Genomic DNA, 57,671 nt, shown 5'->3' with positions numbered 1-57,671 from the left:
CAGCTCCTCCCACGAGAAGGGCTTGAACTTGAGGCGGTGGATGCCCGAGGGGGCACCGGGCCGCTTGCGCTCGCGCAGGTGGAAGGAGAAGACGGGCCGGCGTGGCTCGAGCGCGGCGCCCGGCTCCTCGTCCGAGGGCCGGCCAGGCTCGACGGGCGGGTTGAGCACGTCGTAGATGAAGAGCCCCTCGGGCCGCAGGTGGTGGCGCACCGTGGCCAGGAAGGCCTCCAGGTCCTCGTGCGACCCCATGAGCCCCAGGGCGTGTTGCGGCGCGAGCACCACCGGGAAGCGCTCCTCCAGCCGCAGCGAGCGCAGATCCGCGTGCAGCAGCCGCACCCGGCCCGACACCTCGGGCGACTCCGAGGCGCGTACCTCCTCGGCCGCGTGGATCATCCGCTCGGACGGGTCCACCCCGAGCACCGCCAGGCCCGCCTGGGCCAGCGTCCACGGCACCCGCCCGTTGGCCGCGCCCAGCACGAGCACGGGCCCACCCTGTGCCTGGGCCTGACGCGTATAGAAGAGGAGATCGGGCTCCTGCCCGACGAGGGACAGCGGCGTGCGGCCGCGCGTGTCGTTTCCGGCCATTGTATCCGGCGTAGCACGGTTGGAGGCACGAAAGGGCCGCCAGACTGCTCCCCGTGGGCAATCTCCTACCCATCCGGTGTCGCCGAGTCGACGCATGACCCCGACCCCACGGACGGTGGGAGTGGCACCGCACTTGCGAGGCAAGGAACCCGGAATCGCCACGGAGGCGTTTCCGATCTTCAAGGGTGGGCAAGGACATGAAGGCTGGATGGCGGTGGGCGGCGGCGGTGGTGGCGGCGGGCGCGGTCTGGACGGGCTGCACACAAGCGCCCAACAAGAGGGACGTGTCGGAACAGAACAACCCGGGCCTGGACTCACCCAAGCCCGATGCTCCCCAGGCCGACCCTCCCACGGCTCCGCCCGCCCCCGTGCCCGACACGCCCGCCCCCGTGCCCGACACGCCCGCCCCCGTGCCCGACACGCCCCCGACTCCCAGCACGCCGCCGCCTCCCCCGGAAGCGGCCATCGACTTCCCCTCGGTCCCGGGCTGGACGTTCTACGGCACCCAGCACGGAGGCCCCCGCCGCATCTACGGGGTGTCCGCGGACGAGGGCGGCAACGTCTGGGTGGCCGGTGGTGAGGATGGCCTCTTCGTGCTGCGTCCGGGGGCGACCACGTTCCAGCGCTTCACCATGGAACAGGGCCTGCGCCCCTACGGCTACATGCCGGATGGCAGCGCGCCCATGGGGGAGAAGTACCTCAAGGTCATCTCGGTGGCGGGCGGCCCCGCGGACACCGTCTTCGTGGGCTACGAGGGACGGCCCGGCAAGGGCGACGAGCACTGCGAGAACAACTGGGACGGCTCCCGCCCGGATCCCTCGCGCTACAAGAGCGGTGACGCGGACAAGGTGACGCTGCGCGCGGATGGCTCCCTGCAGGTCGTCCACTACGACATCTTCTCCGGCCCCGGCATCGTGGCCGCCGAGATGCGCGGCCGCGAGAAGCTCTGCAGCATCCTGCGCATCGCCTATGACAAGAACACCGGGAGCGTCTGGTTCGGCGGCAACCACGGCTTCGCCCGCGGCGACGCGAACTACCAGGGCAACCCCACGTGCAATGGTCAGCTCGACTGCTCGGGCGTGATGGAGCACGTGCACCCGGCCATCAACGCCTACCCCGACATCCTGCTCACCGACGCCTACTACGGGGTGTCCGTCCACTCGAGCGGAGACGTGCTCTTCGGCGGCGCCAACCGCTCCACCCGCTTCCTCTACGGCACCACGGGCAACGACTACTGGGAGGCGCAATCCAGGACCGAGGACTCGCCCTACGTGAGCAACCGCATCGACGTCTGGCCGGACCTGGTGGGCGAGGGCAGCATGCCCAAGCCGGCCGAGCGCGATGACGACAACGTGTCCGCCATGTCCGTGGTGGGTGACACCGTGTGGGTGAGCTCCTTCACCAAGGGGCTCGCGCGAATGAACGTGAACGGGGGGGACGTGCAGTACGTGCCGCTCGGCGAGAAGGCCCTGTCCGCGGTGGAGGCCAGGACCGCCGATGGCAGCGTGTGGGTGGGCGCCCGGTGGCTGGGGATCGTCTACCGGCTCCAGGGGGACGCGGTGAAGACCTATAGCTGCTCGGAGTTCGGCCGGCGCCTGTGCAGCAGCCGCATCTCCGACATCAAGGCGGATGGCCACCGCATCCTCGTGGCCTTCATGGGCAGTGACGAGAACCACGTGCCCGGTGCCCTCGGCATCTATACCGGCCACTGAGTCCCGCCCCGCGAGGGCCTGAAACACGGAGGGCGCGAGCGCCCGGGATGCGTCCCGGACTCCTCGCGCCCTCCGCGCATGCGCGGACTACGGACGGTAGTACTCGGCCGAGGCCTGATCGTGGTTGCTGGCCCCGCCCACCGCGAGCACCGTGCCGTCGGGAAGCAGCGTGGCCGTGTGCTGGTAGCGATCCACATGCATCGCGACCGTCGCCGACCACGTGTCCGTCGCCGGGTTGTAGCGCTCGGCGGCGTACTGGATGCCCGTGTACTGATGGTAGCCACCGGCCACCATCACCTCGCCGTTGGGCAGCAGCGTGGCCGTGTGCCAGCGGCGCGGCGACTTCATGCTCCCCGTGGTCTTCCACGTGCCCGTGGCCGGGTCATACAACTCCGCCGCGTCGCCCAGGGGGACAGTGAGGCTCACCCCGCCCACCACCAGCACCTTGCCGTCCGGCAGCCGCGTGGCGGTGTGCCAGGCATGTCCCGTGCGCGTGCGCCCCGCGCTCGTCCACGTCTCCGTGACCGGATCATACAGCTCCGCCTCGGGCACGAGCGTGGCGCTCTCCAATTCGTGATCCGACTGGAGGCTGCCGCCCGTCACCAACACCTTGCCGTCCGGGAGCAGGGTCATGGTGTGGAAGCCGCGAGGGTACGCGAGGGCGCTCGTGGAGGACCACACGCCCGTGGCCGGGTCATACAGCTCGGCCGAGCGCAGGGGGCTGCCACCGGACTCCTTGTCGAAGCCACCGGCCACGAGCACCTTGCCGCTCGGCAGCAACACGGCCGCGTGGTTGAAGCGTGACGTGATGAGCCGACCGGTGGCCTGCCACGTGCCCGACGCCGGGACGTAGAGCTCGGCGGAGGGCCTGGTGGTGGAGCTGGTGCCCCCCGCGATGAGCACGCGACCGTCGCGCAGCCGGGTGGCGGTGTGGCCCCGGTGGGAGCCCAGGTTGCTGCCCGTGACGGAGAAGGTCCGGGTGGACGGGCCGTACAGCTCGGAAGAGACGTTGAAGCCGCCGGTCACCAACACCCGGCCGTCCTCCAGCAGGGTCGCGGTGTGGGACAGGCGGGGCTGCACCATGCTGCCCGTGAGCGTCCATCCGCTCTGGGGCGCCTCACACGCGCTGCTCGGCGTGACGGTCACCCGCCGGGTGGCACGGCCCACGTTGCCGGACGAGTCCTGGGCCGAGTAGGTGACGACATAGGTGCCCGGCACCTGGGTGTTGACGGAGCCCGAGACCGTCACCACCGGAGACGAGGCCTCTCCGTTGTCACAGAGATCCGCGGCCTGAACCCCCGCCTCCACATAGGGCGTGCCGCACGCGAGCGTCTGCGCCGCCTCGCCCACCAGCGTCACCGTGGGCGCCGCCGTGTCGAGCACCCGCACCTGGGTGGCGCACGCGGACGTGTTGCCGGAGCTGTCGAAGGCCTCGTAGCCCACCGCGTACGGGCCGCCCACCGGGAAGGCGGTCGCCTCCGTGGTCCGCTGATAGCCGAACTCGCACACGTCGGACACGACGGGCGCGGGAACCTCGACGGAGGTGTGGCGCCCGGTGCACTCCACCGCGAGCGCGGGCGAGCAGTCGATGCTCGGAGGCGTGGTGTCGGTGACGGTCACCCGCGCCGTGCAGCTCGCGCTCAGGCCCGTGGCGTCCGTGCACGTCAGCGTCACCCCGGTGGTGCCCAGCGCGAACGTCGCGGACGGCGTCTGGGTGCAGCCCACCAGGTCTCCATCCGGATCGGACGAGCCATCGTCCACGCTGCCGGTGGCGCCGCAGGTGGTGGTGGTGGACAGGAGGAGATCCTTGCAGCGGGCCACCGGAGGAAGGGCCAGGGCGCGGCAGGAAGCGCTGCAGGAGCCCGAGCCGTTGCTGGCCCCCGTGTCGCACTCCTCGCCCGGGTCCACCACGCCATCTCCGCACCACTGCGTGCGGCACACCGCCGAGCACGGCGTGCCCGGCACGCCATTCTGCGAGCCCGTGTCGCACTGCTCGGGGTACTGCACCAGGCCGTCACCGCAGCGCACCGGCGCCGCTCCGCGCGCCAGCACGTACGGCACGCCGTGCGAACCATCCGGGAAGTCCCGGGAGCCCGGCCAGCGCCCCCCGCTGGGCGGATCCAGCGCGATCACGAGCGGGGTGAAGTCTCCCTCCGGGTAGGAGTGGAACACCTCGTGCACCGAGCAGGCCCAGTTGGACAGCACCGCGTCCGTCAGGCCCTCGAGGGCCTCGTGCGAGGCGACGATGTGCGCGTCGTTGTAGGACGACTCCTTCTTGCAGTTCGCGCTCGTCCCCGACACCTGGAAGGAGCCGAAGGGGCTGAGCACCGGCACCGGCGTCGGGGAGTCCATCTCGTAGTAGTAGCAGCTCAGGCCCGCGTACATGCCCGTCTTGCCCGGCTCGGCGGCGGCGAACTGCACGGCGTTGAAGGTGACCTGGGTCTCCTTGTGATAGACGGGATCGGTGCCCACGACGATGACGTTGCCGTCGACCACCGGGCCCCAGATGTGGCGCGTCTCCTCGGCGGCGAGCAGCAGGCCCGGCGCGACGCTACAGGATTTGTCCCCCAGGATGAGGGCGCGGTAGGAGGCGAAGTCCGCGGTGGACAGGGACCGCCACTCGTCGTCGGAGGCGAGCGTCACCTCGTACCCCAACTGCCGCGCCACCTGGGCCTCGACGCTGTCGGTGCCCCTGGACACGGTGCTCGCCAGGATCAGCACCTTGTTCAGGCTGTGCAGCCCCCGAGCGGGTGTCCCCAGGGCCTGGGTGGTCGTCTCTCCCTGGGAGAGCACGGGCGACGCGTCCTCCCCTTCCGGAGTCACCCCACTACAGGCCGAGAGGAGCAGGACACCCAGGGCCATCCACATCCGGCCGCACAGGCCACGACGACACTTCATGCGGGTCTCAGAGCGCATCCATACCCTCCCTCGATGGGCTGCACAGGTGGAGCGGTGAACACAGGCTCGCCGCCCCGCTCTCAGGACAGCCGACTCTTGAAAACCGGGAAAGTCCGGCACAAGACGGACAACCGTTTTTCTACACTGAGACCGGTTGGAAAATGAATTCCGTTCTTCATGTTTTTTTTCAACGGGGCCGAATTATTGCATTTTCAACGCCGCAACCCGTAGAGGTCTCAGGCCCGATGAAGAGGTGGGTGTGAAGACCACCCGATGATGGGGGAAGCGCGGGCGTCAAGTGGCCCGCGCTCCCGGCGCGCTCAGTTCTCGAGCGCGTTGAAGCTGATCCACTCCTGGATGCTGTTGAGCTGGTCCGCGGGGAGCGAGGCGTTGCCATTGAGCGGGTTGATGGGCATGCGCGCGCCGGTGATGGGACCGTCGCCGGAGATCTTGCGCCACAGGTAGCTTTGAAGCGGAACGCCCGGTTGGATCAGCGCCAGGGAGGGCTGCTGGGCGGAGGGCTTCATCAGGCGCTGGTAGACGTCATGGGCCGAGCCGAGCAGGTTCAACCCGCCCTGGGGGTTGTCGCCGCCATGGCACCCGCCGCAGTTGGACTGGAGGATGGGCAGCACGCCCTTGCTCCAGGTGGCGCCGGAGCCCGCGAGGTTGAGCGCCTGCGGGTTGGCCGAGTACGAGCACTTCGTGTAGTCGATGGAGGACTCCAGGCTCCACTGGCGGGCCTTGGAATCCAACCCCTCGATGAAGCACATGAGCGCCAGCATGTCCTGCACGGACGGGGGCTGGTTGGCCAGGGGCATGCGCGTGCCGGGGATGGGCGCCTGATTCATGCTCCCGCGCAGGCGCGCCACGAGGTAGCTCTCCTCGGGCTTGCCCGGGTTGATGAGCGGCACGGTGGTGCCGGTGCGCGCGCCATACACCCCGTTGCGGTTCTGATCGCCCTGGACGATGCCGCTGGCCACCAGGCCCTCCACGGTGTCGCGCTGGTAGTCGCCCACCTCGGCGAAGAGGTGGCGCCCGTTCTCCAGCACCCACCAGTTCGTGCGGTAGCTGGCGAAGGCGAGATCCTGCACCTCGCCCGCGTCATTGATGAAGGTGCGCACGAACGTGCCCGTGGAGAAGATGCGCGCCTGGGTGACCTGCACGGCATCGTGCACGTACAGGTGCAGGCCCGGAGTGCCGGCGTCCGGCAGGGTGCCCTTGGGATCCAACGTGGGCGTCTCTCCCGGAATCAGCTCGAACCAGCCGATCTCGTTATCCCTGGTGGCCTGCTCGGAGAAGCGGAAGCGGTCACCCAGACGCTCGCACCGGTCGAACACGCCGTTCCAGTTGCCGGACTGCACGTTGCACGGCGCGCCGATGGAGGCCAGGAAGGTGCCCGCCGTGTGCAGGTCCGGGTATTCCTTCTGGTTGTGGCACACGCCGTTGGTGCCGCTGCACGTGCGCATCACCAGCTTGCGGTGCAGGTCGAGCCCGGTGGCGTAGGTGAGCTGGGCGGACTTCACGTCCGGGTCCGAGCCCGTGTACGTGGGCGTGCTCCCCGTGGGAGCCGGCGAGGGACGGTCCGGCTCGAAGGGGATGGAGCCCGGGTCCGTCGGAGTCGAGCCCGAGCCCCCACCACAGGCGAGCGCCAGGGCGGCGAGGGAGGCGGCGAGGCAAGAGCGCGTCATGAGAAGAAGTCCTGGATGGGGGCATCCGCGGGGAAGATGCCCTCGTGGTCGGCGCCGAGCAGATCCATCATCGTCTTGAGGACCGAGCGGTACGAGTACACCTGGCCGGTGGCCTTGAGGTCCGAGCCGCGCACCGCGCCGAGGCTCTTGCCGCCCTTGCCCGCCGCGCTGATGACGCCGCCCATGAAGGGCATGGACATCCACCGGGTGGCCAGATCGCTGCCGTGGTCGCTGCCGTTGGCGGAGTTGAAGCGGCTGCCACCCGTGGTGCGGCCGAACTCGCTGCCGATCACCACCAGCGTCTTGTCCCAGTACGTACCGCCCTCGGGGTGCTGCATCATCTTGAGCGCCGTGCGCAGGCCGCTCACCAGCCGGTTGGCGCCGTCCAGCTCGTCCGGCAGCTCCGCGTCCTCGCGCGAGTGGTAGTCGTAGCCGCCCTGGTTGAGGAACACCGCGGGGCAGCCGAAGTGGAACAGGCGCAGCGCGAGTGCCGCGCGCTGGCCCGTGGTGTCGGTGCCGAAGATGGCGCGCAACTGGCGGTTGGTGATGCCATCCACCACGTCGTCGGAGTCGGCGGTCACCCGGAGCATGGGGTCGCGGAAGATCTTCCCGTAGTCGCTCGTGGCCTTGCGCGTCTGCTGGTAGGTGTCCACGCCGCCGCGCAGCGGCAGGTGCAACCGCGCGCGGTAGCGGTTGTCCACCTCGGTGGTCACCTTGGCCGCCCACGGGGGCAGACCCGCGCTCGGATCCGCGCCGAAGCCCTGGAAGCCACTGCCCTCGAGCACCGGAGGCCGATAGGTGGCGTAGGTTCCCGCCCCCGTCGCCATGCCCGCCTCGCCGAGGCTGAAGGCCGGAAGAAGGGTGTTGCCCTTGGCGGCCTCCTCCGCCACCCGGGCGCGCACCCCGTAGTTCACATACGACAGGAAGCCCGTGGCCCCGCCCACGTACCCCGTGAGGAAGCGCTCCAGGCCCGTGCCATGGCCTCCGTCCGCGCGCGCCGAGAAGGGCTCGTGGTCCACGCACGGCAGCACGCAGATTTCATTGGAGAACTCCGCCACCGGCTTCATGCCCAGATCGCGCCGGGGCTTGGACGGCTCGCCCTCGAGCCAACTGGCGCGCTCGAGCAGCTTGCCCACGCCCCACTCGGTGCCCGCGGCGCGCTTGTCCGAGCGGCCGAACGGGTTGAACTCGTCGGCCACGTCCGAGTTGAAGGCGGTGGTGAAGCGGAAGCCGCCGGACAGGCGGATGTAGATGAGGTGGCGCACGCTGCCGCGCCCATTCGTCTGGGCGAGCGCCGTGCGCGGCAACCACAGGTGGGGGAAGGCCAGCGCGGCGGCACCCGCGCCCAGGCCCCGGAGGAGCTGGCGGCGGCCCGGGGACTTGGGCTTCGAGTCTTTGGGATCGGACATGGAAGGGGCTCCGGGGGTCAGTAGAAGATGCGCTCGGCGCTCGACAGCAGCGCGAAGCAGTAGGGACGGGCGAACTCCTCGGCCGAGCAACGCGTGATGGCGCACTCGCGGCCCGCCTCGCGCGCCTCGGCCACCTCCGTGGCGTCCGGCGAGCGGCCCAGCAACAGCCGGTACTGGTGGGTGGCGATGCGCTCACCCACCTCCTCGTTCACGGCGAGCGAGGAACTCACGCCCTCGGGCAACAGCCGCGCCACGTCCGCGCCTTTGATCTTCGGATCCAACGTGGGGTTGCACAGCGACTGCACGAAGGAGAGCTGGGTGGCGGTGGTGAGGATGCTCACCACGCGGAAGCGGCCTCCCACCACGTTCTCCGGACAGCCGCCCAGGGTGCGCGCCAGCTCCGAATAGCGCTTGTCCACATTGCCCTTGTCGTTCGTCTTCCAGCGCGACTCGGCCAGCACGCGGTAGCCGGCGATGCTGCCCGCGTTGAGCAGGGACTCGGGCTGGCTGATGCGGTGGTCGCAGCCGGGCAGCTCGTAGCCCGTCTGCCGCGCGAGCGAGTCGATCCACACCTCGGCGTCCACCTGCTTGAGCGGCCCGTAGGCCCAGCGGTAGGTGGAGGCCGCCGCGCCCTCGGCGGACTGGAGGTACGCCACCGAGGTGGCCACCGCGTAGTGCACCGAGCGGATGTCCCCGTGATTCTCGAGCAGGAAGCGCACCAGCGCCCCACGCACCTCGGGCACGAGCGCCGACAGGTCATAACCCAGGTACTGCACGAGCACGTCGTCCACCGCGCGCTCCCAGAAGGACAGATCCCTCGCGAGGATGCGGCCGGGGATCTGCAACCGCGCCCACTCCTCGGCCGTGAGCAGACCGCTCCACAGCGTCAGCTCGTTGTCGAGGCTCGGGTCGCGCGCGGCGCGCAGGTCCGGGGTGAAGGTGAGCTCGTTGTAGCCCCACAACACGCTGGCGCACTCGCCCCGGGCCGCGTCGTTCACCTTCCCGTCCTTGTCCAGACAGCGGAAGCGCACGAAGGCGTCCGGCAGGCGCATGCCGAGCTGCGGATGATCGTAGTAGCCCGAGTACCAGAGCCGGTAGAGCCGGGCCATGTCCGCGCGCTCGTGCTCGAAGGGCGGGCGCCCGAGGAACTGGCGGAAGAGCGCCTCGGCCTTGTCCCCCGGGTCCGCGTAGCGGCGGGTGAACACCGGGTGCGCGCTCACCACCGACGCGAAGAGATCGTACGGCACGAGCCCCCGGTGCAGCTTGGCCACCAGCCGATCCATGTCGTAGATGGACTGGAGGCTCGCCACCTGGTTGGCGTAGAGGAAGCGATCCGCGGCGTGGCGTTGCTGGACGAGGATGAACTCGTCGCTTTCCATCAACCGCTTCACCGTGGCGCCCCACCCGCCCGCGCACGTGGCCTCGGCCTCGGCCGCGTCCGGCACGCGCCCCAGCATGTCCACGAAGAGCCGGCGACACGCCTCGGAGAAGGAGATGGGCCGGGACGCCAGGCCCACGCCCCACAGGCTCCGGCACAACCCGCGATTGACGGGGTTGCTCAGGCCCGCGCCCGCGCAATACGCCACGCAGCCCGCGTCACAGTCCGGCGGGCGCGCCTCGTTGGGCGGAGTCACCTGCCGAGCCGCCGGCAGGACATCATCCCCGCCCGGGAAGTCTCCCGGGGTGAGCGGCGCGCCATTGCCCACCATGGCTCCCGGCCCGGAAGCGAGCTGGTCGGGCTCGAAGACGTGGGTGGGCTGACACGCGGCCAGCGCCGCGAGCAGTGGAAGGATGAGCGGACGAGACACGGTCATTCGCGGCTCCCGGAGGAAGGAAAGGGAGGATTCAGAAGTCAAACTCAACCCCGAGCGACAACCCCAGGCGCAGCGCCAGGGTGCTCCAGTTCTTGGTGTAGCGCAGCCCGTCGATGTCCTCGCTCGTGGCGAAGAGGAACTGTTGCTGGACCTGGCCGAGGATGTCCGCGCGCAGCAGGATGCGCTCCGTCATGCGCCGGCGCGCGCCCACGGACGGGCCCACGAGCCAGCCCACGCGCGGCACGCTCCACACCCCCACGCCCTGCTCCTGCAGCCGGCGGATCTCCTCCGCGAACTCCTGGCCGGGCACCAGCACGGAGAAGCCCCCGCGCGCGGCGAAGACCACCTCCATCTTGTCCGCCACCGGCAGCCCGTACTCCGCGAAGGCGAAGGCCTCGTTGAGCAGACCAAAGCCAAACGTCCGACCACCGCCCGCACCGTAGTTGCCGAAGATGCGCGCCCCGGCACCCACCCGCAGCCGCTCGCTCACCGAGGGCACCGTCGTGTTCAACCAGATGGTGGCGGAGAGGAAGCTCGCGCTCGAGTAGTCGAAGGACTCGTCCTGGCGCGAGATGTTGATGCCCTGCTCGCCGCTGAGCTTCGCGCTCTCCAGGAAGAGATCCGGACCCACGCCGATGCGCATCCGGCCCGCGTTGGCCTTCGAGGAAGACTCGGAGGGGCGGGCCGCCGGAGCACGCGGGGCTGGAGCGGGCCGTGCCGCGGCGGCGGGCTTGGCCGCCACCACGGCACGGGGCTGCTCCACGGGGACCACGGGAGCCTCCGCCTCCGCCTTCTCCTCCTTCGGCGCCTCGGACGCGGGCTCCACGGCGGGCTCGGGTGAAGGCTCCGGCTGCGGTGCGGGAGTCACGGGAGCGGCCTTGGACGTGCCGCTCCGGGTCTTGGAGCTCTTGGCCTTGGACCTGGACTTGGACGCGGCCAGGGCCTCCGGCGTGGCGAGCACCAGCAGGGCGGACAACAAGGCACTGCCCAGGCGAAGCATCGAGGAGCGGGGAGCGTTCGAGCGGGGAAGAAGCGGCACGGGAGGACTCGGAAACGAAGCGAGGCGGAAGGGAAGGAAGAATCAGGCGCGACGGCGGCGCAGCAGCGTCAGGCCCGCGGTACCCAGCACGAACATCAGCAAGGGAGCGCCACCCGTCGAGGAGCAGCCACCGCCCTTGTCGTCGTCCTGGTCGTGGTCATGGTCATGGTCAGGATCCGAGCCAGTCCCGGTGCCCGCGTCGGCCACGGTGCCCGCATCGGAGTCCGTGCCCGCGTCGACTTCGATGCCCGCGTCGACTTCGATGCCCGCGTCGAGGGGCGTCCCGGAGTCCGGATCCTCGACACCCGCGTCCGTGCCGTCCGAGACCTTGACGGTCACCTCCAGCTTCGTGGCCGCCACGCCGTCACCACTCGTGCTACCGTTTCCGTTGACGGAATTGCCGGCACCGTAGATCGTGACGAGGCCACCATTGCCCGGCGCGATCATCGAGAAGTCGAAGCGGACCTCTCCATTGGAAAATGCCTTGGGCGCGGATTGCGTCAGCTCGACGTCGACCTTCTTCAGGCCCGAACTCTCGACCAGGTCGAGCGCAGCCTCCGCCCGATCCACCGCCAGGTTGACGCCCCCAGTCACCGCGGGCCCTCCCCGGATGATGAAGGTGTACTGGTTCGTCGTCCCCGCCACCACCGACGTGGGGCCGGAGATCTCCACGGTCGGCACGGGCACGGTATCGACCACCGCATGGCACCTCGTGCAGTTCTGGGTCGGAGTTCCATCCGCGAGCGGCTTGCCAGAGCGGCCAGTAATGCCCGCGGAGCGCGCCAGGGCAGGGGTGGACAGAAGACTCGCAGTGAAGACGCCAGCGACAATAACTGATGAGAACCGCATACTTCCTCCGGGAGAAGAAGTTACCTTTTTAACCTGATTTCCTCCATTGGCCCACGACCGTTTGCTGCATCGCGGCATTTCCTCTCCCATCCAGAACCGTGCGGAGAGAGAAGAACGCTGTCACGGGAACGAAGTCCGCGCGGGATAGAGTGTCGGCTCTGATCCCCTCACGACCGGCCCCAAGAACAGACATGCGAAGGCGGCTCATCGTGGCGGCCCTCCTGGTGGGAGCGCTGCTCGCGCTCCTCTGGGCAGGGCTCTCGGCGAGGCCAGATGCCCAGGACACACCCCCTCCCCTCCTCCAGTCCGACGAGCGGCGCTCCGCGTCAGGGCCGGGCGCGCCACGGGAGAGGAGCGCAGGGGTCATGGACGCGACGCCCCCGCTGGACGTGAGCACCGCCGAGACGCAGGGAGTGCTCGAGGTGGAGGTGCTCGCCGCCGAGCGGCGCCTGCCCGGGGCCAGCGTGCGGCTGTACTGGCGTGAGCGGAGGGACCCCAACCTCGGGGAGCTCATCTGGCGGCTGGCGGGCACGGGCTCGACGGATGCACGGGGACAGGCACGGCTCGCCGCCGGGCCCGGTTCATACCTGGCGGCCGTCCACGCGAATGGCCACGCGCCCCGGGTGCTCTCCGTGGTGCGACCCCATGGCGTGGCGCGCACGTCCGTGCGGATCGTCCTGGAGCCGGGTCAGTCCCTCGTGGGCCAGACGGTGGTGAAAGGGACAAGGGAGCCGCTGCCGCTCGTGCAACTCATCCTCACGGCGGCGCCGAGTGGCTCCCTCCCCGGACTCGCCCCCGAGCTGCCCCCCGAGGAGCGCGTGTACGCGACGAGCGACGAGCGGGGCCACTTCCGCGTGGACGAGCTCGCCACTGGGGACTACCTGCTGGAGGCCCAGGCGCCGGGCCACGCCCACCTGTGGCTCGTGCCGGTGAAGGTCCCCGCGAAGGAGCCGCTGGAGGTGGCGCTGAGCGTGGCGGGAGTCATCGAGGGCTTCGTCGTGGACGCACGAGGCGCTCCCGCCGAGGGCGCCGAAGTGCGCGTGAGCGGCGCGTCGCCCCAGAGCGTCATCACGGGGCCCGGAGGCGGCTTCTCCGTCGAGGTGGAAGCCGGCACCTACGGCGTGTCCGCGCGGCACGGCGAGGAAGCGGGGGCACTGGAGCAACCGCTCACCCTGAGCGCGGGCAAGACGATCCGTGGCCTGCGGCTCCAGCTCGGCCCGGGCTCGGTCCTGGAGGGGCGCGTGCTGGAGCACACCGCGGGAGCGCCGGTGGTGGGAGCCCAGGTCGACGTCAGTCCCCATGGACAGAACGGGGACACCGGCCGCGAGTCCACGGATGAAACGGGTCACTTCCAGGTGGGCGGGCTCGCGCCCGGCAGCTACGACGTGGTGGTGACGGCGCCCGGCTTCACCCCGGCGCTGCGGCGCGGCTTGACGGTGACGCCGCGCGAGCGCTTCTCCGTGGACCTCGTGCTCACCCGCCTGGGCGTGGTGGAGGGCCAGGTGCGCGACGTGGCCGGACGGCCGGTGGAGGGCGCACGGGTGATCGCCCCCAACCTCGGGCCGGATGAGCTGGAGTCCACGCCCCTCGAGTCCCGCACCGATGCCACGGGGCACTACCGGCTCGAGGGCCTGAACGTGGGCCGCCAGCCGCTCATCGCCCGCCGGGAAGAGGCGACGCAAGGGGTCAACCGCTGGGTGGACGTCACCGAGGAGGGCACGGCCCAGGTGGACTTCACCCTGGAGGGCACGGGCATCGTGGAGGGCGTGGTGCGGGCGGCCCGCGGCGCACTGCCCACCGAGCCCCTGGAGGTCCTCGCCTCGTTGGACGAGAAGAGCCCCTTCGGCGCACAGGACTTCCAGCAGGCCGAGGTGGGAGCGAAGGGGGACTTCCGGATGGTGCTGCCCGCGGGCGGCTACGAGCTGTTGCTCTCGGCGCGCGACCACCGCCCCACCTTCCAGAGGACGCACGTCCAGGTGGAGGAAGGCCAGACGGTCCGGGTCGAGCTGCTCTGGGAGGAGAACGCCCCGGCGTCCTCCGTGGAGGGCGTCGTCCTCGAGCCCGATGGCGCACCTTCACCGAGAGCCACCGTCACCCTGGGCCTCGAGTCCCAGGAAGACGGGGTGCTCCAGGCGAAGTACACGGACGAGGAGGGCCGCTTCTCCTTCGGCCTGAACTCCGACCTCGAGTCCGGCATGGGCGCGCTGAAGGTCAGTGCGCTCAATGGGGGGCGCAGCGGTCAGGTGTCGGGCGTGAGGCTGGGGGAACGGTCCCTGGTGATCAGGCTGCGCTCCGCGGGCTCGCTGCGGGGCCGGGTGACACGCGCGGGAGAGCCCGTGCGCGGCTTCACCCTCGGCATCGAGCCCGAGGGCGAGGAATGGCTCACCCAGGGCAAGGGCCCCTGGGAATTCCCCGGCGAGCGCTTCGAGCTGCACGACGTGCTGACCGAGCCCCTGCGGCTGGTGGTGAAGACTCCGGATGGCTCGCGCGGACAGGCCGTGGTGACTCCCCGTCCCGGCGGAACGACCGAGGTGGACATCCGCCTGCGCGGCACCGCGTCCGTCCAGGGGCGGGTGGTGGACGCGGCCACCGGCAGCCCACTGAGCGACGTGGTCGTGTTCATCGACAACGATCCCTCCTCGGTCCACATGCGCGAGAGCCTCGACCAGGGGCGTTTCTCCATCAGCGGCTTGAACCCGGGCGAGTACGTGTTGAACATCCTCGGCAGGCACACCTCCGGCCGCCTGCGACGCCCCATACGGCTGGCCGAGGGGGAAGCACTCGACCTGGGGGACCTGTCATGGGGTGGGACACCGGGTGGGACAGGGAGTGAGACACTGCCTCCGGAGCGGTGAGCGCCCCCAGCAAACACCCTCCAAATCTCTCTGAATTCCCCACAAGTCGGTCAACTGAAGATATGGTGGGTGGGCATGTACCTGCGCAGCCTCACGCTCCAGAATCTGAAACTCCTGCGAGAGGTGGCCCTCTCCTTCACCCGTCCCGATGGGGAGGTACGGCCATGGACCGTCTTCGTGGGGGAGAATGGCGTGTGCAAGACGGCCATCCTCCAAGCCATCGGGCTCGCGGCGAGTGGATGCTCGCTGGGCAGTGAGCTCGCGGATGTCACGAGCCTGCCGGACCGGCGGCAGCCGTCCACCGAGCTGATGCTGATCGGCGCCGAGTTCACCTTCGGGCAGGAAGGGCACAAGGCGCGCCAGTACCCAGGACTGGAGAAGAAGCACTCGCTGCCGCCGTACGTGCGCAGCTCCATCGCGGCCAAGAGCACCTGGCGCGAGCTGGTGGGCAGCTCGCGCTACGTGGGCGTCGAGCACACGCAGGTGTTCGATCCCATCCGCGAGGCGCGCCGCACGCAGCTGCCCGGCTGGTTCGTCGCGGGCTACGGCACGGTGCGCACCCTGCCCCGCCCCCACGCCTTCCACGCCGACGGCCTGTCGGATCCCCTGCGCCAGCGCATGGCGAACCTCTTCGATCAAGGAGGGCTCATCGCCACGGGCTTCGCCGACGTCTTCGAGCCGGCGCAGGCCAAGGCCTATGTCAAGCTGCTCAAGCAGGTGCTGTTGCAGGGCAACCTGCTGCCGGGCGTGGTGGACCTGGAGTTGCAGAGCCACGGCATCGTGCGCACCCGGCAGGACTTGCTCGAGGCGCACCGCTTCGAGTTCAACCTGGGGGGCCAGCGCGTGAAGCTGCCCGCCACGTGGCTGTCGCGCGGCTACCAGGGAGCGATCGCGTGGCTGGCGGACCTCATCGGCCACATCCTCCTGGAGGCGGGCAAGCCGGTACCGCCCGAGCGCATGGAGGGGCTGGTGCTCGTGGACGAGCTGGATCTCCACCTGCATCCGCACTGGCAGACGACGCTCATCACCACGCTCAAGCAGGTCTTCCCCAAGCTCCAGTTCATCGCCACCACGCACTCGGCGATGCTGCTGCCGGGACTGGAGCAGGATGAGGTGTTCGTGTTGCGCCAGGACGACGAGGGCAACGTCTACGCGTCCCCGGCGCCCTCGACGCCCTCGTTCCTCACGGGCAGCGAGCTGCTCGACGCGTTCTTCGATCGCAAGGGCAAGCCCGCGAAAGCCCCCGGCCGCAAGCCGCCTCCGCCCCAGAAGAAGCCCCGCGCCGCCTCGCGCCCGGCGGGCCGCTCCAAGCGGAAGTAACGCTCACGCGCCGCGGGGAGTGCCACACTCTGAACAGAAGCGCGCCTGGGGAGCCAGTTCCGTGCCGCACTGGGTGCAGAAGGCGCGGGCCGCCGCGAGCGGCTTGCCACATTCGGAGCAGAACTTGCCCCCCGCGACGCGAGCCTGGCAGTGCGGGCAGGCCGATACCGCCACCGAGCGTGGGGCCTTCATGTCCAGGGACGCCACCTGGTCCACTTCGCGCGCCTTGGTCCACGCCTGCTCCACGGACACGCGGGCCTGGATGTGCGCGGCCTCCTCCTGGAGGTTCGGGGCGCAGGACTCGCACAAGCCGCGGGCCTCGTTCCAGCACGCCTGGGGGCAGACCCACTGGCCACAGCGGGTGCAGTGCTTGAAGTGCTTGCGGGCCTCCTCCACCGCCTCGGCGTAGGCCTCGTCCCAGGCACTGCCGCGCAAGGCGTCCTTCACGTGCTCCCCCGCGTAGGCCGCCCGCGACAGCGTGCCCCCGAAGAACGAGCCCGCCGCCTGGAGCAGTCCGGTCGCCATGCCCACCTTGCTGGCGATGAAGGGCGACAAGTGCCCGTTGTGGCACTTGTCGCACTTGAACTCGAACTGGAAGCCGTAGTTGTTGGAGCGGTCGGTGTAGTTGCGGGTGAACGGAATCATCGCCCCCGCGAGGCTAGCACGCTACTTCGTCCACACCGCGTAGTTGGTCCCCGAGGTGCCCAGCGTCCAGCCCGCGCCCGGCGACCAGTCGCCCGGGCCGATCTTCATCGCCACGCTGCCCTTCGTGCCGGTGATGATGGCGGCATACCGGCTCGAGTCCGCCACCTGGATGCTCACCGCCGACGTGGAGTGGATGCCCTTGGCCTTGCGGATGGACATCAGCGTCTTGATGGCATCCTTGTGGCCCCAGTCGTAGAAGTGCACCCAGTAGACGCACGGGACGCCCGGGTGCGTGAGGATGTAGGCGTAGCCCTGCATGACCTTGTCGCTGGGGAAGGGCCAGTGGTTCTGGCTCGTGCCCGAGGTGCTCGGCCCCGTGTCGTGGTTGTCGATGAAGGTCACCGACTTGGCCGCCCACCACCCGATGGCGCCCGAGGGCTTGCCCGCGCTGTCACGCAGCCGCCAGAACTCGTTGTACTGCACGGCCTGCTGGAGGATGCCCTTGGTGGTGAAGTCGAACACCGTCGACTTGCCGCCCGTGGCGTCGAGCCAGTTCATCAGCTGCTGCCGGTGGGCATCGGGGTTGGCGAGGTTCAGGTCCGTCCACAGCTCGCCCACGGAGAAGTAGGGCACCGTGGCGGTGTTGTAGTTGCCCACGTACGAGCCGTTGAAGCCCTTCACGTAGTCATAGCGCCACCCGTCGTAGCCGATGCTGGACTTGAGCCAGTTCATCCAGCTCTTGAGGTCGCCCTGCACCGTGGCGTTGGTGTGGTCCAGGTCGCGCGCCGCCCCATAGCCATCCCCGGTGTCCGCGTTGCCCGTGGCGCTCGTCCACTCGTCCCCGCGCGCCACCGCCCACGAGCCCCAGGTGGGGTTGGTGAAGTCCGCCCAGTTGGTGGTGCCCACGCGGTGGTTGATGACGATGTCCGCGATGGCCTTCACGTTGTAGGTGTGCAGCGCGCCGATGGCCGACTTGAGCTGCGCCTCGGTGCCGTAGCGGCTGTTGAGCACGCTGAGCTGGCGCGGCAGGTAGCCTTCGTTGGAGGCCGCGTCGCTGGAGGGCGGCAGCCACACCATGGTGAAGCCGCTGGCGCCAATGTCCGAGGCCTTGCCCTGGACGATGCCCCACCAGGGAGACGTCTGGTACGAGGTCCAGTGGAAGCCCTGCAGCATCACATCGCCGCTGTTGCCATCCATGGGCCCCGCGAACACGGCCGGCGCACCCAGCAACGCCAGGGCCCACGACAGGGACACGGCTCCGCCAAACACTTTCTTCTTGAGCATCGGGTACTCCAGGAAAGAGGGGGGTGAGGCGACACGCGCTCTACTGCCTTTCCGCCCGGCCGGGGAGAGACGGTCCGTCATGACGCGCCGGGACAGGCCGGAGCCGCCGTCCGGTGGAAAGAGGTGGGGGACGCACCTGGGAGGCGTTAGGATCGGGCAATGGCCGAACAGTCCCCCCCCTATTGGGTCCTCATCTCGGTCTTGTTCAGCTCGCAGCCGTTGACGCCCGCGCTGGCCATGACCCTGCATCAGGCGGCGTATGATCTCTACCGGCGCGGTGACTCGGAGCAGCCGGTGGCGGGAGATCTGCTCACCGGACGGGTGCGCAACCTGCGCAAGGACGTGCAGATGGGCACCCTGGCGGGGCCCGCCTTCGAGGCGGAGATCGAAACGGAGCGCGGCTCCGGCACCGTGCGCTTCCTGCTCACCCGCCAGGGCCTGGAGCTGATGAAGGAGCAACCCGCCGAGCCCCCCGTCCCTCCGCGGCCGCGCTACCTCAACTGACGCGCGCGGCGCGCCGGGTGGCCCACCGGGTGACGCTCACCGGGTGACTCAATGCACCCGCTCCTTCTCCACGCGCTCCTTGCGCCGGGGCTTGGCGAGCTTCACCTCGGGGCGCTTGTGCGTCACCATGCGGACGATGCCGTAGTAGAGCTGCTCCTCGGTGTACACCGTGCGCCCGCGGAACGTGCCGGGGACATAGGCGGGCCCGGGGCGCTCCAACCACTGGAATACCCGCACCTCCTCCGACCGCGCGAGCGCCTCGAGCAGCTCCGGGGGACACTGCTTGAGATAGCGGCGCACCAGCGGCTTGAGCTGACGGTAGAAGTCCTCGCCCAGCACCGAGTGCCGCCGCCCCGCGTGCAACGTGCCGTCGAACCGGCGCGACATGTGGAAGAGCTCGTGCATCACCGTCTGGACGCGGCCCTGGGGCGTGGACGCGCGGAAGAAGCGCGGACGCAGGGTGATGCAGTAGAGCATCCGCCGGCCCTGGATGCGGATGACGGGCTTGCGGCGGCCACTGGGATCCGTGCAGCGCCCACCCCGGAAGCACAGCGGCTTGACCGTGCCGCGGGAGGCACGCCGGGCCTCGCCCGCCACCACGAGGATGCGGCTGGCCTTCACGTGGGAAAACTCCGGCATCTTCGCGGCGATATCGCGGATGAGCGCGCGGACGGCCTTGTTGAGGTTTTGGCGGGGGTAGGCCACGGTGTAGTCAACAGTGTACCGCAAAATGCCTTGAGACCAGACGCCCCCCGCTCCACCTTGGCCTCCATGCATTCTGCCCCGCGTGCCATCGTCCACCTCCTGACGTTCGCCGCCTGGCTCTCCGGGTGTGCCTCCACCCCGCCCGCGGTCCCCCTGGGCCCCGTCTCGCTCGCCCAGGAGGAGACACGCGTCATCGCCCAGGACCTGGCGAGCATGGAATTGCGCTACTCCGGCGAGCTCACCAGCCCCCAGACCGCCACCCTGGAGAAGGCCGACTACGAGCTCGTCTCCAACGGGCAGGTGCTGGAGAAGGGCACGGCGGCGCTGGGGGTCACCCTCGTGCCCGGCTCCCCCACGGCCTTCTCCTTCATGGCGAGTACCCCCTCCGTGAAGAGCCCGGAGGACCTCAAGGCCCTGAGCGACCAGGGAGGCTCGCTGCTGGTGGCCGTGCGCGGCACCCTGACGGTGCGCTCGGGTGGCTCGGAACGCACCCTGCCCTTCGCCGCTTCCCGGCAGGTGCGCGTGCCGCGGCTGCCACGCGTGAAGGTGCTGGCCATGGAGGGTGCGCGCTATTCGGACGAGCAGGTGGACCTGGTGATGCGCCTGGGCGTGGAGAACCCCAATCCCTTCCCGGTGCGGCTGGATGGGCTCACCTGGGCGCTCGGCATCCAGGGCCGGCGGCTCGGAGAGGGCACGCTGGGCAAGCAGGACATCGTGGACGCGGCGGCCACCGGGGTGTATCCCGTGGAGGTGGCGGTGACACGGGAGACGTGGGGTCCGGAAGTCCGGGGGCTCATCGCCAAGGGGACGCTGCCGTACGAGGTCGCGGGTGAGCTCACCGGCCCGCTGGTGCGCGTGCCCTACTCGCTGTCCGGAGACGTGAAGCTCAACGTGTCGCGGTAGTGCCCATCTATCTGCTCGGAGACGACCCGCATCTCTTCCCCCCACCCGAGCGCGCGGACCGCACCGGTCTGCTCGCCGTCGGTGGAGACCTGAGCCCCGAGCGTCTGCTCGCCGCGTACTCCCGGGGCATCTTCCCCTGGTACAACGAGGGCCAGCCCCTCTTGTGGCACTCGCCCAACCCCCGCTTCGTGCTGGAGCCCGCGAAGCTGCACGTGGGCCGCTCGCTGCGCAAGACACTCAAGGCGGGCGTCTACGACATCCGCTGGGACACCGCCTTCGCCGACGTCGTCGCCGCGTGCGCCCGCGCGCCGCGTCCCGGCCAGGACGGCACGTGGATCACCGACGAGATGCAGCACGCCTACGTCACCCTGCACGAGCAGGGCTACGCGCACTCGGTGGAGGCCTGGGCCGGGGGCGAACTGCTGGGCGGCTTCTACGGCGTGTCCCTGGGGGCGGCCTTCTTCGGCGAGAGCATGTTCGCGCACGCGCCGGACGCCTCGAAGGTGGCCTTCGTCACCGCCGTGGAGCGCTTCCAGGCCTGGGGCTTCCACTTCATCGACTGCCAGGTGGAGACGGAGCACCTGGCGCGCTTTGGCGCCGAGCCCTGGCCGCGCAAGCACTTCCTCGAGGCGCTCGCCCGCGCCCAGCGCGAGCCCACGCGCCGGGGCCGGTGGAGCGCGGCGGACACCCCCGCCGGCTCAAACCCTTGAGTCGGGAGGCGTCAGCTTGCCCAACGGCAGCTCGAGGGTGAAGGTGGCGCCCCGGTAGCGGCCCTCGCTCGCGCACGAGAGCTGGCCGCCCATCTCCCGCGCCGCCAGGGCGCTCGCGTGCAGGCCGAAGCCGTGCCCGTCCTTCTTCGTGGTGAAGCCCTGGCTGAAGAGCCGGGGCACCACCTCCGGGGCGATGCCCACCCCGTTGTCGCTCACGGAGATGATCAGCCGCTCTCCCCTGGGCTCCACCCGCAGGGTGAGCCGGCGATCCTCGACCCCCTCCTCCAGCAGCGCATGGCGCGCGTTGCTCAGCAGGTTCACGAGGATCTGCAACAGCTTGTGCCGGTCCACCAGCACCGTCGGCACCTCGGCGGCGTACTCGCGCCGCAGCTCGATGCCCAGCCGATCGAACGACACGGCGAGCAGGCGCAGGGCATCGTCCAGGAGCGCGGGCACGGCCACCTGCTCCAACGTCCCGCTGAAGCGCGCATGGCGCTGCTGCATGCTCACCACGGACCTGATGTGGTCCACGCTCTGGACGAGCCGCCGCATCTCCTCCTGCATCGTCTCGCGCTCCCGGGCGAGCTGGAGCGAGAGCGCCTCCAGGTAGGCGGGAAGCTGCCGTCCCCGCACGTCCTCGCCCAGGAAGTCGCCGAGCCGGGATTCGTTCTCGCGCAGCAGCGCCACCGCCCGCCCCAACCCGGACACACGCGAGTCGCGCAGCCGCTCCATCACCAGACTGGCCGAGACGTTCACGCTGTTGAGCGTGTTGCCCACGTTGTGCAACACCCCGGTGGCGATCTCCGCCATGCCCGCCTGGCGTGACGCGTCCACCAGGTTGCGGTGCATCTCCCCGAGCTGGAGCTCGGCGCGCTTGCTCTCGGTGAGATCCCTGCCGAAGAGCGTGAGGCCCACCACCCGCTCTCCCTCGCGCACCGGGTTGAAGAGGACGTCCACCGTGCGCGGCCGCCCCTCCACGAGCACGTCCACCTCCGCCCGCACGCGCTGTCCCCCCAGGGCCATGCGGCCGCGCGTCACCACCCACTCGCGCAGCGCCGGGGGGCAGCGCGACAAGAGCGGATTGCCCGGCACGAGCGCCACCCCATCCGTCATCCGCGCGAAGAGCTGCTGGGCCACCGGGTTGGCCATCACCAGGCGCCCCCGCGCATCGAGCGACAGCACCACGTCCTCCGTGCTCTCGATGAGACTGCTCAGCTTGCCCTCGCTCTCGCGCAGCGTCTGGCGCGTGCGCCGCAGCTCGGCGTGGACCTCGTCGCGCGCGGCGCCATGCAGCCAGCTGAGCGCCCAGCCCAGCAGCAGCGCCAGGCCCGCCATGAAGTTGCCCCAGGAGGTGCTCGGCTCGGCGAACAGGGGGCGCGTCTGGCCAAAGCCCGAGTGGACGAACTCGTGCAGGAACGCCGCGTTGAAGGCCAGCGGCGCCGTGAAGACGAAGCCCCTGCGCGCGCCCAGCAGATAGACGGCCAGCAGGGGCACCAACATGTTCACCCCGTGCATCACCCCACCGGGATGCTCCACCAGGAGCGTGGCGGCGAGGAGCGACACGGCGAGCGCGCCACACAACAGCAGGGACGGCACGAAGGGCGAGCGCAGACGGCGCACCAGCACCAACACCCCCAGACAAACGAGCAGGTTGCCCCCCAACACCAGCGCCTGGGGCGTGCGCTGCGCCGGCGGGTAGAGGGGAATCATCACCAGGTAGGTCAGGTCGAGCAGCACCAGCAGACCCACCGAGCCCACCACCACCCGGAGGCGGCCCAGCTCATCCAAAGGCAGCCGGCGCTGCTCCGCCGTCAGGGATTCATCCAGACACCGCAGCCACCAGGAGCGGAGACCCAGGCCCATGAGCCACCTCGCCTTCCCGAGGAGCACGCTCCGGGCTGGAACGATTCATCCCTCCTGGGGAGCGGCGGGCAGCATCACACGAAAGGTCGTCCCCTGTCCCGGGGTGCTTTCCACCGAGATGTCACCTCCCAAACGGGTCACGATGCCATGGCAGATGGACAGGCCCAGGCCGGTGCCCATGCCCGCGGGCTTCGTCGTGAAGAAGGGCTCGAAGAGCCGCCCCAGGTTCTCCGGGGCGATGCCACACCCGTTGTCCTCGACCTCCACGACGACGCGGCCATCCGCCCGCCGCAGGACGCCCAGGCGCAGGAAGGGCTGGGTGCGGCCGCGCAGGGCGTGGGCCGCGTTGACGAGCAGGTTGATGAACACCTGGCTCAGGCCATGCTCGCTGCCCAGCACGGGAGGCACCTCATGGAAGGCGCGCACCACCCGCAGCTGCGGCCCGAGCACCTCCGCCGCCATGTGCACGGCGCCCTCCAGCACCTCGCGCACGTCCACGCGCTCGCGCGGCGGCTCGTCCACCCGGGCGAAGACGCGCACGTCCTGCACGATGCGCGCGATGCGCTCGGCGCCCCGGAGCGCATCGCGGCTGGCCTCGCGCAAGTCCTCGCGCAGCTCCGTCGACTCGGACGTCCACGGAATCGACTCGAGCCCCCGCACGACATGGCGCAGGTTGGACAGGATGAAGCTCAAGGGGTTGTTGACCTCGTGGGCCAGTCCCGCCGACATGCGTCCCAGCGCCTCGAGCTTCTGCGCGTGCAACAGCCGGGTATTGGCCTCCGCCAGCGCCCGCGTGCGCTCCTCCACCGCCAGCGACAGCCCCTGCATCCGCTGCTGGCTCGCGCGCAACAACTCCCACTTCTCACACAGCGCGTGCGCCATCTGCCGCACCTCGATGGTGTCGAAGGGCTTGCGCAGGATGAGCAGCCGCTCGCTCGTCTCCAGCTTGCGCACCAGCTCGTCCCACGAGTAGTCCGAGTAGGCCGAGCAGAGCACCACCTGGAGATCCGACGACTCGCGCCACATGCGCAGCGTCGTCTCCACACCATCCAGCCCCGGCGGCATGCGCACGTCCACGAAGGCCAGCGCATAGGGGCGCCCCGCGCTCACCGCGTCGCGCACGCACCGCACGCCCTCCTCCCCCTCCGAGGCGAAGTCCAACTCGAAGCACGGGGCGTCCGTGGAGCGTGGCACCGGAGCCTGCTCCCCGAACAGCCGCGACTCCATCGCGTCCAACGCGTCGAGGCCCGAGGTGGAGTGCGCGAGGATGCGGTGGAAGTCCCGGTGGATGGAGGGGTTGTCGTCGACCACCAGGATGCGGTGGCTCGCCTCCGAATGAGGCTTCATGCCCAGGCCTCCTGTCCGAGGCCCGGAAGGTTCGTTGGAGGAGCATGGACCCGGAGCTGTCCTCCCGGATCACGGCGGCTGGAATGCGGTGGGTTCACCACGATGTCCACCAGTCTACGCTGGACCCGCGTTCCTGGGCAGCCCAGGAGAGAATCCTCCGCCCCCCCTGGAAAAAAAACCCGAGGGGGAGCGGGCGAGGCATCGGCACGCCCTTCAGTCGTCGGCGGAGACCTGACGGAACACCGCCATGGAGCGGCCCACCAGCTCGAAGCGCCCCGGGGGAACCGGCGCGTCCGGGCCCAGCTCGTCCGAGGCCGTGTAGAGCTGGATGACCCACCGCTTGCCCTCGGTGGGAGGCGGCACGGTGAAGGGCACGGCCTCGTGGTGCGCATTGAGCAACACCAGGAGTGCATCCCCGATGATGCGCTGGCCCCGCTCGTCGGGCGAGGGGATGGCATCGCCCCCGAGCAGGAACGCGAGCGAGCGGACGAAGGGCTTCTGCCAGTCCTCCGAGCCCATCTCCGTGCCGTCCGGCCGGAACCAGGTGAGATCCTTGTGCTCCGAGTCCCAGATGTGCTCGCCCTGGAAGAAGCGGCGGCGCTGGAGCACGGGCTGGGTGTCGCGGAAGTGGATGAGCCGCGAGGTGAACTCCAGCAGGGCCTGCCGGCGCTCGTCGAGTTTCCAGTCCACCCACGACAGCTCGTTGTCCTGGCAGTAGGCGTTGTTGTTGCCGCCCTGGGTGCGGCCCATCTCGTCACCGGCCACGATCATGGGCACGCCCTGGGACAGGAAGAGCGAGGAGAGCAGGTTGCGCTTCTGGCGCTCGCGCAGGGAGATGATGTGGGCGTCCTGCGTCTCGCCCTCCGCGCCGCAGTTCCACGCCTGGTTGTCGTCGGCGCCGTCGCGGTTGAACTCGCCGTTGGCCTCGTTGTGCTTGTGGCCGTAGGTGACCAGGTCGTGCAGGGTGAAGCCGTCGTGGGCGGTGATGAAGTTGATGCTCGCCTGGGGGCGGCGCCGGGCGCTCTGGAACATGTCCGAGGAGCCCGTGAGCCGGTGGCCCACCTCGCCCGCGAGGTTCTCGTCGCCCTTCCAGTAGCGGCGCATGGCGTCGCGGTACTTGCCGTTCCACTCGCGCCAGGGCGAGGGGAAGTTGCCCACCTGATAGCCCCCCATGCCCACGTCCCAGGGCTCGGCGATGAGCTTCACGCGGCTGAGCACCGGATCCTGGCTGATGATCTGGAAGAAGGCGGCGTTGGGGGAGAACTCGCCCTTGCCGTGGCGGCCGAGCACCGTGGCCAGGTCGAAGCGGAACCCGTCCACGTGCATCTCCTGCACCCAGTAGCGCAGCGAGTCGATGATGAGTCGCGAGGCGTTCTGGTTGGAGGCGTTCACGCTGTTGCCACAGCCGGTGAAGTCCAGGTAGTAGCGCGCGTCCGGCATCAGCCAGTAATAGGAGGCGTTGTCGATGCCCTTGAGCGACAGCGTGGGCCCCATGTGGTTGCCCTCGCAGGTGTGGTTGTACACCACGTCGAGGATGACCTCGATGCCCGCGGCGTGCAGCGCCTTGACCATCGCCTTGAACTCGTTGACGACGGTGCCCGGCGCCTTGCGGCTCGCGTACTTCTGCTCGGGGGCGAAGAAGGCCAGCGTGTTGTAGCCCCAGTAGTTGGACAGGCCCTTGTCGCTCAGGAACGAGTCGTCCACGTACTCGTGCACCGGCAGGAGCTCCACGGACGTCACTCCCAGATTGGTGAGGTGATCGATGATGGCCGGGTGGGCGAGCCCCGCGTAGGTGCCCCGCAGGTGCTCGGGCACCTTGGGGTGGCGCATGGTGAGGCCCTTGACGTGGGCCTCGTAGATGACCGTCTTGCGCCAGGGCACGTCCGGCGCGCGATCATTGCCCCAGTCGAAGAAGTCGCTCACCACCACGCACTTGGGCATGCCCGGCGCGCTGTCGCGCTCGTCGCGCATCAGGTCCTGCTTCTCGTGGCCCAGCGTGTAGCCAAACACGGGCTGGGACCAGTCCACCTCGCCGTGCAGCGCCTTGGCGTACGGGTCCACCAGCAGCTTGTAGGGGTTGCAGCGGTGCCCCTTCTGGGGCTCGTAGGGACCATGCACCCGCAGGCCGTAGAGGGTGCCCGGCTCCAGGGCGGGCACATAGCCGTGCCACGTGTACTCGGTCGACACCGGCAGGTCGAAGCGCTCGATCTCCTTCGAGGGGTCCCGGGGATCGAACAGACAGACCTCCACCCGGGTGGCTACTTGCGAGAACACCGCGAAGTTGACCCCCGACCCATCGAATGTCGCACCCCTGGGATACGGCTTTCCCGGCCACACTTCCCTCGTCATACGCTTCAACGTCCTTTCGAACAGACTCATCAGTGAAGATGTGTGAAACGATTGGAACCCGCCACATTCGCCTTGGGTTGAACCAGGCAAGCGTCCGCCAGCCATCATCTGGAAGCCTCGCCGTGCGATACCGCACGCTTGCCGCTCCAGCTCCATGCCACCAGCTTCCAGCAACCCCAATGTGCGCGGCTCGCAGGTCGCACGACGAAAGGAAACATGCACATGAAGCGGATGATCCAGGGAGTGATGCTCGCCGGAGCGCTGGCCATGGGAAGCACGTCGTTCGCGCAGCCGGCCACCAAGGCCTCGGCCCCCAAGGCCGGCACGGCTGAGTACAAGGGATTCGTCGTCCCCACGGACACCAAGGCGCTGCTCGAGCGGCTGCACTACGTCAACCAGACGGAGATCAAGCAGGCCAAACTCGCCCAGCAGAACGCGTCGAGCCCCGAGGTGAAGTCTTTCGCCGAGCAGATGATCACCGAGCACACGGCGGCCGACGAGAAGATCCTGGCGCTCGCCAAGACGCAGAACCTGAAGCTGGCGGACGTGCCCAAGCCCATCAACGACGTGGAGAAGAAGGCCCTGGCGGCCGACAAGGCCTCGATGGAGAAGCTCCAGTCGCTCAAGGGCGAGGCCTTCGACGGCTGCTACATGACCGAGCAACTCGGAGCCCATGACGCCGCGCTCGGCAAGCTCGCGGCGGGCAAGCAGGCCGCGGGTGCCAACCCCGAGCTCACCTCGCTCCTGGACGAGCTGACCCAGAGCGTCGCCAAGCACCGCCAGCACGCCTATGCGCTGCTCGGCAAGCTGAGCCCGCAGCCCGCCGCCATGGGCGGCTCGGGCGACACGGGCGGCTCGGGCGCCGCTGGCACCATTGGCACTCCGAACAGCATTCCGAGCGGCACCAACGGCCCGGGCACCACCGGCCCGGGCGCCATCGGCCCCAAGGGCTCCGGCACGCGCAACTAGGCCGGGCACGACGCGGTGAGCGGGGCCGGGAGGGAGAGAACCGGCCCCGCGTGAAGAGCACCTTTGCCCGCCGCGTTCCGGATGGTGTAGGGATGAACGGGTCAGCTCTCCGCTCATGAAGACCTCTCCCCGCTCACCTCGGCGCGAACAAGGACTCGCCCGGTGGATGGTCCTGGGGGGCGCGGCCTGCGCCCTCCTCCTGGCCGTCCTCGCCGGGGAGCCCTCGTCCAGCGTCCAGCGGCGGAGCGAGGTCCACGAAGCCGCCAGCACCGCGCGACCGGCGCGAAGCGCCTCGGTCTCCGCGACCCGGCGCCCCCAGCACGAGCGGCTGGTGGGAGACCGTGAAGCACCGCTCCACGGCGCCCTGGAGCTGCCCCGCCCCGCGGTCAAACCCCTCCCCGGCTACAAGCGATTCGATTCCCGGCATGGCCTCGCGCCGCGCCTGGAGACGGACGTCACGCCGCTCACGCGGATGCACCGCCCGTGCGAGCCGACACGACGCCATGGACGCATCGCGGATCGCCCGCTCATCGAGAACTGTCCCGCGCAAGGACCCCCCCGGCTCGCGTGAGGTCGCGATCCCCGAGGTAGATTTTCCCTTTCCGGCGTGCCGGCCGGTGCTGGCGCGCCCGAGGCAGCCCCTTGCGCGAAGAACAGAACCCCTCTGCGTCCACCCCCACTCCGCAACCCCCTTCCCCGGCGCCCGTCGAGTACGAGCGCTGGCAGACGGGCCGGCTCATCGTGGCCGTCCTGACCTGCTTGTTCATCATTGGCGCGGCCATCGCCTACGAGGCGCTCGGCTGAGTTGTTGAAGACGGGGGGAGGGCCGGTCCTTTGGACGAGCACCGGTCCCCCCTTCGAGTTATTCCCGTTGTCTGGCTTCCCTCTCTGGCGGTGACCTGGCGATGCACGATGCACACGACTTCCTCAAGGCCCTGGCGACGGTGTTGTGCGTCGCGGCGGTGACGTCCGTCATCTTCCAGCGGCTGCGGCAACCCGTGGTGCTCGGCTACATCATCGCGGGGCTCATCATGGGGCCCCACGTGCCCATCCCCCTCGTGGCGGACCCCACCATCGTCCAGACGCTGTCGGAGTTGGGGGTCATCCTGCTCATGTTCTCGCTCGGGCTGGAGTTCAGCCTGGGCAAGCTGCTCAAGGTGGGATTCACCGCGGGACTCACCGCCATCATCCAGTGCAGCCTGATGATCTGGCTGGGGTTCGTGGTGGGCCGCTCCTTCGGGTGGACGTCCCGGGAGAGCATCTTCACGGGCGCCATCATCGCCATCTCCAGCACCACCATCATCGCCAAGGCGTTCGACGAGCAGGGAATCAAAGGCAAGCTGCGGGAGATCGTCGTCGGCATCCTCATCGTGGAGGATCTCATCGCCATCCTGCTCATGGCGACCCTCACGGCCATCTCCACGGGCGCGGGACTGTCCGCGGGCCAGCTCACCCTCACCGTGGGCCGCCTGGCGCTCTTCCTGGTGGGGCTCGTGGTGGTGGGGCTGATGGTCATTCCGCGCACGGTGCGCGCGGTGCACCGGCTCAAGCGCCCGGAGACGACGCTGGTGGCGAGCATCGGCATCTGCTTCGCCATCGCCCTGCTCGCGCAGGCGTTCGGCTACTCGGTGGCGCTCGGGGCGTTCCTCGCGGGCTCGCTCGTGGCCGAGTCCGGAGAGGAGCAGGAGATCGAGCACCTGGTGCAGCCGGTACGCGACATGTTCGCCGCCATCTTCTTCGTGTCGGTGGGAATGCTCATCGATCCGGGGCTCATCGCCGAGAACTGGGCGGCGGTGGCGGTGCTCACGGGTGTGGTCATCCTGGGCAAGCTGGTGGGGGTGGCGCTGGGGGTGTTCCTCACGGGCAGCGGCACGCGCACGGCCATCCAGTCGGGACTGAGCCTGGCGCAGATTGGCGAGTTCTCCTTCATCATCGCGGGCCTGGGCCTGTCGCTCAACGCCACGGGGAGCTTCCTCTACCCGGTGGCCGTGGCCGTGTCGGCGATCACCACCCTCACCACGCCCTTCCTCATCCGGGCCTCGGGGCCGGTGGCCAACTACGTGGACCGCAAGCTGCCCAAGCCCTTGCAGACCTTCGCGGCGCTCTATGGCAGTTGGGTGGAGGAGCTGCGCAACGCGCCGCCGCGCCAGACCGCCGGCACGAAGATCCGCTCCAAGGTGCGCCTGATGCTCCTGGACGCGGCCCTGCTCGCCGCCATCATCATCGGCACCTCGCTCTTCCTCGGGCGCATGAGCGCGGCGCTGGAGCTGCGCAGCGGCCTGGGCGCCACCGTGGCGCGCTGGCTCGTCATCTTCCTGGCCGCCATGCTCGCCACCCCCTTCTGCGTGGGCGTGGTACGGCTCGCGAGCTCGCTGGGCACGCTGCTGGCGGAGACGGCCTTCCCCTCCGTGACGGGCCGTCTGGACCGGGCCGCGGCCCCCCGGCGCGCGCTCGTGGTGACGCTCCAGTTGGCGAGCGTGCTGGGCGTGGGCGCGCCGCTCGTCGCCATCACCCAGCCCTTCCTGCCCAGATTCCTCGGCGCGGCGGTGCTGCTGATCCTGCTCGCGGTACTCGGCATGGGCTTCTGGCGCAGCGCCACCAACCTCCAGGGGCACGTGCGCGCGGGCTCCCAGGTCATCGTCGAGGCGCTCGCGTCCCAGTCCCGGGGCAAACCCCAGGCGCATCATGCCGAGAGCCTCGACACCCTGCACGCCATCCTGCCCGGACTCGGCGAGCCGACGCCGGTGCGGCTCGAGTCCGGCAGTGCCGCCGTGGGGCGCACGCTCGCCGAGCTCAACCTGCGCGGAATGACGGGCGCCACGGTGCTCGCCATCCGGCGCGGCGAGGACAAGGTCGTCGTGCCCACCGCGGACGAGCAGTTGCGGGAGGGAGACGTGCTCGCGCTGGCCGGCACGCACGAGGCCATCGACTCGGCCCGGGCGGTGCTCTCCGGGAGCACGCCGGCCGAGCAGCAGCCCGCCTCTGCTTGACAGGAACCTAGCGCACTTCAACTTCCAATATCATGGCATTGTGCTGCCATGCGAAGGCCATTTGAGTTTGTCGATTAATTTACGCTAGGTTCCACAGCATGAAAACGAGGCAAAGGACATCATGGGCTTGCACCCTGGCTGTCTTGTTCCTGTTGACCGCTTGCGTGACGACACCGCCATCCCCACGAAGAAACGGAGAGGTGAACTGTCCTCAGGAGCCGAAGGCGACGCTGGTGTGCTCCAGCTACCACGCCGCTGCCACGAACATGTTCGCCGCGCTCGCGCGAGGGGACATGGCAACAGCGATGTACTACCTCTCCGCCCTGACAGGTGCCAGCGTCACGCAACAACAGGCAATCATCAACGGACTGACGCACTTCTTCGATGAGGGGAACCAGATCGCCGGGCAATGTGGAGACGTAGCGCGTGGTGGTTTCCAAGTACTCCACCGCCTGGGTGAATTCATGGGAAGTCGCCCCTACTTCTTGAAGATCATCTCAACGGAGAAACGACTCATCCTTGGGTTCGAGCTTCGCACTGGGGTTGCGAAGCAGCTTGCCGACAACGGCGTCCACATTGCCGTCAAGTTCGAGGGGCGCGTTTTTGACGCATACACCGGACCGGGAGGGATGGATGAGGCAGAATACCTTCGCCGCATCCACACGTACACGGGACAAGAGATAGCCTCCAAGGAATATGCCTCGTTTCCGAGCCTCTTCCGAGAATTGGAATAGGTGCTGAATGTCTTCCCACACGATTCTCGACGCAGTGCTCCGCTGGTGCTCCCGCCCATATATGTTCCTCTTGACGGCGCGTGACCGTGGGCAGCCAGACCTTCACAACCTGCTCCTGCTCCTGGCGGGATTCGAGTGCGCGGACCCTCGGCAGCGGTCTCATGAGGAATGGCGTCAGTTCGAACTCTGGCTCGGCAAGTGCCATCCAGGGCTCTTCAGGCAAGGAGTGACGTGGTTTGGAGAGGGGCTCTTGCTTGACTGCGGCGAGACACACGCCAGAGCCGCTGAGCGCCTGCGGGCCTACGTGGAGGAGTACCAGGCATTGCCCGCGGCAGAGCGCACGGTCAGCCAGGAAACGCCAGGTGCGCAAGTGAAGCCCCACACCATCCTCGAGTCGGTGGTCCACTGGTGCTCGACCCCCTCCGAGTCCCTGGCCACCGTGAGTGACCATGGGCAGCCGGACCTGGACAACCTGAAACTCCTGCTCGAGGGATTCATGACCGGAGCGCTCCAGTCCGAGGCCGGTGAACAGTGGCACCAGTTCGAGCGCTGGCTTGGCTGGCGCCGTCCAGATCTCTTCCGGGAGGGGTTGACGTGGTACGGAGAGGGATTGCTGATGGAGTGTGGAGGCGAGCACTCCCGAGCCGCCGAGCTGCTGAAAACCTACGTGGAGGAGTACCAGCGTTCCCCTCCGGACTCGCGCGGGCAAACGTGACACACGTCCCAGTGCGCCATCCCCCGCTCCCTCGACCTTACCCATTTTCATCTGGGCCCGAGGAGGGAGGAGTCCTCGCCCTCCCTCACCCTCGCGCCGGGAGTCCCGCCGAGCGCTTGGTGGAAAGCCGGAAGCCAATGAAGAGACCCTGCTTCTCTCCTGCCGCCTGACGGAACGCTCGCCTCTTTTTCAGCACATCCGGCCAGCAATGACTCCACCTTTCCCGAGGAGCCGGGCAGGTGCCACGCATCCGGCTCCCCCACAAGCAGGAAAGGAAAAGAACCATGAATCAGAACCTCCGTGAGCAAGCCACCCAGCTCCTCGACATGGCGAACAACACCAAGGAAAGGAATGCCCGCCCGACTCCCTGTCCGGCCTGCGGCATGATGATGGCGTTGCCAGAGTCCAGCACCCAGCGCGTCACCGACGCGGGCCGCTGAGCACGACGAGCTACCCCCATGCCTCCTCGCGTGGGTTTGAATCTCTTGACCGACGACGCCTTCCGCGAGGCGGCACGGCCCCTCTTCGCCGAAGGCCTGGTCACCGCGCTCGAGTGGGACATCGATGACTCCTGGGGATTCTCGGCCAGGACTCCGCCCCCCCACTGGACCGAGCGCATGCTCGACCTCTATGCGGAGGAGGGAGCCCTGTACGGGCACGGCGTGTGGTTGTCGGTGCTGACCGCCGACTGGCAGCCACGGCAGGACGCATGGCTCGAGCGCCTCGCCCAGGAGTGCCGCCAGAGACCCTACCGCCACGTCTCCGAGCACTTCGGCTTCACCGCCGCGGGGCCGTTCACCCGCAGCACCATGCTGCCCCTGCCGTATTGCGCCGCCGCCGTGGACATCGGCCGGGACCGACTCGGGAGGCTCCGCGCCGCCACCGGCGGTCCCGTGGGCCTCGAGGTGCTGGCCAACACACTCGCGCCCTCCGATGCCCTCCACCAGGGTGCGTTTCTCGATGCCATCCTGACCCCCACCGGCGGCTTCCTGGTGCTCGACATCCACAACGTGTGGACCCAGGCGATCAACACCGGCCTGCCACCAGAACTCCTGCTCGAAACCCATCCGCTGGAGTGCGTCCGGGAGATCCACGTCTCGGGTGGGAGTTGGGCTCGTGCGCTCCGCGCCGGAGACCCCAGGCCCGTCCGGCTCGACAGTCATGACGGACCCCTGCTGCCGCCGGTGCTGTCCCTGCTCCGCCGGGCGCTCGACCTCTGTCCCCATTGCGAGGTCGTCATCGTCGAACGACGAAGCGAAACCCTCGAGTCGAGGGCCGTGCGAGACGAGTGGCGCGCCCAGTACCGTGCCGTGGTCGAAGTGGTGACCGAGGCCAGTGCAACGCCCGTCAGTCCGGTGCGCGACGCCAGCACCACGCCACTCCCCGACCCGCTCGACGTCGAGGAGCTTGCCCTCTATCAGCGCGAGCTGGTCACGGCCCTCGTCGAGGAGTCCGAGAGCCGGGTCATCCTGTCGCGACTGAGCCAGGGCATCGCCGGCGCACGGCTCGCGCCATACCTCGAGACCTTCGATCCGCGCATGGTCGAGTTGCTCGCCGTCCTGGCATCGCGCTGGTCCGCCCTCGACCCGGCCCAGGACACCCGGGGCGGTGCACACGAGGAGAGGCGCTAGTTCAGGAAGCCACGGTTGGCCTGCCGGAGTCGGCGATGACGTTGGGTGTCATCCGTCAGCCGAAAAACGTCACTTCCCGCTGCCAGAACAGGGGGGGGTTACGCCTCATTCCAAGGGCTTGGCCGTCCGCCTGCCCTGGCATGACTCATGCTCAAGCCGGCACACGCAGTCCAACCCCTTGAAGGGACGCGGTCAAACCCACCGCACATCCCAGAAGGAACACCATGCACCGTCCCAACATTCGCAAGCATCGAGGCTTCACGATCATCGAATTCACGATCGTGACGGCCATGCTCAGCATCCTCGCGGTCATCGCCATCCCGAACTTCCTCAAGCGGCAGGCCCTCGCCGCGCAGGGGGAGGCCAAAGGCAACTTGAAGGCCTGGTTCTCCGCTCAGCGCGCCTACCACGAGGAGAACGGCAGATACTCGGAGAACGTGCATACCGTGGGCTTCCTGCCCGAGAGTGGCAACCGCTACGCCTACTACTTCGGGTCCGCCTTGAACTGCATCATCCGCAATGCGTCGGGCGTCACCGACTCCCCGAACGCCAACTGCATCACCGTCGACAGGGCGGAGTTCCCGAACAACGTCCTGACGCCCAAGGTCACCCCGCCGTCCTCGCCCACGTACGAGGGCGAGGGCGCGAACCCGGGCATGCCCGGCCTCGGTGGCTGCACCACGGGCATCGGCTGCAACATCTCCGGCCTGGCCGCTGGCAACATCGACGACGAGTTCAGGGGCATCGACTCCTGGTGGATCTCGACCAAGGACGCCCAGACGATCACCGCGGCCTGCGGCAACAGCGAGACCGAGAGCGTCGCTGGCGAGCCCTACAACTCCTTCAACGACATCGACTGCGACTGAGGAAGGTGTCTGAAGAAGGTGTCGAACGACTCGTAGCGCGCGACGTGTTGGCACGAGTTCTTTGACACCCACTGCGGAACACCTGCCGCGGCTCCGGGGCCGGAGCTCAGGCTCCGGCTCCGGGGTGGCTCACCGGCCTCGCACGCCGGCTGTCATGCCGCCGTCCGACACGAACACCCCACCCGTGCTGTAGCTGCTCTCGTCACTGGCGAGGAAGAGGTTCAGACGGGCGATCTCCTCGTTCGTCCCGTAGCGCTGCATGGGGATTCGCTGAGCCATCCGGCTCTTCACCACGTCCTCGTTGCCGGGCGCGAGCCGCGTGTGGATACCCGCCGTCATGTCGTTGTCGATGACGCCCGGGCACACCGCGTTCACCCGGATGTTGAACGGCGCGCCGTCGTGCGCCAGCGAGCGCGCCAGGCCCACCACCGCGTGCTTGGCGGCGGTGTACGCCGAGTTGGACGGAAACGCGACGAGCCCCATCACCGAGGAGGTGAGGACGATGCTCCCGCCTCCGCGCTTGCGCATCTCGGGGAACGCGTATTTGACGGCCAACCAGCAGCCGCGCACGTTGACGGCCATCACCTCGTCGAAGTCCTCCACGGAGTGCTCGTCCAGGGGCTTGTAGGGGCCCTCGGCGCCCGCGTTGCCCACCAGCACGTCGACGCCGCCGAAGCGCTCCGCCGCCTGCTGGATGTAGCGCCGCGTGTCCTCGACCCTGGACACGTCCGCGACGGCGTAGCCGAGGTTCTCGTGGTGGAGTTCCTGGAGCGTCTTGCGAAGCTTCTCCTCGGTGCGGCCCACGATCAGCACCCGGGCGCCCTCCTGCAGGAAGAGCTTCGCCGTCGCCGCGCCAATCCCGCCGCCACCGCCAGTGATGACGGCGACCTTGTTCTCCAACCTCTTCATGAGCCTGCTCCGTGTGTGAATGCCCAAGGCCAACCCGGGCCAGCCGCATTCTCGAAAGAAGTGAAGGAGCATCGCAAGGCGACGCCCGGCGAGCAGCGGCTCCGCGGACGCCGAGATGAACGCACGGTGCAACTCCCCCACTCATGGTGTTGAGACCTTCGACACCGTGAGTGAGGGAGCGGGGGAGTCGGACGCCATGAACTCATCCCAATACCGCATGAATCATCAGCGGCTCACTGGCACCTCGAGCTCCGAGATCTGCAGGAAGCCGGTGGCGGACCCCGGAGCGGGGCTCGTCATCTCCAGCCGCAGCTCGGTGGTCTGGACCGGGTCGAAGGAGATCACCGTGGGCTGGTTCGAGGCGGACGCCCAGGAGATGGAGGGGTGGGAGACCGGCACGTAGCCCTTGCCGTCCCAGTAGGTCACCACGAGCGAGGCGGGCAGCACGCGCTTCGCGCCGGTCGTGAACCAGGCCGTCACGGAATCGAGGGACCGCGCCTGGGGCCACTTGAGCGAGACCCAGTCCGACGCGTTGGCCTGGCTCACCGCGGGCAGGAGCGCGGTGGCCGCCTTCTCATAGAAGTTCGACCAGCCCCCCGAGGTCTTGTTCCCGTCGAGCATCGCCGCGGGCACCGACTGGGGAGAGCCCGAGTAGCTCGCGTCAGCGGTGGGGATTTCCGGATCCGCTGCCGGCACGGTCCCCACGCTCCTGGCCGGGCCCACCGGAGTCGAGGTCGCCGCGGAGCCAGCCACGGAACCACTCCCGCCCTCGGAGACAATCGTCGTGGAGCCCGGAGTCAGCCCGTCCGATGACGCGGTGACGGTGATGGGCCCGGAGGTGACGCTGGACTGGATGATGGCCAGCGCCTTGCCGTTGAAGGCCGTCCGGGAAGAGGCCTTGTAGTTCTCCGCGCTCTCCTGACGCCCGTTGTCGGCGCCCACCAGGGCTCCGCCCGTCACCTGGAAGTGAATCAGGTTCGCGGCGCTGGGAACCATCACCCCCTTCGAGTCCACGACCTCGGCCGTCACGAACACCAGCGACTTGCCGTCCGCGGTGATGACCGTCTTGTCCGGGGTCAGCCTCAAGGTGTTCGGCGCTCCGGCGGTCCGCAGCACGTCCCGGGCCACCTCCACGCCGTCCTTCTTGGCGACCGCCACCAGCTCTCCCGGCGCGAACGGCACGCTCCAGGACAGGTGCAGCTTGCCGGCACTGCCATTGGGACTGGTGTAGCTGCCCGGGAAGGGGCCCGAGGTGAATGTCTTGTCGTCACCGGTGGCCTCGTCCGTCTCCAGATACGCCCGGCCATCCAGGGTCTTCTTGTGGCTGAACTTCCGCTCGCCCAGGGACTGGCCGTTCAGGAGCAGCTCCACCGTATCGACATTGGCATAGGCCCAGACAGCCACGGGCTGGCCAGGCGCGTGGTCCGTCCAGTTCATGGGAAGCAGATGGACCATGGGCTCCTGGGTCCACTGGCTCTTGAACAGGTAATACATGTCCTTGGGGAAGCCGGCCGTGTCCACGGCGCCAAAGAACGAGGCCTTCACGGGATAGACGTCGTACGGGGTCGGCTCGCCGATGTAGTCGATGCCCGACCAGAGGAACTCGCCGGCGAAGAACTTCCGGTCCCGGTCCTTCTTCAGGCCGTACTCCCCACTCATGGTCCAGGAGGCCAGGTTGTTGTCGTAGGAGGACGTGCCCCGCTTGCCCGGGGTGTAGTTCTCACCGGTGTTCAGCAGGTGGGGGTCCTGGTACACGCCCCGGGTGGACGTCTCCGACGAGGACTCCGACTCGAAGAGGAACTTGCCCGGAAACGCGGCCCGGAGCCCATCCACCGACTTCGCCGTGTTGTAGTTCAGACCCAGGCCATCCAGCAGCCCGAGGATGCGCGCGGCCGGCGACTCCGGAGCAGGCACGCGCCGGTACTTGTCCGAGCCGATGACGATGGGCCGGGAGGTGTCGATGGACTTGATGTCCTCGACCAGTCGCTGGGCCATCGCCAGACCCGCCTCCGAGGTCGAATCCGGAATCTCGTTGCCAATGGACCACATGATGACCGCGGGAGAGTTCTTGGCGGCGTTCACCATCTCCTTGATGTCGGCATCACTGTGCTCATCGAAGAAGCGCCCGTAGTCATACGGGTTCTTCCCGGTCCTCCAGGAGTCGAAGGCCTCCACCAGCATGACGATGCCCATCTCCTCGCAGATGTCGATCAGTTCGGGAGCAGGCGGGTTGTGCGCGGTCCTGAGGGCGTTGACCCCCATGCTCTTCATGATCGTCATCTGCCGCACCAGGGCATCGCGGTGAACGGCCGCCCCCAGGGCGCCGAGATCATGGTGCAGATCGACTCCCTGGATCTTCGTGGACTCGCCGTTGAGCGAGAAGCCCTCGTTGGGATCGATGCGGAAATACCGCATGCCGAAGCGGGTGGAGGTGGTGTCCACCTCCTTGCCCTCGGAGACGAGGGCGGTTTCCAGGGTGTACCGGTAGGGATTCGCCAACGACCAGAGCGTGGGGTGCTCGACCCGGAGGGTGGCCGTGAGCCGCTGGGGCGCCGGGCCCAGCGCGGTGGCGAGTGACGTGACCTGCGCCACGACCTTCCCGTTGGCGTCCTTCACCAGGGAGCGGACCTCTACGTCCTTCGGGGTGCCGCCCTCGTTGACCACGTCGGTCTGCACGCGGACGTTCGCGTAGCCCTCTCCCACCGTCTTCTCGAGTTCCGGGACGGTGACGAAGGTGCCCCAACGCACCACGTGGATGGGGTCCGTCACCGTCAGGTGGACGTGCCTGTAGATGCCACTGCCGGAGTACCACCGGCTGCTCGGAAGCTGGTTCTGGACCTTCACGGCGATGACGTTGGGCGTCACCCCATCCGTGTACACCCGGGAGGACAGGTCCACGTCGAAGGCGGTGTAGCCATAGGGGTGGTTGCCCACCAGTTCACCATTCACATAGACGTAGGAGTCCATGTACACGCCATCGAATTCGATGGAGAGCTTCTTTCCCGCCATCGACGACGGGAGGGTGAAAGTCTTCCGGTACCAGCCCAGACCCCCCTGGAAGAAGCCCGTCCCACTGGTGGTCCCCGGCCCCGGGCTGGGGTCCCGCTCGATGCTCCAGTCGTGAGGAACATTCAGCTTCCTCCACGACGAGTCATCGAAAGACGGCTCATGCGCGGTCGCATAGGAACCGCTCGGGTCGGTGATTCCCTCGGGGTTGACCAGGACGAACTTCCAATCCCTGTCGAAGTCCACACGCCTGCCAGGGCTCTGATCCGTGGCAGGGGGAGTAGGCTCTTCGCCCTTCGGGGGCACCGGCTGGTTCGCCACACATCCCAGTCCCAGACACACCAGCCAGGCAGCCCACATTCCTGGCGCATTCCTACCCATTCGCTTCCTATCGTTCATGAGCCCCGGATCCCAGTCTTTCAGTGCACGTGATGGACAGGCGCAGCATGGAAGGATCCGCGGAGAACCGCATCGCTCAATCTTCCTCCCCCCGCCCAGCCGTCTTTCTCGAAGGCTGAGATGTTCACTGCTCCACCGACACATCGCGCAATCCGCACTCCGGGTAGGGCACGATGTGTCGGCACGAGTTCTTCGACACCTGCTCCAACTTCGGAGCGCTAGTGAAGCGCGAGGTTCCGACCGCCAGCTAGCGCGGGTAGCAGCCCGGCGAGGCCTCCCCACGAACGGCGACTCCAGGAGGAGCCCCGTCTATACTCCCGGCGTTCTGAAGGTCGGGTTTCCACTCATGAATGGCCGTCGCGTCCTCTCTCCAGTCCTCCTTCTTGGCGCCGGAATCGGCGAGGCCACCTGCGGCATCCTCTATCTCGCGGGCTATTTGCGACGCGGCGGGATCGAGGCCTTCGTCCGGCTCTACGACGGGGACCAGAGCGAGGACGAGGTGGCTCGCTCGCTCGAGGCCCTGGTGGCCCGCGTGCGCCCCCGGCTCGTCGGCATCAGCCTCAAGTGGTTCCACCACGTCCACCGCGCGCTGCTCCTGGCCCGGACGCTGCGCGAGATCGACCCCAGCATCCGGATCGTCGTGGGCGGCAACACCGCCTCCTACTGGTGGCGGGAGCTGCACGCGTTCGACTGCATCGATCACATCGTCCTGGGCGACGGCGAGCGGCCACTGCTGGCGCTCTGCGAGGGCGACCCCTCCCCGCCCAACTGCGTCACCGTGGGTCCGAACGGCAACCCACGGCGATTGCCCCTGGAGTACGTGCAAGGCGCCACGAACAGCGAGGACGTCTACTACTCGCACTTCGACGACATCTTCCTGAGCCACCAGGATCGCCATGCCTTCTCCGGGTGGGTCGCGCCCGGGAAGGGCTGCGGCGAGAACTGCCTCTATTGTGGTGGGGCCCGCGGCAACCAGAAGGCGGCCTTCGGACGCGCGAAGCCGTTCCTGCGCTCCGAGGAGAGCGTGCGCCGCGACCACCAGGAGATCGCCCAGCGGGCATGGCAGCTGCGCTACGACTTCTCGGGAAGCTCGGCGGCATTCCTGCAAAGCACCTGGGCGGGGGTCGATCTCTCACGCCACTCCTGCATGTACTTCCTGTGGGGGGTGGCCCGGATGGAGCTCATCGACGCCCTGGCCCAGACCTTCGAGCACGTCCACATGGTGCTCGACATCGGCTGCTTCTCGGAACAGCAGCGGCACGAGCAGATGCGCCGCGGTCTGCTCAAGCCGTGTGCCTCGGATCAGCAGCTCCTGGAGATCATCGACGGCTGCCGCCGCCACGAGAACCTGGACGTCGAGGTCTCTGGAATCGCGGGTCTGCCCTTCGCCAGCGCGGCCACGCTCAAGGAGGAAGTGCGCCTGGTGGAGCGGGTCATCGGTCTCGACTGCCTGGTGGGCTATCAGCGGCTCGAAGCGCAGCCCGGGGCGCTCGCCACCGAGCACCCCGCGCGGTTCGACATGGTGAGCGAAGCGCGCACGTTCACGGAGTTCCTCGAGTACTTCGAGCAGCGCGAGCCCGGCGATGTGTCGTCCGTGCCGATGCTGCGTTTCCGTGACGCGGCACTCGAGCGGGCGGTGCAGCGCACGTCGGAGCACGTGGATGCCCTCGCCAAGAAGCACGAAGAGAAGAAGCAGCGGATCTCACTCAACGGAGGCACGCGACTGAAGAACACCGCGCCCTCGACGCTTCGGTTCGAGCTCGGTGATTGGTTGGGAGCACATCGGGTCCCCGCGAAGGTGGCGCGGGAACAGGTGACCGTCGTCCGGTCGGTGAACGGAACGGGCCTGGCCTGTGCACCGTCGCTCAGCCCGCGACGGTTCGCCGACCCGACGCTGGATCAGGGCGAGGACGGGCGGATCCTCCTGGCCACCCTGGCCGCCTTCGAGCGCCCGACGACGGTCTCCCACGCGGTGACGCAGTTGGGGACGAAGGTGAAGCTCGACCCCCACTCGGCGCGCGAGGTCATCGAGCATCTCGTGGACGGACGCTTCCTCCAGCCGGCGTGAGTCCCCCGTCGTGCTTTTTGTCGCAGACCTCTCCGCGTTTTTGCTACTGAAGCGGCACGGAGTCCTGGGAGGCCCGCGATGCTGAAGGAAGAACGCCATCGCCGCATCCTCGAGATCCTCGGCACCGAGGGCCGCATCATCGCCGGAGAGCTGAGCGAGCTGCTCGGGGTGTCGGGTTTCACCATCCGCCGGGATCTGGACGAGCTCGCCGAGGCCCATCTGCTGCGCCGGGTGCATGGCGGGGCGGTGGCGCGCTCTCCAGTGGCGCCCACGTACGAGGAGCGCCAGCAGCAGGGCGTGCCGGGGAAGATCGCCACGGCGCGCGCCGCCGCGACGCTGCTCGCGCCGGGGCAGGTCGTCATCCTCGACGGCGGGACGACGGCCCTGCATCTGGTGGACGCCATCCCGCCGGCGCACACCGGGACGTTCATCACCCACTGTCCGGCCGTGGCCACGGCGCTGGCGCGCCATCCGGGCATCGAGGTCGTCCTGGTGGGGGGCACGTTGGACAGGCGGGCCATGGTGGCGGTCGGGGCCAACGTCATCGAGACCTACCGGCGCATCACCGCCGACGTGTGCTTCCTGGGTGTCTGGAGTCTCAACGCCACCAGTGGCATCAGCGGGCCCTACTACGAGGAAGTGGAGGTGCGCCGCGTGCTGCTCGGCTGCGCGGACCGCATCGTCGGGCTCGCCTCGCGCGAGAAGCTCGGCACCGCGGCACCCTTCTCCGTCGGGCCCGCCACCGGGCTGACGCATCTGGCGACCGAGCCGGACGTCCCCGAGGAGATGCTCCGGCCCTTCGTCGAGCTGGGCATCCATATCGTCCAGGGAGGGCGCCCGCCGCTCACGCCCTCCCGGCCGCGATAGCCAGTCCAATCGCTCCCGGAGCGTGTGAGTCAGCCCCGGAGCCGCACTGACAGGCAGGTCACGCAGCCCTCGAGCTTCTCGAACTCGCTGATGTCCACCGCCACCACACGCAGGCCACGGTCCTCGAAGAGCCGACGCGTCCGCGGCGCGCTGGTGGACATCAACACGGTCTCGGTGCCTTTGTTCTGGCCAAGCAGCACCACGTGGGCGCCGGCTGCCTCCGGCACCGGGAGGAAGCGCTCCCACGTGCCCGGCTCGTCGACGAGCGGTTCGTGGCCGATGACCGTGCCATCCGGCAGGGCGGTGACCGCCGACTTCAGGTGCAGCACCTTGGAGATCGGGACGCCCACGACCTCCGTCCCGAAGGGCGCGAGATGGGCGCGGAGCTGGTCGACGCCGTGCGGGTTCGTGCGGCCGCCCAGTCCGACCCACACGGAGCCGTCGTGCTTGAGGACGTCGCCGCCGTCGAGGGTACCGGGCGCCTCGATCCGGACGATCCGGTAGCCGAGTCCCCGCAGCGTCTCCTCGGTGCCGGCTGTCTCTGGCTTGCGCTCGTCCGCCCCGGGACGGCTGATGACCGCCAGATCGCCATACACGACGACGGTATCCTCGACGAAGACCGAGTCCGGACAATCGTCGGCCGGAGCCACCTCGATGGTCTCCCAGCCCTCGGCATGCAGGGTCGCGACGTATGCCTCCCACTGCCGCCTCGCCAGCGCGAGGTCCACCGGCGTGCGCTCGATATGGGTGGTGAGCCCGTCTGCCAGACGCGGACTCGGCCGGCGAACCAGCGCCAGTTTCCTCATTCCCCCATCCTGCATCGCTGCTCGAACTCCCTCAAGCGGCTGGGTAGGCGTCCGCGTCCCTGGGCCAACCCCATCTCACCCAGGTCCTTGCCGGGCCCCTGCCGCGCCGCCCGCCCATGGCACTTGTGAGCCTCCACCCCACGCTCCAGTTTTGCGGCATCCATGGGACGGAGGAGGTTCTGGAGACATGAGAATGCGTCGATGGTTGTGGAGCGCGGGGCTGCTGGCGGTCATGGGCATGAGCGTTGGCTGTGCTCACGACGAGGAAAAACAGGCACGCCACCAGACCGAGAAGATGGGTGAGGCCGTCGCGGAAAAGGTCCGCTTCGCGGACCAGGTCGCCCTGTTGAATCAGGGGCAGATCGCGATGGGCCAGCTCGCCCTGAGCAAGTCCAACAACCCCGAGGTGAGGCGCTTCGCACGGGAGCTGATCCGAGAGCATCGGCGGAACCAGGCAGACCTGGAGGCCCTGGCCCGGACCAAGGCCTTCTCGTTGGCCGCGCTGGACCTGGGCTGGGAGCAGCGGGGGATCGGTGGCGCGGGCTACGAGGGCGCGCAGAAGGGCATCGAGAAGGGTGCCGGGCGGTACGACAAGAAGCTCGACGAGCAGGTGGATGAGTTCATCGAGCGGCGCGACCGGTTGGCGGGCCTGAGCGGCAGCGAGTTCGACAGGGCCTTCCTGGACGAGGTGCGCAAGGATCAGAAGCAAGGCGGGAAACTCGTCGACGAGGGCCTGGGCAAATACCGCGATGACGCGACGCTGGCCGTGTTCCTCTCGAGGACCGCGCCGGTGCTCAACAGCCACGAGCAGCGGGCCGAGTCGCTCAAGGGCTCCCTGCGGGAGTGAGAGCCCATGGGGATGAACGTGGGAGCGGTGCCCGCCCCTCGCGGCTGGCGGGCACCTTCCGCGAGACCGCGACCCACCGGGTTCCGGAGCAGGCACCCGCGGCTCCGGGTATGGGCACGCAACAGAGTGTGGCTGCTGCCCGCCTTGGGAGCGGTGCTGGGAGCCGGGCTGGCCGGGTTCTTCGTGGCCAACCCCCTCGACACCAACCACTGGCTGCTGCGGGGCCTGGCCTGGCGCACCTCCGTCCAGCAAGCACGGACGGGCCTTGGTTCGGTGTTGGGGGTGGTGCTCACCATCCTGAGCATCGCCCTGTCGCTGACGCTGTTGGTGCTGCAGAACATCGCCAGCCAGTACTCCCCGCGCCTGCTGCGCCTCTTCATGCACAGCCTGGGCTTCCGCATCCTCATCCCCACGTTCGTGGCCACGGTTGTCTACTGCCTGGCCGGCATGTACGCGTTCGGCTTCGTGGAAGACCATGGCGTGGCGCCCCGTCCGGCGCTCTCCATCGCCATGCTGCTGCTCGTCTGCTGCGGCATGGCCCTGATCTTCCAGACGACGTCCACGCTCGCCCTGGTGCGCGCCGAGCAGATCGTCCGCCAGACGAAGGCGTACTCCCTGAAGGTGGCGCACAAGCTGGACCGGCGACGCCGCCTGGACGTGGAGCAGCCCCTCTCCGCCCCAGCCCACTCCGGCACGTGGCGGCCCGTGTCTTCTCCTTCCTCCGGCTTCGTGGTGGACATCGACGCGCGGGCGCTGCTGCGGCTGGCCGAGGCCCGCGAGCTCGTCATCCACGTGGACGTGGTCATCGGCGAGCCCGTGGTGCGGGGCGGGCGGCTCGGCCGGGTACTCTCGGAGAGGGGGCTCCTCACGGAGGACCCGCCCATGGAGCGGGCCGTGGAGCGCACCGTGCTCATCGGCCCCTGGCGCGAGCCGGACAGGGACCTGGCGCTCGGGGTGCGGCAGCTCGTGGACGTGGCCATCAAGGCGCTCTCGCCGGCCATCAACGACCCGTCCACGGCGGTGGAGTCCCTGGACCAGCTCACCGTCCTGCTGTGCGAGCTGTGCGCGCTGCGGCAGGGGCCCCGCGTCCTGGCGGACCCGGAGGGCCGCCCGCGCGTCTTCCTCCCCGCGCTGGAGCTGGGGGACTACCTCCTGCTGGCCACCGAGCAGATCAGCCGCTACGGCGCCGGAGAGTCGGCCGTGGTGCTGCGGTTGCTACGGTTGGCCGGAGAGGTGGGGCTGAGAGCCAGGCGGGAGCAGGACCAGCGGGCCACCCGCGAGGTGCTCCATCAGGTGCGCGCGGACGCCGAGTCGGCCCTGGGCGGCTCCTCGCGCCTGGCGCTGCTGCGGCGCTACGCCGAGGAGGTGGAACGGGCCCTGGAGCACGCCGAGCCCTTGCCGCCCCTGCCCGCGCTCGGCTTCTGAGCGGCCCGAGCCGCCGCCCGCCATCGGCTCAGCGCGCCTTCGCGAGGAACACGCCGAGCAGGAGCATGCCGCCCATTCCCGCCGCAGGACCCAGGGCTCGCGCAGGCGCTCCGCCAACGGGGCCAGGAGCACGAGCAGGGTGAGTCAGGGAGTGGGCGGCGGGGGCGTACCCGCATCCGAGGGAGCCGGCCGCTTCACCTCGACCCGGTCCTCCAGGGGCACGCGGCCCACGGACTGGCGGAACAACTCCCAGAGCGCCTGACGGTGACCCTCGGGCGTGGTGGACCCCTTCAGCAGCAGCCCCGCCCCGCGGTAGCTCGCCTCGAGACCCAGCGCCTTGAGCGCGGGGGACAGGCTCGCGAGTTGCTCCTGCAACAGCGCCAGCTCGAAGGTCAGATCCAACTCGCGCGCCAGGTACGCGTCCGTCTTCAACACCGCGCGCAGCGCCTCGCGGCAGCGCGCGTCCTTCACCTCCGCCGTCAGCGAGCGCTCGGCACCCTCGGTGGCCTTCAGGCCCGGGCAGGCCTTGCGCGCCGCTTCCAGGGGGCCCGTGACGGGCTCGGCCTCCACCGGCTTGCCCGGCGCTCCCACCACCAGCCGCCACACGGCGAACTTCCCCCCCGCGTACAACAGCAGCAGCGTGCGCCCGGGCTTCACCCCGGTGAGCATCAGCTCCTTGCTCTCCTGGAAGATCTCCGCCGTGGCGATGGACGGGTCCTCCACCTCCACCCAGTCCACCACCGTCAGCTTGTGGAAGCGCTCATTGCCCGCCTCCAGGTTCATCACCAGGTCCACCGGCCAGGCCCGGACGGGGGGTGCGGCCAGGAGCACGAGCAGGGTGGCCAGGGGCACGAGGAGGGCGGAGCGGCTCACTGGTGGACGCATGGACGGGGCGCCTTGGCGGAAAGGGTGCACGGTCTCTTACCACGGGCTAATAAGGGGCTACCTATGCCTACCTGGGTCCTCTGGACCGCCTGCCTGGCCCTCGTCTTCCTCCGGGGCTTCATCGCCGCCGCCGAGTCCGCCCTCTATGGGACGTCCGATCTCAAGGCGCAGGAGCTGGCGGCCTCCCACCCGGGTGCCGGCGGACGAATCCTGCGCCACAAGACCGAGCGCGAGCCCACCGCCACGGCGCTGCGCGTGGGCATGGTACTCAGCGGCTTCCTCGCCGCGGCCATCGGCTCCTTCGTGCCGCCGCATCTGCTCAACTTCACCCGGCTGGGGGAATCGCCCTGGCTGAACGTGGCCACGGTGCTCGCCGGGGCCCTGCTCGTGGGCCTGCTGGCCACGCTCGTCGAGGTGACGATGCGCGGCTTGGCCAACGCCGGTCCCGAGCGCTGGGCGCTGCGCCTGTCGGGGCTCGTGTCGCTGCTCGTGCTGCTCTTCTTCCCGCCCATGCGCCTGCTCATGGCGCCCATCAACCTGGTGGCCCGCGGCTTCGGCCGTACCCTGCGCTTCGAGCCCCCTCCCCCGCCGCTCGAGGAGCTGGAGAAGCTGCTCGCCGCCCAGGCCGCCAAGGAGGAGGTGGATCAGAGCGCCCCCCAGCTCATCCGCTCCATCTTCGAGCTGTCCGACAAGCGCTGCCGGGACGTCATGGTGCCGCGTACCGAGGTGGTGTGCGTGGACCTGTCCACCCCGTCGCTCGAGGTGCTGCGGCTGCTGGCCGAGGAGAACCACTCGCGCATTCCCGTCTACCGGGACGACGTGGACCACATCATGGGCGTGCTGCACGCGCGCGACCTGATTCCGCTGTTGCAGCACCCCGAGCTCATCGTGTTGCAGGACACCATCCGTCCGGCCCACTTCGTGCCCTGGCTCAAGCCCATTGGAGATCTGCTGCGCGAGATGCAGCGGCAGAAGATCCACATGGCCATCGTCGTGGACGAGTACGGCGGCTTCATGGGGATCGTCACGCTGGAGGACATCCTCCGGGAGATCGTCGGCGACATCGGCGACGAGTTCGAGGTGGAGGAGAAGCAGGTGGAGAAGCTGGCCGACGGCGCCTTCCTGGTGGACGCCGCGATGGAGGTGGACCGCTTCACCCAGGCCTTCGGCTTCCCGCTGCCCGAGGGCGACTTCGACACCCTGGGCGGCTTCCTGTCCTCGCTGGCCGGGCACCTGCCGGACGTGGGCGAGCGCTTCACCTACGACGGCTGGGCCTTCACGGTGCATGCGAAGGAGGGCGCGCGCATCGACCGGATACGGATGGTGAAGCTCAAGCAGCCCTTCAGAGAGGCCACGCCCCGGGAAACGCTGGGAGAGCCGCCCGCGGGCGAGCCGCCGGGCCCGAGGGAGTCCGCGACCGCCGAGCACAAGGGCTGAGCGGAAGCGCGCCTCAGTCCGGCTCGAGGTGCAGGGGCCGGAAGTGCGTGAGCCGCAGGTAGCGCTCGGCGCGGAAGGGCAGCAGGCGGAGGCGCTCGCCGAAGGCCAGGGCCACCGTGCCGCCCACCTCCACGCGCCACGCGCGCGTGCGCCCCTCGGCCGGCGTGGGCTCGCACCGCAGCGGGAAGGACACCTTGAGCGTGCTCCGCGCGTCCGAGGCCAGGGGCCCCTGGACACCGCGCGTGCCCACCGCGTAGCGCTGCCCATCCAGCGTCAGCTCGTAGTCCACCCCGGTGAGCTCCGCGTCCCAGAAAGTGGGGTTGCCCACGTCCAGGGTCACCCAGAGTTCCCCCGCGCCCGAGGGCGTGAAGGACAGGCCCAGGTCCTCCACCCGCACCGCCTCGTCCAGGGCGTCCGGGCGCAGCGTCATCCCGGCGCATCCGGCCACACCCGGCAAGAGCAACAGGAAGGCGCGCCGGTGCATCAACCCCCCAGCAGTGGCTTGAGGGCCTCCACCGTGAGCGGCCACCCGGTACGGCGAGACAGCGCCTCCAGCGCGCGGATGAACTCCGCGGCCGACTGGAAACGGCGGGCCTTGTCCGCGAAGAGCGCCTTGCGCACCACCTGCTCCGCGTAGTCCGGCAGCCCCGGCACCAGCGTGGACAGCAGCGGCACGCGCGCGTCGCGCACCCGGTGCATCAGCTCCGCCTCTCCCTCCCCGGTGTACAGGCGCCGGCACGTGAGCAGCTCCCAGAGGATGATGCCCACCGAGAACAGATCGCCGCGCGTGTCCACCGGCTGGCCCAGCACCTGCTCCGGGCACATGTAGGGCAGCGTGCCGCGCAGCGCGCCCGTGTCTCCCCGCGTGCCGCCCTCCACGTCCGCCACCCCGAAGTCGGTGAGCTTCACCTCGCCCGTCACGCTCAAGAGGATGTTGGCCGGGTTGACATCGCGGTGGACGATGGCGGCCCCGCCCTCGCCCGCCTTGGCGCGGTGGAGGTAGTCCAGCGCCTTGAGCACGCACCAGGCGATGTAGCAGGCCGCTTCCGGCGGCATCGCGGCGCCGGCCTTCATCAACAGCTCCTGCATGAACCCCAGCGTGCGCCCCGCCACCAGCTCCTGCACCATCAGGTAGTCCGGCCCCGCCTTGAAGAGCCGGAAGGTGCGCACGATGTTGCCGTGGCGCAGACGCACGGTGAGCTTCGCCTCGTCGACGAAGGCCTTCACGAAGGCGCCATCGTTGCGGTACGCGGGCAATAGCCGCTTGAGCACCACCTCGTCGGGCTCACCCGGCGAGCGCTGCGTCGTGGGCTTGGCCCGCGCTTGATACACCTCCGCCATACCGCCTACCGCGAGCCGGCCGATGACCTCGTAACCACCCAGGTCCAGTTGTGACGCCACGAGGGTCACCCTATCGCGCTTCGCTTGAAACCCCCACTATTACGCCAGCAGGGAAGCGAAGAGGCGCTCGTACATCCGGGCCGACGCGCCCCAGGAGAAGTCCTGCACCATGCCGCGGCGTTGGAAGGCGCGCAGGCGCTCGGGGTCGGCGTACAGGGCGCGCGCCCGCCCCAGGGCCCAGAGCAGCGCCTCCGGCACGAAGTCATTGAAGACGATGCCGGTGCCGTCGTCGCTCCCATCCACCGTGTCCGCGAGCCCGCCCGTGGCCCGGACGATGGGCACGGTGCCATAGCGCAGCGAATACATCTGGTTGAGGCCGCACGGCTCGTAGCGGCTGGGCATGAGGAAGAAGTCCGCGCCCGCCTCCAGCAGATGCGACAGGGCCGGATCGAAGCCGATGAAGGCCCCCACCTTGCCGGGAAAGCGCCGCTGCAACGCGCGCAGCCCTTCCTCGTAGTGCCACTCCCCGTTGCCCACCGCGACGAAGCGGATGTCCTCCTCGAGCGCCGTGGGCAGCACCTCCAGCAGCAGGTCCACCCCCTTCTGCCAGGCCAACCGCGACACGATGCCGAACACCGGCGCGGCCGTGTCCTCCAGGCCGAAGCGGCGCAGCAGCTCGCGCCGGCACGCGGCCTTGCCCGTCAGGTCCTCCACGCCATAGCGCGCCGGCAGGTGGGGATCCGTCTCCGGGTTCCACTCGTCCACGTCCACGCCGTTGAGGATGCCGGAGAGCACGCCCTGGCGATGACGCAACAGCCCATCCAGGTTGGCTCCCGCCTCCGGCCGCTGGATCTCCCGCGCGTACGTGGGCGACACCGTGGTGAGCGCATCGGCGAACTGCAGGCCCCCCTTGAGGAAGTTCACCCCGTCGTAGAACTCGAGCCCCCGCTCGGCGGTGAAGAGCTCCCAGGGCAGGCCCAGCTCGTCCATGACGTGTTTGCCGAACTGCCCCTGGTAGGCGAGGTTGTGGATGGTGAGCACGCTCTTGGCCCGACCGAGTTCCGTCTCCTGGAAGCCGCGCCGCAGCGCCACCGGCAGCAGGCCCGTCTGCCAGTCATTGACGTGGATGATGTCCGGAATGAAACCCAGGCGCTGGGCGGCCTGGAGCGCGCCCAGGCAGAGATAGGCGAAGCGGCGGGGGTTGTCCCCGTACTCGCCCCCGGAGTCGCCGTAGAGCCCCGGACGCAGGTAGTAGTGCGCATGCTCCAGGAAGAGCAGCTCCAGGCGGGGCGCCAGTTGCAGCGAGAGCAGCGGGCCGCGCTCGGTGCCGAAGGGAAAGCGCAGCTCCACCGTGTGCCCGGTGGGCGTGAGGCGGGCGTCCTGGACGGAGGAATAGCGTGGGGAGACCACCTTCACTTCATGGCCGAGTGCGGCGAGCGCGGCGGGCAGGGCCCCCGACACATCCCCGAGGCCGCCCGTCTTGGAGAAGGGCGTGACCTCGGACGCCACGTAGAGAATCTTCATGAAACGAGACGATGACGTGTGAAATGGGTGAGTCAACACCCACGAGGGGACTCGCACCCGGAGAGTGGATTGGTATGGTGGCGGCGTGGAACCACCCGAAAATCCCTTTGAGCGATTCGCCGCCATCTTCGCCGAGGCGCGGCGCGTCATTCCCGTGGACCCCAACGCCATGATCGTGGCGTCAGTGGGGCCCGATGGCCGGCCGTCCTCGCGCGTGGTGCTGATGAAGGACTTCGACGAGCGCGGCTTCGCCTTCTTCACCAACCTGAACAGCCGCAAGGGCCGCGAGCTGCTCCAGCACCCCTGGGCGGCGCTCTGCTTCCACTGGCCGTCGCTGGAGCAGCAGATCCGCATCGAGGGCCGCGTGGAGCGCGTGTCCGAAGCGGAGGCGGACGCCTACTTCCAGAGCCGGCCCCGCGGCAGCCAGTTGGGCGCGTGGGCGAGCCTGCAGAGCCAGCCCCTGCCCTCGCGGGAGCTGTTGGAGCAGCGCGTGGAGGACGTCACGCGCCAGTACGACGGGCAGCCCGTGCCCCGACCTCCCCACTGGTCGGGCCTGAGGGTGGTGCCGGATCGCATCGAGTTCTGGCACGCCCGCCCGAGCCGACTGCATGACCGGTGCGTCTACCTGCGCGAGGGCGAGGGCTGGCGGACGGAGCTCCTCTACCCCTGAGCGGGGAGTGAGCGGCGGAAACACGGAGAGTGCGAGCGGACATGCGCGTCGTCATCGTTGGAGGCGGAATCAGTGGACTCGTCCTCGCGCAGGGGCTGCGCGCGCGGGGCACGGAGGTGACACTGCTGGAGGCGGGAGCCGAGCCCGGGGGCAACATCCAGACGCACCGCCGGGACGGCTTCGTCACCGAGGCGGGCCCCAACAGCTTCCTGGACCGGGAGCCCACGCTGCGCGCGCTCGCGGCCCGGCTGGGCATCGAGGATCGCATCCGGACGGCGGATCCCTCGGCGAAGCGCCGCTACCTCTACAGCGGGGGCAGGCTGCGCGCCCTGCCCCAGTCCCCACCCGCGCTGATCAAGTCGGACCTCCTGCCCTGGACGGCGAAGCTGCGGATGCTGGGTGAACCCCTCACCCGCCGGGGCCCCACGGGCGACGAGTCCCTGGCGGACTTCGGGCGTCGGCACGTGGGCAACGCGGCGACCGAGGTGCTGGTGGACGCGATGCAGACGGGCATCTACGCGGGCGACATGGAAGCGCTGAGCGTGGGCGCCGTCTTCCCGAAGGTGGCGCAACTGGAGAAGCGGCACCGCAGCCTGCTGCTGGGCATGGTGCGCGAGCGCAAGGCGGAGCGCGCGACGCCGCCCCCCGCGGGCACTCCGGCCACCACGGGCGCTGTCGCCTCGTTCGACGGGGGCCTCGGGGTGCTGGTGAAGGCACTGGCCGGGGCACTCGGAGCGGCCCTGCGGCTGGAGGCACGCGCGGTGGGACTGCGGCGCGAGGCGACGGGCTGGCGGGTGGCGGTGGAGGAGCGGGGACAGCACACGGAGCTGCAAGCGGACCGGGTGGTGCTGGCGGTGCCCGCGTTCACGGCGGCGGAGCTGGTGCGGCCCCTGGACGCCGCGCTCGCGACCCAGTTGGACGGCATCGCCTACGCGCCCATCGCCGTGGTGCACCTGGGCTTCGCGCCGGGGGCCGTGCCGCCACCAGACGGCTTCGGCTTCCTGGTGCCCGCGGTGGAGAAGCGGCGGGTGCTCGGGGTCATCCACGTCTCGTCGACCTTCCCCTGGCGCACCGAGGGGGGCCGCGTCCTCTACACGTGCCTCATCGGCGGGGCACGGCGGCCGGACCTGGTGGAGCTGGACGAGGCGGCGCTGGTGACGCTCGCGCGCGAGGAGCTGCGGCTCATGGCGGGCGTGACGGCCGAGCCCGTCCTCACCGAGGCCGTGCGCTGGAAGCGCGGCATCCCCCAGTACAACCTGGGCCACCTGGGGCGCCTGGCGGCCATCGACGAGGGGGTGGCGCGCCTGCCCGGGTTGTTCCTCACCGGCAATGCCTACCGGGGCGTGGGACTCACCGACTGCGTCCGCGAGGCCACCGGACTGGTGGACACCCTGGCGCGCTGAGCCGCGGCGTCCGCCCATGAAACAAGACTCCATCGTCCGCGCCACGCTCCGGGCGCTGCTCGTGCCCCGGCGGCTGCTGCCCATCCTCCTGGTGAGCGTGCCGCTGGTGGCCGCCCAGGTGCGCTTCAGCAACGAGGAGCCCATGGCCGGGCCCCTGGGCCTGCTCTTGTGCGTGCTGTGCGTGAGCGTGGCCCCGGTGTCCTACCGCGTCCTCTTCCCCGAGGGGCTCGACCTGAGCCACGGCGGCATCCGCCTGCTGCTCTACGCCACCGTGGGCCTGGGCGTCGTGCTGTCCGCGGGCGTCGTGCTGCCCAAGCTGCTGCGGCTCGGGCCCACCTTCCTCACCGACCGCTACAGCCTCGCCGTCAGCATGGGCCTGTTCCTCGTGGGCGGCTGGGGCCTGGGGCGCGACATCGGCTTCGAGGAGAGCCTCGCCCAGGAGCGGGCCCGCGCCGAGCGGCTCGCCCTGGAGGCCGAGCAGGCGCAACTGCTCGCCCTGCGCAGCCACCTGGATCCCCACTTCCTCTTCAACACCCTCAACGCCATCGCCGAGTGGTGCCGGACGGATGGCGCCGTGGCCGAGGCCGCCGTGCTGCGGCTGTCCGCCATGCTGCGCAGCGTGCTCGCCGGGGTGCGCGCCGCCACCTGGCCCCTGGCGCAGGAGCTGGAGCTGGTGCGCACGCTCTTCGAGCTGCACCTGTTGCGCGACCCGGACCTCTTCCAGCTCACCCAGGAGGTGGAGCCCGGCCTGGAGTCCTTTCCCGTGCCGCCGCTCGTCCTGCTGCCGCTCGCGGAGAACGCGGTGAAGCACGGGCCCGCCGCCGGACACCGCGGCCCCATCCACCTCACCGTGCGCGCACACGGGGACACGCTCGTCTTCACCCTGGAGAACCCCGGCGCCTCGCGTGGCCCCCGCGAGGGCAGCAGTGGCCTGCCCACGGTGGAGCGCCGACTCGCCCTGGCCTACGCGGGCAGTGCCCACCTCACCCTGAGCAGCGAGAACGCGCGCACCCGCGTCACCGTCACCCTGCCCCGCGCGAGTCCCCCCATGGGGCGCGTGACCTAAGGCATCGCAGCGCCTTGGCGCTCCCTGCCTCGCCTCATGGAGGGCTTCTCCCTGCACGCCAATACGCACCTGCATGCGAACGACAGGCAGGGGTTGGAGCGGCTATGCCGCTACGGAGCACGCGGTGCGCTGGCACTGGAGCGTTTGTCACGAGCCTGGTGCCTCCTCCAAGGGCAAACCTGACGAGGTTCCACGGCGTCTTTGCCCCAGGCGCGAAAGTGCGTCCATTTCTGCTCCCTCAAGCAGGGGCGGAACCGGGGCTGGAGGAGGAGAGCCCCGCCTTTGCCGCGACGGTGGAGGAGTCGAGGAAGGAGCGCACACCCCGTTTGGACCAGGCCGGGCTGCTGCGCAGGACGTTCGCCCTGGATGTGTTCGCGTGCTTGAGGGTCAGCCTCCCTCACCTCCCGCTCTGCTCCCGCCCCCTATGCCCAAGAGGGCTCCTGTCCTTCCTATACTCCACGGGCTGGAATCCTCGCGAGAACTCAAGCCATGATCTGCCTCGTCCACACTTCCGAGGAGTCCCGGACATGACCGTGGCGGATGGAGCAGCGGGCGCATCCACCCTGGAGGGCCCGCCCACTCCTGGGGCTCCTCCTCCGGAGACTCCCGTCTTCCCCGTGCCCGGCTGGGAGCGCTACCAGGGCGTGCGCTTCCTCGGCCAGGGCGGCATGGGCCAGGTCTTCCTCGCGTATGATCCACGGCTGCGCCGCCATGCCGCCCTCAAGTTCGTCCGGGGCGGCGACACCGGGCTCACCCAGCGCTTCCTCTCCGAGGCTCGGGCCCAGGCCCGTGTCGAGCACGAGCGCGTCTGCCAAGTGTATGAGGTGGGGGAAGTCCAGGGGCGCGCCTTCATCGCCATGCAGTACGTGGACGGCCACCCGCTGAACCAGCTCGCAAGCCAGCTCACCGTGGAGCAGGCGGTGCTGCTGCTGCGAGACGTCGCCGAGGGCGTCCACGCCGCCCACCGGGCCGGCCTCATCCACCGTGACCTCAAGCCCGGCAACATCCTCGTCGAGCGCACCGAGGATGGCCGCCTCAAGCCCTACGTCATGGACTTCGGGCTGGCGCGCGACTGGAGGGAGCAGGCCAGCACCGCCACGGGCGCCGTGCTCGGCACCCCGCACTACATGGCCCCCGAGCAGGCCCGCGGCGAGGTGTCCCGGCTGGACCGGCGCGCCGACGTCTACAGCCTGGGCGCCACGCTCTACACCCTGCTCACGGGCCAGCCCCCCATCCCCGGCGGCAACGGACTGGAGGTGCTCAGCAACATCGCCACCCTCGAGCCCCGCCCGCCGCGGGCGCTCAACCCGGACCTGCCGGTGGACCTGGAAGCCATCGTCCTCAAGTGTCTGGAGAAGGAGCGCTCGGCCCGCTACGACTCGGCGCGCGCCCTGGCCGAGGAGCTGGACCGCTTCCTCGGTGGCGAACCCGTGCGGGCGCGCCCCACCGGCCTGGGGTACCGGCTGCGCAAGAGGCTCCGCAAGCACCGCCTCGTGGTGGGCGTGGCCACCGCGGCCCTGCTGGCCGTGGCACTCGCCGTCGTCCAGGTCTCGCGCACCCGGCAGGAGGCCACCCGGCGCGAGCGCCTCTCGAGCCGGTTCACCGAGCGCGTCGAGCGCATCGAGGCCCTGGCCCGCTACTCCGGCCTCTCCCAGCTCCATGACACCCGCGCCGACCGCGAGGCCCTCCGCGGCCGCATGCGTGAGTTGGAGGCAGAGATTCACGAGGCCGGCGCGCCGGCCGTGGGCTCCGGCCACTACGCGCTGGGACGTGGCGCCCTGGCGCTCGGCGACGTGGTCCTGGCCCGCGAGCACCTGGAGGCCGCCTGGAGCCACGGCTTCCGCGAGCCCCGTGTCGCCTGGTCGCTGGCCCTCGTGATGGGACATCTGTACCAGGAGCAGCTCCTGGAGGCCGAGCGCCTGCGCGACCCGGAGCACCGCGAGTCCCGCAAGCAGGACATCCAGCGCCAGTACCGCGCCCCCGCCCTGGACTGGTTGCGCCAGAGCCAGGGCGCCGACGTGCCCTCTCCCGAGTACGTGGCGGCGCTGCTGGCCTTCTACGAGGATCGGCTGGACGAAGCCCTCGCCCAGCTCGAGGCGATGAAGGACCGCCTCCCGTGGTTCTTCGAGGCGCCCCTGCTGCGGGGCGAGATTCTCGAGGCCCGGGCCACCCGCCGCTGGAACCAGGGCGACCGTGAGGGCGCGCTGGCCGACTTCGAGGCTGGCCGCCGCGCCTACGCCACCGCCGCCGCCGCGGGCGAGAGCGTGCCGGAGGTCCACAGGGCTCTGGCGAGGCTCGAGTACACCGTGATGGTGATGGAGCTCTACAGCAAGGGGGACGTCATGCCTCCCTTCACCCATGGGATGGAGGCCGTCGCCCGCGCGCTCCAGGCGGACCCCGACTTCGGGCTGGCCCGCGTGCTGGAGGCGTACTTCTACAACCGGCTGGCGGAGTACCGCATGAGCCGGGGCCTCGACGTGGAGGAGCCCCTCCAGAAGGCCCTCTCCGCCGCGCGCACCGCCATGCGCCTGGTGCCCGAGCCGCCCCGGGCCCGCATGGAGCAGGTCCAGAGCCTCTGGCGCCGAGCCCGCTCCCTCCAGGCCCGGAGCCTGGACCCTCACGAGCCGCTCCAGCAGGCCGTGGAGCTGCTGGGCACCATTCCCCCCAAGGAGCAGGATTACGAGTTCCACGCCACCCGCGGCCTCGTCTTCAAGATCTGGGCGGACTACGAGGACGAGAAGGGGGAGGACTCCCTGCCCCACCGTGGCGAGGCCATCGCGTCCTACCGCGAGGCCATCCGCCTCGATGAGCGCCTGCCGGACGCGTGGATCAACCTGGGTATCGCCTACCGCACCCGCGCCACCCACCCGCGCGCCCCGGCTCCCCTGGAGGACCTGAAGCAGGCCCAGGCCGCGCTCGACACCTCCCGGAAGCTCAATCCGGGCAACTATGTGTCCTACTTCCTGGGCGGCACGCTGCACCTGGAGCTCGCCCAGCGGCGCAGGAGCCAGGGAGAAGACGCCCGGCCCGACCTGACCACCGCCCTGGAGTCCTTCGAGGGCGGCATCCGCATCAACGCCCGGATTGCGCAGCTCCACAACGGCAGGAGCGCGGTCCTCATCGAGCAGGCGCGGGAGGCCTGGGATCACGGCGGCGCTCCCCTCCCCTGGCTCGAGCAGGCCGGGCAGGCCGCGCGTCAAGCCATCGAGGTTGCCCCCCAGCAGGGCTTTGGCCACCACAACGTTGGCGAGGCCCAGGCCGAGCGCGCCACCTACCGCGCGCTCTCCGGGGAGGATCCGCGCCCCGAGCTCCAGGCGGCCGAAGCGGCCTACCTGAAGGCCAGCGAGCTCCTCCCGGGCGGCGCGTACTACCCGGCCAGCCTGGCCCGGGTCCATGCCCGCCGGGCGGCCTTCGAGTTGGAGCACGGGTGGACTCCACAGCGGAGCCTGGAGCAGTCCGAGGCGGCCCTGCTCCAGGCCTTCGAGCGCGGCCCCCAGGAGCCCCTGGCCTGGCTCGTCCAGGGCGAGGTGCGTGGACTGCGGGCCCGCTGGCTGGCTCGCCAGCGGCAGGCGCGCGCCGAGGACTTCGAGGAGGCCGCCCGCGCCTTCGAGAAGACGCTCGAGCTGGAGCCCCGGCGCCTGGACTACCGCATCGCCTTCGGCCACTTCTGCCGCGAGTGGGGCGCGTGGCGGCGGGAGGCGGGGCTCGAGCCGCACTCCGCCCTGAAGCGTGGCCTCGCCCTGGCGGACGAGGTGCTGGCCGCGCGCCCCCTCTGGGCGGACGCGCTGCTGCTGCGCGCGAGCCTGCGTGAAGAGGCTGGGGAGACAGGTTTCCGCGAAGACCTCGAGCGGGCCCTCACGCTGAACCCCCACCTCACCGGCTGGTGGAAGCGGCGGTTTCCTGGCCGCGCGACGGCCTCTCCGTAGCGCTCGGCTCAGCCCATACCGGGCGGGGCGTCTTCCCCAGTGCCCGTGCCTACCTCCAGCGTCCCGATCTTGGTATCACCCAGGCCGATATCGGAGCAACCCTCGGCGGTAATCGTGTAGGTGCCCGCCATCGGGATGAGATCGAGGCGCCCATTGTCAGGAGGCAGCCGCCAAGAGACTGGCCCTTGGGGTCCATTGATATCGATGGCGACGCGGGCTCTCGCAATCGAGCAACTGATGACGAACGTGACCTTGCCACCCGTCTCGAGACAAGCCAGCGGATGCGTGGAGACCATCTCTTGCGAGGTGGCGTCCGCAGGCTTACTGCAAGGACTGAAGGCAATCCCTCCCGGGGTGACGTCGACCTTCAACTCTTTGTGATAACACCTGCACTTAGGGGGCGCCGTGACATCCGGCACTGGCGTCTTCGCGCCCTCACCCGTCTTGCAGGAGACGAGTCCGGAGAACGGAAGCCCCAGCAATAATCCCGGCAACAGGAGACGGACCAGGGGCTGTCTCACACGGCGCTGCGACACTTCGGACAAACGACTCCGCATCACATTCCTCCTGTTCATCGCGTTGGACCCCCCATCGTCATCGGGGACAAAGCAACGGATATGCCAGGAGTCCGGCACTCCGCGTTCGCGCGAGCAGCCCCGTGCCTCAGTGGCCCCCGGGCCGAGGCCGAGCTCCTTGACGCGACGTCCC

Annotated in this window: 45 protein-coding genes and 1 pseudogene (2 of these 46 cut by a window edge); 24 read left to right on the top strand and 22 right to left on the bottom strand. The window is 69.4% G+C overall.

Annotated elements, in window-relative coordinates; all coding sequences use genetic code 11:
* A protein-coding gene (locus CYFUS_RS09750) for a class I SAM-dependent methyltransferase (protein WP_095984971.1) crosses the window boundary here: on the bottom strand, positions 1-585 show its 5' portion. Its footprint begins 111 nt before the window's first position; 585 of the gene's 696 nt are visible here — the first part of the coding sequence; its start codon is at positions 583-585; its stop codon lies off the left edge, out of view.
* A gap of 197 nt (positions 586-782) precedes the next feature.
* On the opposite strand from CYFUS_RS09750, the gene CYFUS_RS09745 reads away from it, so the two are divergent.
* Complete coding sequence (locus tag CYFUS_RS09745) at positions 783-2,297, top strand: hypothetical protein (RefSeq protein WP_095991906.1); 1,515 nt, start codon at positions 783-785, stop codon at positions 2,295-2,297.
* Positions 2,298-2,384: 87 nt separating this feature from the next.
* On the opposite strand, the gene CYFUS_RS09740 is transcribed toward CYFUS_RS09745, so the two are convergent.
* From CYFUS_RS09740 to CYFUS_RS09715, 6 genes are all read right to left on the bottom strand, one after another.
* Entirely contained in the window at positions 2,385-5,195 is a 2,811-nt protein-coding gene (locus CYFUS_RS09740) for a kelch repeat-containing protein (RefSeq protein WP_095984970.1), read from the bottom strand.
* Between the two features lie 320 nt (positions 5,196-5,515).
* Positions 5,516-6,883, bottom strand: coding sequence for a hypothetical protein (locus CYFUS_RS09735; RefSeq protein ID WP_095984969.1), 1,368 nt, complete (start codon positions 6,881-6,883; stop codon positions 5,516-5,518).
* Complete coding sequence (locus tag CYFUS_RS09730; protein ID WP_095984968.1) at positions 6,880-8,292, bottom strand: DUF1501 domain-containing protein; 1,413 nt, start codon at positions 8,290-8,292, stop codon at positions 6,880-6,882. The genes CYFUS_RS09735 and CYFUS_RS09730 overlap by 4 nt, the downstream gene beginning before the upstream one ends.
* Positions 8,293-8,309: 17 nt before the next feature.
* A complete protein-coding gene (locus CYFUS_RS09725) occupies positions 8,310-10,106 on the bottom strand; it encodes a hypothetical protein (protein ID WP_198316520.1) in 1,797 nt (598 codons plus the stop codon).
* Positions 10,107-10,137: 31 nt separating this feature from the next.
* Positions 10,138-11,145: a hypothetical protein gene (locus CYFUS_RS09720; RefSeq protein ID WP_157758361.1), complete on the bottom strand. Its 1,008-nt coding sequence runs from the start codon at positions 11,143-11,145 to the stop codon at positions 10,138-10,140.
* Positions 11,146-11,187: 42 nt separating this feature from the next.
* Positions 11,188-11,994, bottom strand: coding sequence for an MXAN_6652 family MXYO-CTERM-anchored protein (locus CYFUS_RS09715; RefSeq protein ID WP_095984966.1), 807 nt, complete (start codon positions 11,992-11,994; stop codon positions 11,188-11,190).
* Positions 11,995-12,359: 365 nt separating this feature from the next.
* Between CYFUS_RS09715 and CYFUS_RS09710 the strand changes: the two genes are divergently transcribed.
* Entirely contained in the window at positions 12,360-14,849 is a 2,490-nt protein-coding gene (locus tag CYFUS_RS09710) for a carboxypeptidase-like regulatory domain-containing protein (protein WP_198316519.1), read from the top strand.
* Between the two features lie 75 nt (positions 14,850-14,924).
* Positions 14,925-16,169, top strand: a complete 1,245-nt coding sequence (locus tag CYFUS_RS09705) for an AAA family ATPase (protein ID WP_095984964.1) — start codon at positions 14,925-14,927, stop codon at positions 16,167-16,169.
* A gap of 3 nt (positions 16,170-16,172) precedes the next feature.
* Here CYFUS_RS09705 and CYFUS_RS09700 read toward each other — a convergent pair whose 3' ends face one another.
* Both CYFUS_RS09700 and CYFUS_RS09695 read right to left on the bottom strand, forming a co-directional pair.
* A complete protein-coding gene (locus tag CYFUS_RS09700) occupies positions 16,173-16,814 on the bottom strand; it encodes a zinc ribbon domain-containing protein (RefSeq protein ID WP_095984963.1) in 642 nt (213 codons plus the stop codon).
* A 21-nt stretch (positions 16,815-16,835) separates the two neighbouring features.
* The gene (locus tag CYFUS_RS09695) at positions 16,836-18,098 is read right to left on the bottom strand and encodes a glucan 1,4-alpha-maltotetraohydrolase domain-containing protein (RefSeq protein ID WP_095984962.1); all 1,263 of its coding nucleotides are present in this window, start codon (positions 18,096-18,098) and stop codon (positions 16,836-16,838) included.
* Positions 18,099-18,257: 159 nt separating this feature from the next.
* Here CYFUS_RS09695 and CYFUS_RS09690 point away from each other — a divergent pair, with 159 nt between their 5' ends.
* A complete protein-coding gene (locus tag CYFUS_RS09690; RefSeq protein ID WP_095984961.1) occupies positions 18,258-18,602 on the top strand; it encodes a hypothetical protein in 345 nt (114 codons plus the stop codon).
* A gap of 48 nt (positions 18,603-18,650) precedes the next feature.
* Here the strand turns inward: CYFUS_RS09690 and CYFUS_RS09685 are convergent, their stop codons facing one another.
* Positions 18,651-19,307, bottom strand: coding sequence for a putative metallopeptidase (locus CYFUS_RS09685; protein ID WP_095984960.1), 657 nt, complete (start codon positions 19,305-19,307; stop codon positions 18,651-18,653).
* 66 nt (positions 19,308-19,373) lie between these two features.
* Here CYFUS_RS09685 and CYFUS_RS09680 point away from each other — a divergent pair, with 66 nt between their 5' ends.
* Together CYFUS_RS09680 and aat are read left to right on the top strand one after the other, a co-directional pair.
* Positions 19,374-20,210, top strand: a complete 837-nt coding sequence (locus CYFUS_RS09680; protein ID WP_095984959.1) for an LEA type 2 family protein — start codon at positions 19,374-19,376, stop codon at positions 20,208-20,210.
* Entirely contained in the window at positions 20,210-20,920 is a 711-nt protein-coding gene (gene aat / locus CYFUS_RS09675) for a leucyl/phenylalanyl-tRNA--protein transferase (protein ID WP_095984958.1), read from the top strand. The genes CYFUS_RS09680 and aat overlap by 1 nt, the downstream gene beginning before the upstream one ends.
* On the opposite strand, the gene CYFUS_RS09670 is transcribed toward aat, so the two are convergent.
* From CYFUS_RS09670 to glgX, 3 genes are all read right to left on the bottom strand, one after another.
* Positions 20,909-22,783 (bottom strand): ATP-binding protein, encoded by a 1,875-nt coding sequence (locus CYFUS_RS09670; protein WP_095991904.1) that lies wholly within the window; start codon positions 22,781-22,783, stop codon positions 20,909-20,911. The genes aat and CYFUS_RS09670 overlap by 12 nt on opposite strands.
* A gap of 45 nt (positions 22,784-22,828) precedes the next feature.
* A complete protein-coding gene (locus tag CYFUS_RS09665) occupies positions 22,829-24,130 on the bottom strand; it encodes an ATP-binding protein (RefSeq protein ID WP_095984957.1) in 1,302 nt (433 codons plus the stop codon).
* Positions 24,131-24,343: 213 nt separating this feature from the next.
* Positions 24,344-26,479 (bottom strand): glycogen debranching protein GlgX, encoded by a 2,136-nt coding sequence (glgX, locus tag CYFUS_RS09660; RefSeq protein ID WP_095984956.1) that lies wholly within the window; start codon positions 26,477-26,479, stop codon positions 24,344-24,346.
* 222 nt (positions 26,480-26,701) lie between these two features.
* On the opposite strand from glgX, the gene CYFUS_RS09655 reads away from it, so the two are divergent.
* From CYFUS_RS09655 to CYFUS_RS09625, 9 genes are all read left to right on the top strand, one after another.
* A complete protein-coding gene (locus tag CYFUS_RS09655) occupies positions 26,702-27,448 on the top strand; it encodes a DUF4142 domain-containing protein (RefSeq protein ID WP_095984955.1) in 747 nt (248 codons plus the stop codon).
* A gap of 115 nt (positions 27,449-27,563) precedes the next feature.
* Entirely contained in the window at positions 27,564-28,019 is a 456-nt protein-coding gene (locus CYFUS_RS09650; protein ID WP_157758360.1) for a hypothetical protein, read from the top strand.
* Between the two features lie 71 nt (positions 28,020-28,090).
* Positions 28,091-28,252 carry a hypothetical protein gene (locus tag CYFUS_RS50495; RefSeq protein WP_157758359.1) on the top strand — a complete coding sequence of 54 codons (162 nt, stop codon included), beginning with the start codon at positions 28,091-28,093 and terminating at the stop codon, positions 28,250-28,252.
* 101 nt (positions 28,253-28,353) lie between these two features.
* The gene (locus CYFUS_RS09645; RefSeq protein ID WP_095984953.1) at positions 28,354-30,438 is read left to right on the top strand and encodes a cation:proton antiporter; all 2,085 of its coding nucleotides are present in this window, start codon (positions 28,354-28,356) and stop codon (positions 30,436-30,438) included.
* A 200-nt stretch (positions 30,439-30,638) separates the two neighbouring features.
* Positions 30,639-31,172: a hypothetical protein gene (locus CYFUS_RS09640; protein ID WP_095984952.1), complete on the top strand. Its 534-nt coding sequence runs from the start codon at positions 30,639-30,641 to the stop codon at positions 31,170-31,172.
* A gap of 370 nt (positions 31,173-31,542) precedes the next feature.
* A complete protein-coding gene (locus tag CYFUS_RS50490) occupies positions 31,543-31,887 on the top strand; it encodes a hypothetical protein (RefSeq protein ID WP_157758358.1) in 345 nt (114 codons plus the stop codon).
* Positions 31,888-32,171: 284 nt separating this feature from the next.
* On the top strand, positions 32,172-32,327 hold the full coding sequence (locus tag CYFUS_RS50485) for a hypothetical protein (protein WP_157758357.1): 156 nt from the start codon (positions 32,172-32,174) through the stop codon (positions 32,325-32,327).
* 18 nt (positions 32,328-32,345) lie between these two features.
* The gene (locus CYFUS_RS09630) at positions 32,346-33,518 is read left to right on the top strand and encodes a DUF692 family multinuclear iron-containing protein (protein WP_095984950.1); all 1,173 of its coding nucleotides are present in this window, start codon (positions 32,346-32,348) and stop codon (positions 33,516-33,518) included.
* 224 nt (positions 33,519-33,742) lie between these two features.
* A complete protein-coding gene (locus tag CYFUS_RS09625) occupies positions 33,743-34,384 on the top strand; it encodes a type IV pilin protein (protein ID WP_095984949.1) in 642 nt (213 codons plus the stop codon).
* 129 nt (positions 34,385-34,513) lie between these two features.
* On the opposite strand, the gene CYFUS_RS09620 is transcribed toward CYFUS_RS09625, so the two are convergent.
* Together CYFUS_RS09620 and CYFUS_RS09615 are read right to left on the bottom strand one after the other, a co-directional pair.
* Positions 34,514-35,293, bottom strand: coding sequence for an SDR family NAD(P)-dependent oxidoreductase (locus CYFUS_RS09620; RefSeq protein ID WP_157758356.1), 780 nt, complete (start codon positions 35,291-35,293; stop codon positions 34,514-34,516).
* 225 nt (positions 35,294-35,518) lie between these two features.
* The gene (locus CYFUS_RS09615; protein ID WP_095984947.1) at positions 35,519-38,659 is read right to left on the bottom strand and encodes a glycoside hydrolase family 2 TIM barrel-domain containing protein; all 3,141 of its coding nucleotides are present in this window, start codon (positions 38,657-38,659) and stop codon (positions 35,519-35,521) included.
* Positions 38,660-39,044: 385 nt separating this feature from the next.
* On the opposite strand from CYFUS_RS09615, the gene CYFUS_RS09610 reads away from it, so the two are divergent.
* Both CYFUS_RS09610 and CYFUS_RS09605 read left to right on the top strand, forming a co-directional pair.
* Entirely contained in the window at positions 39,045-40,766 is a 1,722-nt protein-coding gene (locus CYFUS_RS09610; RefSeq protein ID WP_095984946.1) for a B12-binding domain-containing radical SAM protein, read from the top strand.
* Positions 40,767-40,844: 78 nt separating this feature from the next.
* Positions 40,845-41,633, top strand: a complete 789-nt coding sequence (locus tag CYFUS_RS09605; RefSeq protein ID WP_095984945.1) for a DeoR/GlpR family DNA-binding transcription regulator — start codon at positions 40,845-40,847, stop codon at positions 41,631-41,633.
* Between the two features lie 29 nt (positions 41,634-41,662).
* Here the strand turns inward: CYFUS_RS09605 and ddaH are convergent, their stop codons facing one another.
* Complete coding sequence (gene ddaH, locus CYFUS_RS09600; RefSeq protein ID WP_095991903.1) at positions 41,663-42,439, bottom strand: dimethylargininase; 777 nt, start codon at positions 42,437-42,439, stop codon at positions 41,663-41,665.
* Between the two features lie 187 nt (positions 42,440-42,626).
* Between ddaH and CYFUS_RS09595 the strand changes: the two genes are divergently transcribed.
* Together CYFUS_RS09595 and CYFUS_RS09590 are read left to right on the top strand one after the other, a co-directional pair.
* Positions 42,627-43,286 (top strand): DUF4142 domain-containing protein, encoded by a 660-nt coding sequence (locus tag CYFUS_RS09595; RefSeq protein WP_095984944.1) that lies wholly within the window; start codon positions 42,627-42,629, stop codon positions 43,284-43,286.
* Positions 43,287-43,412: 126 nt separating this feature from the next.
* On the top strand, positions 43,413-44,711 hold the full coding sequence (locus tag CYFUS_RS09590) for a DUF2254 domain-containing protein (RefSeq protein WP_232537471.1): 1,299 nt from the start codon (positions 43,413-43,415) through the stop codon (positions 44,709-44,711).
* 144 nt (positions 44,712-44,855) lie between these two features.
* Here the strand turns inward: CYFUS_RS09590 and CYFUS_RS09585 are convergent, their stop codons facing one another.
* Positions 44,856-45,596 (bottom strand): pilus assembly protein N-terminal domain-containing protein, encoded by a 741-nt coding sequence (locus CYFUS_RS09585; RefSeq protein ID WP_095984942.1) that lies wholly within the window; start codon positions 45,594-45,596, stop codon positions 44,856-44,858.
* 63 nt (positions 45,597-45,659) lie between these two features.
* On the opposite strand from CYFUS_RS09585, the gene CYFUS_RS09580 reads away from it, so the two are divergent.
* Positions 45,660-47,033 (top strand): hemolysin family protein, encoded by a 1,374-nt coding sequence (locus tag CYFUS_RS09580; RefSeq protein WP_095984941.1) that lies wholly within the window; start codon positions 45,660-45,662, stop codon positions 47,031-47,033.
* A 13-nt stretch (positions 47,034-47,046) separates the two neighbouring features.
* On the opposite strand, the gene CYFUS_RS09575 is transcribed toward CYFUS_RS09580, so the two are convergent.
* Genes CYFUS_RS09575 through glgA form a run of 3 tightly spaced genes read right to left on the bottom strand, consistent with a single transcriptional unit; the run spans position 47,047 to position 49,898 of the window.
* Entirely contained in the window at positions 47,047-47,517 is a 471-nt protein-coding gene (locus CYFUS_RS09575; protein ID WP_095984940.1) for a hypothetical protein, read from the bottom strand.
* On the bottom strand, positions 47,517-48,434 hold the full coding sequence (locus tag CYFUS_RS09570) for a serine/threonine protein kinase (RefSeq protein WP_095991902.1): 918 nt from the start codon (positions 48,432-48,434) through the stop codon (positions 47,517-47,519). Before CYFUS_RS09570 ends, CYFUS_RS09575 begins: the two co-directional genes overlap by 1 nt.
* A gap of 39 nt (positions 48,435-48,473) precedes the next feature.
* Complete coding sequence (gene glgA / locus CYFUS_RS09565) at positions 48,474-49,898, bottom strand: glycogen synthase GlgA (protein WP_095984939.1); 1,425 nt, start codon at positions 49,896-49,898, stop codon at positions 48,474-48,476.
* 85 nt (positions 49,899-49,983) lie between these two features.
* On the opposite strand from glgA, the gene pdxH reads away from it, so the two are divergent.
* The 4 genes from pdxH (at position 49,984) to CYFUS_RS09540 (ending at position 56,963) form a co-directional block, all read left to right on the top strand.
* Positions 49,984-50,568, top strand: coding sequence for a pyridoxamine 5'-phosphate oxidase (pdxH, locus tag CYFUS_RS09560; RefSeq protein ID WP_095991901.1), 585 nt, complete (start codon positions 49,984-49,986; stop codon positions 50,566-50,568).
* A 41-nt stretch (positions 50,569-50,609) separates the two neighbouring features.
* Positions 50,610-51,971 (top strand): protoporphyrinogen oxidase, encoded by a 1,362-nt coding sequence (gene hemG / locus CYFUS_RS09555; protein ID WP_095984938.1) that lies wholly within the window; start codon positions 50,610-50,612, stop codon positions 51,969-51,971.
* Positions 51,972-51,987: 16 nt separating this feature from the next.
* Positions 51,988-53,037, top strand: a complete 1,050-nt coding sequence (locus CYFUS_RS09550) for a sensor histidine kinase (protein WP_095984937.1) — start codon at positions 51,988-51,990, stop codon at positions 53,035-53,037.
* Between the two features lie 527 nt (positions 53,038-53,564).
* A complete protein-coding gene (locus tag CYFUS_RS09540; protein WP_095984936.1) occupies positions 53,565-56,963 on the top strand; it encodes a serine/threonine-protein kinase in 3,399 nt (1,132 codons plus the stop codon).
* Between the two features lie 8 nt (positions 56,964-56,971).
* Here the strand turns inward: CYFUS_RS09540 and CYFUS_RS52510 are convergent, their stop codons facing one another.
* Together CYFUS_RS52510 and CYFUS_RS52505 are read right to left on the bottom strand one after the other, a co-directional pair.
* Positions 56,972-57,334, bottom strand: coding sequence for a hypothetical protein (locus CYFUS_RS52510; protein WP_232537918.1), 363 nt, complete (start codon positions 57,332-57,334; stop codon positions 56,972-56,974).
* Between the two features lie 306 nt (positions 57,335-57,640).
* Positions 57,641-57,671 (bottom strand): annotated as a pseudogene (locus CYFUS_RS52505) (sigma-54 factor interaction domain-containing protein) (its annotated part continues 973 nt past the right edge of the window); the annotation flags it as partial.

It is taken from the genome of Cystobacter fuscus (genome assembly GCF_002305875.1).
Classification (GTDB): domain Bacteria; phylum Myxococcota; class Myxococcia; order Myxococcales; family Myxococcaceae; genus Cystobacter; species Cystobacter fuscus_A.
This window is presented reverse-complemented; position numbering and strand designations above follow the sequence as displayed.

Coding starts and splice junctions, on each gene's coding strand:
- CYFUS_RS09745 (WP_095991906.1), top strand. CDS start 783: ATGAAGGCTGGATGGCGGTGGGCGGCGGCGGTGGTGGCGGCGGGCGCG.
- CYFUS_RS09740 (WP_095984970.1), bottom strand. CDS start 5,195: ATGAAGTGTCGTCGTGGCCTGTGCGGCCGGATGTGGATGGCCCTGGGT.
- CYFUS_RS09735 (WP_095984969.1), bottom strand. CDS start 6,883: ATGACGCGCTCTTGCCTCGCCGCCTCCCTCGCCGCCCTGGCGCTCGCC.
- CYFUS_RS09730 (WP_095984968.1), bottom strand. CDS start 8,292: ATGTCCGATCCCAAAGACTCGAAGCCCAAGTCCCCGGGCCGCCGCCAG.
- CYFUS_RS09725 (WP_198316520.1), bottom strand. CDS start 10,106: ATGACCGTGTCTCGTCCGCTCATCCTTCCACTGCTCGCGGCGCTGGCC.
- CYFUS_RS09715 (WP_095984966.1), bottom strand. CDS start 11,994: ATGCGGTTCTCATCAGTTATTGTCGCTGGCGTCTTCACTGCGAGTCTT.
- CYFUS_RS09710 (WP_198316519.1), top strand. CDS start 12,360: ATGGACGCGACGCCCCCGCTGGACGTGAGCACCGCCGAGACGCAGGGA.
- CYFUS_RS09705 (WP_095984964.1), top strand. CDS start 14,925: ATGTACCTGCGCAGCCTCACGCTCCAGAATCTGAAACTCCTGCGAGAG.
- CYFUS_RS09700 (WP_095984963.1), bottom strand. CDS start 16,814: ATGATTCCGTTCACCCGCAACTACACCGACCGCTCCAACAACTACGGC.
- CYFUS_RS09695 (WP_095984962.1), bottom strand. CDS start 18,098: ATGCTCAAGAAGAAAGTGTTTGGCGGAGCCGTGTCCCTGTCGTGGGCC.
- CYFUS_RS09690 (WP_095984961.1), top strand. CDS start 18,258: ATGGCCGAACAGTCCCCCCCCTATTGGGTCCTCATCTCGGTCTTGTTC.
- CYFUS_RS09680 (WP_095984959.1), top strand. CDS start 19,374: ATGCATTCTGCCCCGCGTGCCATCGTCCACCTCCTGACGTTCGCCGCC.
- CYFUS_RS09670 (WP_095991904.1), bottom strand. CDS start 22,783: ATGGGCCTGGGTCTCCGCTCCTGGTGGCTGCGGTGTCTGGATGAATCC.
- CYFUS_RS09665 (WP_095984957.1), bottom strand. CDS start 24,130: ATGAAGCCTCATTCGGAGGCGAGCCACCGCATCCTGGTGGTCGACGAC.
- glgX (WP_095984956.1), bottom strand. CDS start 26,479: ATGACGAGGGAAGTGTGGCCGGGAAAGCCGTATCCCAGGGGTGCGACA.
- CYFUS_RS09655 (WP_095984955.1), top strand. CDS start 26,702: ATGAAGCGGATGATCCAGGGAGTGATGCTCGCCGGAGCGCTGGCCATG.
- CYFUS_RS09650 (WP_157758360.1), top strand. CDS start 27,564: ATGAAGACCTCTCCCCGCTCACCTCGGCGCGAACAAGGACTCGCCCGG.
- CYFUS_RS09645 (WP_095984953.1), top strand. CDS start 28,354: ATGCACGATGCACACGACTTCCTCAAGGCCCTGGCGACGGTGTTGTGC.
- CYFUS_RS50485 (WP_157758357.1), top strand. CDS start 32,172: ATGAATCAGAACCTCCGTGAGCAAGCCACCCAGCTCCTCGACATGGCG.
- CYFUS_RS09630 (WP_095984950.1), top strand. CDS start 32,346: ATGCCTCCTCGCGTGGGTTTGAATCTCTTGACCGACGACGCCTTCCGC.
- CYFUS_RS09625 (WP_095984949.1), top strand. CDS start 33,743: ATGCACCGTCCCAACATTCGCAAGCATCGAGGCTTCACGATCATCGAA.
- CYFUS_RS09620 (WP_157758356.1), bottom strand. CDS start 35,293: ATGAAGAGGTTGGAGAACAAGGTCGCCGTCATCACTGGCGGTGGCGGC.
- CYFUS_RS09615 (WP_095984947.1), bottom strand. CDS start 38,659: ATGTGGGCTGCCTGGCTGGTGTGTCTGGGACTGGGATGTGTGGCGAAC.
- CYFUS_RS09610 (WP_095984946.1), top strand. CDS start 39,045: ATGAATGGCCGTCGCGTCCTCTCTCCAGTCCTCCTTCTTGGCGCCGGA.
- CYFUS_RS09605 (WP_095984945.1), top strand. CDS start 40,845: ATGCTGAAGGAAGAACGCCATCGCCGCATCCTCGAGATCCTCGGCACC.
- ddaH (WP_095991903.1), bottom strand. CDS start 42,439: ATGAGGAAACTGGCGCTGGTTCGCCGGCCGAGTCCGCGTCTGGCAGAC.
- CYFUS_RS09595 (WP_095984944.1), top strand. CDS start 42,627: ATGAGAATGCGTCGATGGTTGTGGAGCGCGGGGCTGCTGGCGGTCATG.
- CYFUS_RS09585 (WP_095984942.1), bottom strand. CDS start 45,596: ATGCGTCCACCAGTGAGCCGCTCCGCCCTCCTCGTGCCCCTGGCCACC.
- CYFUS_RS09580 (WP_095984941.1), top strand. CDS start 45,660: ATGCCTACCTGGGTCCTCTGGACCGCCTGCCTGGCCCTCGTCTTCCTC.
- CYFUS_RS09575 (WP_095984940.1), bottom strand. CDS start 47,517: ATGCACCGGCGCGCCTTCCTGTTGCTCTTGCCGGGTGTGGCCGGATGC.
- glgA (WP_095984939.1), bottom strand. CDS start 49,898: ATGAAGATTCTCTACGTGGCGTCCGAGGTCACGCCCTTCTCCAAGACG.
- hemG (WP_095984938.1), top strand. CDS start 50,610: ATGCGCGTCGTCATCGTTGGAGGCGGAATCAGTGGACTCGTCCTCGCG.
- CYFUS_RS09550 (WP_095984937.1), top strand. CDS start 51,988: ATGAAACAAGACTCCATCGTCCGCGCCACGCTCCGGGCGCTGCTCGTG.
- CYFUS_RS09540 (WP_095984936.1), top strand. CDS start 53,565: ATGACCGTGGCGGATGGAGCAGCGGGCGCATCCACCCTGGAGGGCCCG.